The sequence below is a fragment of the Vibrio rumoiensis 1S-45 genome (assembly GCF_000286955.2).
In the GTDB taxonomy this organism is placed as follows: Bacteria; Pseudomonadota; Gammaproteobacteria; order Enterobacterales; family Vibrionaceae; genus Vibrio; species Vibrio rumoiensis_A.
In genome coordinates, this window is record NZ_AJYK02000115.1 from 57,672 (window position 1) to 108,517 (window position 50,846).

Annotated in this window: 36 protein-coding genes and 1 other annotated feature (1 of these 37 only partly in view); of the genes, 24 read left to right on the forward strand and 12 right to left on the reverse strand. The window is 42.2% G+C overall.

The window, feature by feature from the left end; genetic code table 11:
• Positions 1-58, reverse strand: partial view of a peroxide stress protein YaaA gene (gene yaaA, locus A1QC_RS15105; protein ID WP_017023761.1) — the start only. 719 nt of this gene lie to the left of the window's left edge; 58 of the gene's 777 nt are visible here — the first part of the coding sequence; it begins with the start codon at positions 56-58; its stop codon lies beyond the left edge, outside the window.
• A 112-nt stretch (positions 59-170) separates the two neighbouring features.
• A complete protein-coding gene (locus A1QC_RS15110; RefSeq protein ID WP_017023762.1) occupies positions 171-1,595 on the reverse strand; it encodes an alanine/glycine:cation symporter family protein in 1,425 nt (474 codons plus the stop codon).
• A gap of 694 nt (positions 1,596-2,289) precedes the next feature.
• On the opposite strand from A1QC_RS15110, the gene A1QC_RS15120 reads away from it, so the two are divergent.
• On the forward strand, positions 2,290-2,475 hold the full coding sequence (locus A1QC_RS15120; RefSeq protein WP_017023764.1) for a DUF3545 family protein: 186 nt from the start codon (positions 2,290-2,292) through the stop codon (positions 2,473-2,475).
• A 65-nt stretch (positions 2,476-2,540) separates the two neighbouring features.
• Here A1QC_RS15120 and A1QC_RS15125 read toward each other — a convergent pair whose 3' ends face one another.
• Positions 2,541-3,077 (reverse strand): hemerythrin domain-containing protein, encoded by a 537-nt coding sequence (locus A1QC_RS15125; protein WP_017023765.1) that lies wholly within the window; start codon positions 3,075-3,077, stop codon positions 2,541-2,543.
• A gap of 102 nt (positions 3,078-3,179) precedes the next feature.
• A complete protein-coding gene (ung, locus tag A1QC_RS15130; protein ID WP_017023766.1) occupies positions 3,180-3,884 on the reverse strand; it encodes a uracil-DNA glycosylase in 705 nt (234 codons plus the stop codon).
• Between the two features lie 187 nt (positions 3,885-4,071).
• On the opposite strand from ung, the gene grcA reads away from it, so the two are divergent.
• Positions 4,072-4,449, forward strand: a complete 378-nt coding sequence (grcA, locus tag A1QC_RS15135) for an autonomous glycyl radical cofactor GrcA (RefSeq protein ID WP_017023767.1) — start codon at positions 4,072-4,074, stop codon at positions 4,447-4,449.
• Between the two features lie 152 nt (positions 4,450-4,601).
• Here grcA and thrC read toward each other — a convergent pair whose 3' ends face one another.
• The 4 genes from thrC to A1QC_RS15155 all read right to left on the reverse strand — a co-directional run bounded on the left by thrC (position 4,602) and on the right by A1QC_RS15155 (position 10,251).
• Positions 4,602-5,891 carry a threonine synthase gene (thrC, locus tag A1QC_RS15140; protein ID WP_017023768.1) on the reverse strand — a complete coding sequence of 430 codons (1,290 nt, stop codon included), beginning with the start codon at positions 5,889-5,891 and terminating at the stop codon, positions 4,602-4,604.
• A complete protein-coding gene (thrB, locus tag A1QC_RS15145) occupies positions 5,888-6,859 on the reverse strand; it encodes a homoserine kinase (protein WP_017023769.1) in 972 nt (323 codons plus the stop codon). Before thrB ends, thrC begins: the two co-directional genes overlap by 4 nt.
• A gap of 2 nt (positions 6,860-6,861) precedes the next feature.
• The gene (gene thrA / locus A1QC_RS15150; protein WP_017023770.1) at positions 6,862-9,321 is read right to left on the reverse strand and encodes a bifunctional aspartate kinase/homoserine dehydrogenase I; all 2,460 of its coding nucleotides are present in this window, start codon (positions 9,319-9,321) and stop codon (positions 6,862-6,864) included.
• A 32-nt stretch (positions 9,322-9,353) separates the two neighbouring features.
• Positions 9,354-9,477 (reverse strand) — a sequence feature (Thr leader region).
• A gap of 279 nt (positions 9,478-9,756) precedes the next feature.
• Positions 9,757-10,251 (reverse strand): putative 4-hydroxy-4-methyl-2-oxoglutarate aldolase, encoded by a 495-nt coding sequence (locus tag A1QC_RS15155; protein ID WP_017023771.1) that lies wholly within the window; start codon positions 10,249-10,251, stop codon positions 9,757-9,759.
• Between the two features lie 409 nt (positions 10,252-10,660).
• Here A1QC_RS15155 and arcA point away from each other — a divergent pair, with 409 nt between their 5' ends.
• Complete coding sequence (arcA, locus tag A1QC_RS15160; protein ID WP_017023772.1) at positions 10,661-11,377, forward strand: two-component system response regulator ArcA; 717 nt, start codon at positions 10,661-10,663, stop codon at positions 11,375-11,377.
• 120 nt (positions 11,378-11,497) lie between these two features.
• On the opposite strand, the gene arcB is transcribed toward arcA, so the two are convergent.
• Together arcB and A1QC_RS15170 are read right to left on the reverse strand one after the other, a co-directional pair.
• A complete protein-coding gene (gene arcB / locus A1QC_RS15165) occupies positions 11,498-13,879 on the reverse strand; it encodes an aerobic respiration two-component sensor histidine kinase ArcB (RefSeq protein WP_017023773.1) in 2,382 nt (793 codons plus the stop codon).
• Positions 13,876-15,642: a sensor domain-containing diguanylate cyclase gene (locus tag A1QC_RS15170; protein WP_017023774.1), complete on the reverse strand. Its 1,767-nt coding sequence runs from the start codon at positions 15,640-15,642 to the stop codon at positions 13,876-13,878. Before A1QC_RS15170 ends, arcB begins: the two co-directional genes overlap by 4 nt.
• A 741-nt stretch (positions 15,643-16,383) precedes the next feature.
• On the opposite strand from A1QC_RS15170, the gene gltB reads away from it, so the two are divergent.
• From gltB to A1QC_RS15200, 6 genes are all read left to right on the forward strand, one after another.
• On the forward strand, positions 16,384-20,928 hold the full coding sequence (gene gltB, locus A1QC_RS15175) for a glutamate synthase large subunit (RefSeq protein WP_017023775.1): 4,545 nt from the start codon (positions 16,384-16,386) through the stop codon (positions 20,926-20,928).
• Positions 20,921-22,390: a glutamate synthase subunit beta gene (locus A1QC_RS15180; protein WP_017023776.1), complete on the forward strand. Its 1,470-nt coding sequence runs from the start codon at positions 20,921-20,923 to the stop codon at positions 22,388-22,390. The genes gltB and A1QC_RS15180 overlap by 8 nt, the downstream gene beginning before the upstream one ends.
• Before the next feature lie 185 nt (positions 22,391-22,575).
• Positions 22,576-22,965 carry a DUF1499 domain-containing protein gene (locus A1QC_RS15185; RefSeq protein WP_241796618.1) on the forward strand — a complete coding sequence of 130 codons (390 nt, stop codon included), beginning with the start codon at positions 22,576-22,578 and terminating at the stop codon, positions 22,963-22,965.
• 86 nt (positions 22,966-23,051) lie between these two features.
• Positions 23,052-23,747, forward strand: a complete 696-nt coding sequence (gene mtnN, locus A1QC_RS15190) for a 5'-methylthioadenosine/S-adenosylhomocysteine nucleosidase (protein WP_017023778.1) — start codon at positions 23,052-23,054, stop codon at positions 23,745-23,747.
• A 76-nt stretch (positions 23,748-23,823) separates the two neighbouring features.
• A complete protein-coding gene (locus A1QC_RS15195) occupies positions 23,824-24,654 on the forward strand; it encodes a helical backbone metal receptor (protein ID WP_017023779.1) in 831 nt (276 codons plus the stop codon).
• Positions 24,655-24,758: 104 nt separating this feature from the next.
• A complete protein-coding gene (locus A1QC_RS15200) occupies positions 24,759-25,379 on the forward strand; it encodes a TRIC cation channel family protein (protein WP_017023780.1) in 621 nt (206 codons plus the stop codon).
• A 116-nt stretch (positions 25,380-25,495) separates the two neighbouring features.
• On the opposite strand, the gene tyrS is transcribed toward A1QC_RS15200, so the two are convergent.
• A complete protein-coding gene (tyrS, locus tag A1QC_RS15205; RefSeq protein WP_017023781.1) occupies positions 25,496-26,683 on the reverse strand; it encodes a tyrosine--tRNA ligase in 1,188 nt (395 codons plus the stop codon).
• 138 nt (positions 26,684-26,821) lie between these two features.
• On the opposite strand from tyrS, the gene A1QC_RS15210 reads away from it, so the two are divergent.
• Positions 26,822-28,108 carry a peptidoglycan DD-metalloendopeptidase family protein gene (locus tag A1QC_RS15210; RefSeq protein WP_017023782.1) on the forward strand — a complete coding sequence of 429 codons (1,287 nt, stop codon included), beginning with the start codon at positions 26,822-26,824 and terminating at the stop codon, positions 28,106-28,108.
• 79 nt (positions 28,109-28,187) lie between these two features.
• Here A1QC_RS15210 and erpA read toward each other — a convergent pair whose 3' ends face one another.
• On the reverse strand, positions 28,188-28,529 hold the full coding sequence (gene erpA / locus A1QC_RS15215; protein ID WP_017023783.1) for an iron-sulfur cluster insertion protein ErpA: 342 nt from the start codon (positions 28,527-28,529) through the stop codon (positions 28,188-28,190).
• A gap of 399 nt (positions 28,530-28,928) precedes the next feature.
• Between erpA and hemL the strand changes: the two genes are divergently transcribed.
• The 14 genes from hemL to A1QC_RS15480 all read left to right on the forward strand — a co-directional run.
• The gene (gene hemL / locus A1QC_RS15220; RefSeq protein ID WP_017023784.1) at positions 28,929-30,221 is read left to right on the forward strand and encodes a glutamate-1-semialdehyde 2,1-aminomutase; all 1,293 of its coding nucleotides are present in this window, start codon (positions 28,929-28,931) and stop codon (positions 30,219-30,221) included.
• A 388-nt stretch (positions 30,222-30,609) separates the two neighbouring features.
• On the forward strand, positions 30,610-31,695 hold the full coding sequence (locus tag A1QC_RS15225; RefSeq protein WP_017023787.1) for an AI-2E family transporter: 1,086 nt from the start codon (positions 30,610-30,612) through the stop codon (positions 31,693-31,695).
• A 112-nt stretch (positions 31,696-31,807) separates the two neighbouring features.
• Entirely contained in the window at positions 31,808-32,836 is a 1,029-nt protein-coding gene (gene rsmC, locus A1QC_RS15230; RefSeq protein WP_017023788.1) for a 16S rRNA (guanine(1207)-N(2))-methyltransferase RsmC, read from the forward strand.
• Between the two features lie 304 nt (positions 32,837-33,140).
• Positions 33,141-36,530 (forward strand): response regulator, encoded by a 3,390-nt coding sequence (locus tag A1QC_RS15235; protein ID WP_017023789.1) that lies wholly within the window; start codon positions 33,141-33,143, stop codon positions 36,528-36,530.
• Between the two features lie 1,019 nt (positions 36,531-37,549).
• On the forward strand, positions 37,550-39,232 hold the full coding sequence (locus A1QC_RS15240) for an ABC transporter substrate-binding protein (protein WP_017023790.1): 1,683 nt from the start codon (positions 37,550-37,552) through the stop codon (positions 39,230-39,232).
• A 174-nt stretch (positions 39,233-39,406) separates the two neighbouring features.
• The gene (locus A1QC_RS15245; RefSeq protein WP_017023791.1) at positions 39,407-40,393 is read left to right on the forward strand and encodes an ABC transporter permease; all 987 of its coding nucleotides are present in this window, start codon (positions 39,407-39,409) and stop codon (positions 40,391-40,393) included.
• A gap of 2 nt (positions 40,394-40,395) precedes the next feature.
• A complete protein-coding gene (locus tag A1QC_RS15250) occupies positions 40,396-41,421 on the forward strand; it encodes an ABC transporter permease (protein ID WP_017023792.1) in 1,026 nt (341 codons plus the stop codon).
• 1 nt (position 41,422) lies between these two features.
• Entirely contained in the window at positions 41,423-42,406 is a 984-nt protein-coding gene (locus A1QC_RS15255; RefSeq protein ID WP_017023793.1) for an ABC transporter ATP-binding protein, read from the forward strand.
• 73 nt (positions 42,407-42,479) lie between these two features.
• Positions 42,480-43,481, forward strand: a complete 1,002-nt coding sequence (locus tag A1QC_RS15260) for an ABC transporter ATP-binding protein (protein WP_017023794.1) — start codon at positions 42,480-42,482, stop codon at positions 43,479-43,481.
• Positions 43,482-43,617: 136 nt separating this feature from the next.
• On the forward strand, positions 43,618-45,348 hold the full coding sequence (locus tag A1QC_RS15265; protein WP_017023795.1) for a glycoside hydrolase family 9 protein: 1,731 nt from the start codon (positions 43,618-43,620) through the stop codon (positions 45,346-45,348).
• Positions 45,341-46,228, forward strand: a complete 888-nt coding sequence (locus A1QC_RS15270) for an N-acetylglucosamine kinase (RefSeq protein WP_017023796.1) — start codon at positions 45,341-45,343, stop codon at positions 46,226-46,228. The genes A1QC_RS15265 and A1QC_RS15270 overlap by 8 nt, the downstream gene beginning before the upstream one ends.
• A gap of 40 nt (positions 46,229-46,268) precedes the next feature.
• Entirely contained in the window at positions 46,269-48,188 is a 1,920-nt protein-coding gene (locus A1QC_RS15275) for a beta-N-acetylhexosaminidase (RefSeq protein ID WP_017023797.1), read from the forward strand.
• Between the two features lie 78 nt (positions 48,189-48,266).
• Positions 48,267-50,672 (forward strand): GH36-type glycosyl hydrolase domain-containing protein, encoded by a 2,406-nt coding sequence (locus A1QC_RS15280; protein WP_017023798.1) that lies wholly within the window; start codon positions 48,267-48,269, stop codon positions 50,670-50,672.
• A gap of 53 nt (positions 50,673-50,725) precedes the next feature.
• A partial coding sequence (locus A1QC_RS15480) for a hypothetical protein (protein ID WP_141706031.1) occupies positions 50,726-50,846 on the forward strand: 121 nt, incomplete at its 3' end.

Here is a 50,846-nt window from a genome sequence, read left to right on the forward strand (position 1 = left end):
GTGTTGGTAAAGGAGATTCGTAATCTAACGTTTTAGCAGGAGAAACCAATATCAGCATATTCAATCCATTCTTCGTCTATGAACTTAATTTGAGGGATCCAGTATAACAAAAAAGCCACACATCTCTGTATGGCTTTTCCAATTAGTTTAATTGCTTTTCACAATCAATATTATTTTTTATTTTCCCAAACACCGTCTTCTATTTGTGACTGTAGCTCAGGGAAATCATTAGCATCAAATGTCGGTACTTTCCCTTCCGACAATTGTTTATTGTAATCTTTTGCTAATTTAATCACGATGCCAGATAGCAGCAAAATCGCTACCAAGTTAACTATCGCCATTAGGCCCATAGAAGCATCCGCCAACGACCAAACTGTTGGTAATGTGGCAAGCGAGCCAAACATCACCATACCAAGAACGATGACACGGAAAATCTGTTTCGCATAACGAGACTTTTTGAAAATAAACATGATGTTACTTTCAGCGTACGAGTAGTTAGCAATAATTGATGTGAATGCGAAGAAGAAAATCGCAACCGCAACAAAGATGTTACCCCACTCACCAACTTGAGCGCTCAAGGCATTTTGAGTCAGGATGATACCGGTCACTTCACTATGTGGTACATATTCACCAGACAGTAAGATAATCGATACTGTTGCCGTACAAATCACAATGGTATCAACAAACACACCTAGCATTTGAACATAACCTTGAGAAGCAGGATGCGGTGGGTATGGCGTTGCAGCAGCCGCCGCATTAGGCGCAGAACCCATACCCGCTTCGTTCGAGAACAAACCACGAGCAACACCCACTTTAATCGCATTCATTACCGCATAACCAACACCACCAGCGGCAGCTTCTTGCAGGCCAAATGCACTCTTAAAGATCAGCTCTAATGCACCCGGTACTTTATCGAAATTCATGATAATAACGAACACAGCAAGCATTAAGTAAGCAATCGCCATGATTGGAACAAGAATTTCTGCTGTACGAGCAATTTTGCGCATACCACCAAAAATAACAAAGCCTGATAGCACAACTAAAACACCACCAACCATCGCTTTGTTCCAATTAAATGCAGTGTGCATTGCATCGGCAATCGAGTTTGATTGAACCGCATTGAAAACTAAACCAAAGGCAATAATAAGAAGAACGGAAAACAATACGCCCATCCAGCGCATGCCTAAGCCTTTCTCCATGTAGTAAGCTGGACCACCACGATATGCCCCATCCTCACCACGAGTTTTGTACAACTGAGCTAAGGTACTTTCTGCGAACGCAGTTGACATGCCAACCATGGCAATAACCCACATCCAAAAAATAGCACCTGGTCCGCCTACAGTTAACGCAACCGCGACACCCGCCATATTACCGGTACCAACACGAGCTGCTAAACTGGTACAAAACGCTTGAAAAGATGAAATACCATCTTTATCTGCTTTACGGCTGTTCTTTAATACCGAAAACATATGACCAAAATGGCGTAACTGGATAAAGCCAAGGCGTAATGTAAAGTAAATACCTACCCCAACCAATAAATAAACTAAAATGGATCCCCACAGGAGATCATTCAATAATGCAATTAGATCTGTCACTCAAACCTCACCTAAAATTATGACAATTTTCACCTCTCATCCAAAGACGAGAGCTCCCTCATTGCCTTTATCTTTCAATTTGAATTAATTTCTTTTAGTGTTTTTTGAAAGATAAAGGTTCATCAAAAAGTCGCCTTGATGCGTCGTCAAATCTTATGACCGGCAGGATAATGCAGTCCTGAGCCGCAAAAATCAATATGAAATTACGCTCATAACTATGCATTATTGAACCATAAACTCCCAAGTAATGAGTATATGTATCCAACTTTATTACATCAAAAAGAATCTTTTGCTTATAAAAAAACAAACCAAGCATGAGTTTGCTTACAAATGTTAATCAATTGTGAAGTGAGCTTAACCTTGTTCAGACAAGGGCTAGCCCTCAATCTTATTAATATTCTTTTCTTCATCGAGATCCACTCACTCAAAAATAAAATTCAAACAACAAGAGTGAAACAAAAGAAACACATGATTAACATTTTGATTTTTTATCAATTTTATTTTCTTTAATCTTTTTTTACTGAACGGCTATTTCTTCATCTTTATAGTGAAAGTATGACGTTGGCAACATAACGACATAAAAACTTCATTATTTAGAAATAAATGAGAAATACATCAAAGTTAATCTCTTGAATTGTGTGATATGAATAAATTCTGAATACAGATTCAGTATCTAAAACGAGAGGGATCAATTATGGAAAGCTTTCAATTAGAAGACATCATGGTAATGGAGCCTGGGCTTTACCGCTCAAGTAAAGTGAAGGCAACCAAGCGAAAATGGCGGGAGATTGAAGCAATTCAAGATAGACGCCAATTACAAAAGGAATTGATGGATCTGGATTATTCTCGAGAATACAAACTCGAAGATATTGAATTTTAACTAACATACTAAACAACAGGCGCACATTGGTTGCGCCTGTTGTTTATGAGCTTAAACGTCAAATATTAATCAGCTTTCATGTAAGAAGACAATCGCAGATATTCTTCTTCAATATCATGACCAAACAATGGGTCGCTAACCTCTTCTCCCCACAAGCTTTCCACAGCTTCCCAATCTTTCGCACTAAAATCTCGTTTCAATTTAGGCAATATTTCACGCTCTTCAAAATCTAAATGACGTTTCTGTTCATGGATAAAGTGATGAAGCTGTTGAATAAACACTTCCTTAGGCACTATCGAATCTTGCAACACCATTTCCACTAACTCAGAAAATTCCAGCGTCACTTTATCTAACAGTTTATGCTCATTGTCTAAATTCGCGATATCACTATTCTTACCATAATGCTCAAGATAATAATGATAAATCAGGTCTTCTTTTGGGTGATGGGTTTGTTGTGAATGCTGTTGTAAGTAAACAATAACATCGTGAACAATTTGATAATCAATTTCCTTATCATTCTGAAGTTGTGTCGCTTTTTCATCAAGAATGACCAACAATCGCACCATATAACTGTGCTCTCGACTAATGATTTCTCCTAGCATAACTTCTCCTTTGAGCCTTTTACTTCCGCTCATATAGTGTGGCGTATGTTCATACTATAGAAGTCATATAGGAAGCTGCCATTGTTCTTGGTCAAGAAACGGTCAATCAAAAGGCAGTGATAACACCTCTCCAGTTAAACTAGGTTGCCATTGTATGATGGGTTTCCCTGCCGATTTCAAAATTTGATTCACCTGAGAAAAATGCCCGCAGCCCAAAAAGCCTCGATGAGCAGATAATGGCGATGGATGCGGAGCCGTTAATACGTGATGCTTCTCAGTATTAATAGTGGCACCTTTTTTCTGAGCATGCGCTCCCCATAATAGGAAGACCACACCGTTATGTTCTGCATTTACTGTTTCAATAACATGGTCAGTGAAGGTTTCCCAGCCTGCTTTAGCATGGGAATGTGCTTTACCTTGCTCCACCGTTAAGACGGTATTTAATAGCAGAACGCCTTGTTCGGCCCATGAAGAAAGATAACCATGCTTAGGGATTTCAAATCCCTTAATATCGTTTGCCAATTCTTTATACATATTGGCTAACGATGGCGGCGTCTTCACATTAGGTAAAACGGAGAATGCCAAGCCATGAGCTTGATCTGGCCCATGATAAGGATCTTGCCCTAATATCACGACTTTCACATTTTCAAATGGCGTGTAGTCAAACGCTGAAAAAACATGATCTTGAGGCGGGTAAATAATCTTACCTTGAGCTCTTTCTTCCTCAACAAATTTCAACAACTCTTGAAAGTAAGTATGTTGTTTTTGTTGCTCAATAATGCAGCTCCAATTTAGGTTACTCATCATGGTTCTCTCATTAATCAATACTTATTGAACGCTATTGTAATCACTTGTGATTAAAAGCAAAAATGGATAAAAGCAAAATTCATTGACCTAAATCAATGCATAGTGTGTGGTTACTGCTTATATAATGGAGAATGGAATAATTTTATACAACCTCATTAACGCTACCTAAGTAGCACAGGAGATAGGCATGATCCAAGGTATTCAAATTACGAAAGCAGCAAATGATGAATTACTCAATTCAATCTGGCTTTTAGACAACGAAAAAAACGAAGCACGTTGTGTTGCTGCAGAAGCAGGCTTTAGCGCAGACCAAGTGGTTGCGGCTGATTCATTAGGCGAAATCGAATATCGTGAAGTGGCGATTGAAACTGCGCCACGTGTAGAAGGCGGCCAACACCTAAACGTAAACGTATTGTCTCGTGAAACTCTTGAAGATGCCGTTGCACATCCAGAGAACTACCCACAGTTAACCATTCGTGTTTCAGGTTATGCGGTTCGTTTTAACTCTTTAACGACTGAACAACAACGCGACGTTATCGCTCGTACGTTTACAGAAACAATGTAATTCTTAAGTTGCTAGGGACAAATTCCTAGTTTCTAGAAAGATCAAAAAAGGTGCTCTTGCGAGCACCTTTTTATTTTCTGAACATAATTATAAAGTCATCGCTTTATTCATTTCTCAGAAACTAGGGGCGAATATACTCACCCCTTTATCATCTACTTCTGTACTTTTCTCAATACTGCTTTCAATAAATCAAAATCAGCAGCAAGATCTTCAGAAAGTAATTCCATTGCACCATGCTTAGCCAGTGGTGCTGGTACGTCGATATCCGTCCCTAAGATCTCATCAACCACTTCTTTGAACTTAGCAGGGTGAGCGGTACATAAGAACAAGCCTGTTTCACCATCTTGCAGTTGTTCATTCAATACACGATAAGCAATCGCACCGTGAGGCTCACATAAGTAACCCATTTGGTTTAGCTCAACCACAGAAGCTGCGCTCTGCTCATCAGTTACCATACCTTTGCCTAGTGTATCTAAGCCCCAACCTTTCAGTCTGCAGAGCTCTTCAATACGTGGCCAGTTATTAGGTTGGCTCACATCCATTGCATTTGACGTTGTCGCAACGGTTGGCTTAGGATCCCACTTACCAGTTTCAAGGTAACGAGGCACGGTATCATTAGCATTGGTTGCTGCGATAAAACGTTTAATTGGCAAGCCTAATGCTTTCGCCAATAAACCCGCAGTTAAGTTACCAAAGTTACCACTTGGCACTGAAATGACTAAGTTTTCGCGTTCTGCTTTGCTCATTTGCGAAGCTGCTTCAAAGTAGTAACAAATTTGCGCCATTAAACGACTGATGTTGATTGAGTTCGCTGAGTTCAAACCGATCTCTTCACGCAACTCCTGATCATCAAAAGCTTGTTTGACTAATGCTTGGCATGCATCAAAATCACCATCAATTGCCACGGTATGAATGTTGCCACCGAGTGTACAAAATAGCTTTTCTTGCAACGGACTGATCTTACCTTTCGGGTATAAGATCACCACGTTGATGTTTTCCATTCCGTAAAAGGCATGAGCCACAGCCGCACCAGTATCACCTGATGTTGCCGTTAAAATTGTGATTTTTTGACCTTTGTCTGCCGTGACTGCCGCCAAAGATTGCGCCATAAAACGGCCACCAAAATCTTTAAATGCCAGTGTTGGGCCATGGAATAATTCCAGTGCATAAACGCCATCTTTTACCGACTTAATGGGTGCTGGGAACTGGAACGCCGAATCAACTAATTGGCGAACTTGTTCCGCCGACAGTTCATCGCCAATTAACGCCGATAAAATTTTGCTACTGCGAGAAATAAAATCTTCTGCAAGCAGTGCATCAATATCATCAAATTGAGGAATATCCGCTGGGAAAAACAACCCTTGGTTACGGCCTAATCCTTGGCGAACTGCTTGGCCAAAAGAGACTTGTTCATCGTTTTCTTTAATGTTGTACAACTTCATAATTCACTTCCTGTTACTCTCGAACCGTCCTTGTCTAAACGACAAATATGCACGAAACCTTCTTCATTTTGTAGGTAATTTTCTTCTAACCAATGCGCCACACGCTCGGCCACGTCTTTCTTAGAGCAAATGGTAAAGATTGTCGGACCTGAGCCCGAAATACCACAAGCCAGAGCGCCAGCCGACATCGCGTATTTACGTGCATCAGCAAAACCAGGTAATAGCTTCTCACGGTATGGTTCTGCGATCACGTCTTTAATCAATTTTGCTGCCAGTTCTGGCTGCCCAGAGTGGCAAGCATGGATAAAGCCACCTAGATGACGACCATGCGCAATAATATCTTGTCGGCGATACTGAGAGGGCAAAATTGAGCGAGCTTCCGCAGTCGACACCTTAATGCCCGGATACGCCATGACCCAATACCATTCATCAAAACACGGGACTTCTTGGCTAATAATACCAAGCTCTTCCAGCATTAATTGCAATCCACCAAGGTAACATGGTGCAACGTTATCATAATGCACGCCACCGGAGATCTGACCTTCCATCTCGCCCATAAGAGCCAGCAGTTCCATTTCAGACAGAGGCTGACCATGAAAACGGTTAAGCGCATCTAACGCTGCCACAATTGAGCAAGCGCTCGATCCTAGCCCTGAACCAATCGGCATGTTTTTTTCTAGCGTCATTTCTAACGGCAGAAGGTCAATGCCTTTTTTATCAAGCTCACGAGCAAACACGCGCCAACAATCGTAAACGATGTTCTCGGTTGGCTCGGTCGGCAATTTATCTACAAAGCTGCCGGCGGTTTTTAATTCAAAAGGTTTATCATTAGGGGTGATTAATACGCGATCCCCTAATAATGTTCCATCGATAGGTGATACTGCCGCGCCTAATACATCAAACCCAACGCTCACATTACCAATCGAAGCCGGTGCATACACCGCAACACTTTCATTTTTTAATGTCATGGCTACACTCCTAATTTCCAGCCAAGGGTACGCATCACATCCGAGAAAACACCTGCAGCCGTCACTTGTGTTCCCGCACCATAACCACGCAGAACTAATGGGATCGGTTGGTAATAACGACTGTAGAAAGCTAACGCATTTTCACCGTCTTTGATTTTGTACATTGGATCGTTATCATCCACCGAGATCATTTTCACTCGGCATTGACCATCTTCAATGCTACCGACATAACGCAATACTTGGCCTTCTTCTGCCGCTTTCGCTGACAATTCAGCAAAATACCCATCCGCTTCCGGTAAACGAGCCATGAACTCATCCACACTGCCTGAATCATCAAAACCCGGTGGCAATGCCTGCTCGACAATCACATCTTCAAGCTCTAATTCCATACCCGCTTCACGAGCCAAAATAAGCAGCTTACGCGCGACATCCATACCAGAAAGATCATCGCGCGGATCCGGTTCAGTAAAGCCATTATCTTTAGCAATGTTAGTCGCTTGGCTTAGCGTCATACCTTCATCAAGCTTGCCGAAAATATAAGACAGAGATCCGGATAAGATACCGTTAAATTTCTCTAACTCATCACCCGCTGAAATCAAGTTTTGCAAGTTTTCAATAACAGGCAGACCTGCACCAACCGTCGTTTCATACATCAACTTACGTCGTGAACTACGCGCTGTTTCACGTAACTGATGGTAATAACTCATGCTTGCCGTATTGGCTTTCTTATTCGGGGTAACAACGTGGAAACCTGCTGCTAAGAAATCAATGTATTGATTCGCGATCTCTTCACTTGACGTACAATCCACCAGCACGGGGTTAATGATGTGATTACGTTGCACTAAAGCAATCATGCGCGCGAGGCTAAATTCTTCGGTTGCATGAGACATGCGATCACGCCAACCTTCCAGTGGTAAGCCATCACTATCAAGCAACAAGCCTTTTGAGTTCGCTAAACCACATACGCGGATCACAATGCCTTTTTCAGCCAACTTAGCTTGTTGACGTTGGAATTGATCGACCAATTCTGCGCCTACGCCACCGACACCCACCACAAACACATCAAGGAAGTGCTTAGAGTTAAATAGGTTTTCATGACAAGCTTTAATGGCAACCGCAATGCGATCTTCAGGGATCACCGCCGAAATTGCACGTTCAGATGAACCTTGAGCAATCGCCACGACATTGACATTCACTTCAGCAAGCGAAGCAAAGAATTGAGAAGCCACGCCACGAGCGGTACGCATCTTATCGCCCACTAAGGTCACAATCGCCACATCGTCGGTAAATTCAATTGGATCTAATAAGCTGTCTTTTAATTCCAGTTCAAACGCGGCGTGAAGCGCTTGTTCTGCTTTGAGCTTATCAGCCGCTTCAATACAAAAACTAATGCTGTATTCAGATGAAGATTGGGTAATTAACACAATCGACACACCAGAAATAGACATCGCATTAAACACGCGACTCGCCATGCCTACCATGCCCTTCATACCTGGGCCTGATACGTTCACCATGGTTAAATGACTTAAGGTGGTAATGCCTTTAATCGCTAGGTTATCTTCACCGGTATCTTGACCAATTAATGTGCCAGCCCCTTGTGGGTTAAAGCTATTTTTAATCAAACATGGAATTTGGAACTGAGCGATAGGGGCAATGGTTTTTGGGTGAAGCACGGAAGCGCCAAAGTAAGATAACTCCATCGCTTCTTGATAACTTAATGATTTCAATAAACGCGCATCTTCAACTAAGCGAGGATCACAGTTATATACGCCATCAACATCCGTCCAAATTTCACAACAATCTGCGCGTAAGCAAGCGGCAAGAACGGCAGCAGAATAGTCTGAGCCATTACGTCCAAGCGTCACTAATTCGCCTTTTGCATTGCCAGCGGTAAAGCCCGGCATGATATTGATATGACCTTGAGGTAATGGATACTGTTGAAAGTTAACCGTTGAAATATCCACATCTACCATGGCTTCAAGGTGGTCACCTTTCGCCAATAGATACGACACTGGATCAATAAGGTTGGCTAATTTACCTTTCGCTTCAACCACAGCCTTCATTAACTGAATTGAAATACGCTCACCTTTACTGATGATACGTGCGTTAACGTGATCAGGGCACATACCTAATAAGGCAATACCATGCACATACTGACGCAATTGCAGCATCGAGGTTTTCACTTGATTATCAAAATCAGTATTCTCAAGATTAGGCACATGACCTTTTATCTCGGCAAACAAAGCATAAAACGATGCTTCTAATTCATTCACTTGTAATTCTGCTTCACCATTTTTTAAGGTGCTTTCAATCACAGCAACAAGTTTATTGGTTGTTTTCCCTGGAGCAGATAGCACAACGGCCACTTCTTCCTGTTGAGCATTATTGATAATAATGTCTGCTGCTCTTAAAAAACGATCAGCATCGGCCAGTGATGACCCTCCAAATTTCAATACTCGCATCCATTCCTCCACTCATACTTTTTAATTTTGCATAAAAAAAGGCCTGTATCTGGTGGGATACAGGCCTTTTTTTGAAAACTTTCGCTTACCAGCCTGCCCCAACATTAAGAATATCGGTAATAATTGAGGTCATAATCGTCGTGCTGGTAAAAAACATAATAATTCGCTTTTCTTCATTCACTTGAACAGTCTCTAGATTTACCGATTAAACCGCTCTGAGTCAATGAAAAGTTGTATTTATTCCTATTTAGGTCTAAGAACTCGATGAACGACACGAAAATTATTCTCTAGTTACTCTCAATCCATCAATTTATAACACCGAACAAAAAGCTCTCATCGAAATAAAAAATTGATTAACCATTAAAAATCAGCACAAACAGGCAAACTCTATGATTTAACATAGCGAGAGATAATAGATTCAACCAAAAAGATAGATTAACCTAATAAAGTCAAATCCAGTTCTTCATTGCTGACCAAAACACCATTCCAATCAGAATAAATAAAATCCCCAGGATGAATACTGATCCCACCAATATTTAAACTCACTTGCGCCTCTCCTACCCCTCTTTTTTCTGTTTTGAATGGGTTGGTTGCCAACGCCTTAATGCCTAAATTTACCGTCGATAAGGTATAAGCATCTCTAACCGCCCCATAAACAATCACGCCCTGCCAGCCATTTTGTTCGGCTAAAATAGCCAATTGATCACCAAGCAAAGCTTTTTCAATCGAACCATTACCATCAATGAGTAGTACTTTCCCTGCACCATTTTGATTTAACGTTTCACGCACAAGGCTATTGTCGTGGTAACAACGTAAAGTGACGACCTCACCATAAAAAGAAACTTTCTGACCATAATTACTAAATGGAACTGCAAGAAAAGCCACTTTACCTTCAAAGTGATCGCATAGTTCTGGTAATAAATCTTTCATGTCGTCTCCTAGGCTTTTGTTATAGTTTGGTAAAAAGAATGAAAACACAAACAAACACATAATATATATAAACCTTATTAAAATGATGGGCTTATTGAACATTTAGCATTGTCGTGTTGTTTTATTCGATTGATTCAAATCAACAAAGTGAATATTAGTCAACATCCGCTTATTGTTAGCAAGCTGTTAAGACTGTAAACTCTTCCTCATTGAGTCGATTAGAGAGAATTGCTGAAGATATTCTATATTTTGCTGGATTATATCAGCAATACTTGAAGTTCAAGATGAATAACTCAGAAATGAATCATCATCAGCCGTATCGTTTTCTCATTAATTCGCTAACAAAATGTTATTTTTTATCTAAAATTACTCACATAAGCATTATTTTAGTCACGATTTAGGTACTCCTATGCATACCCCACAAATTCTTATCGTTGAAGATGAACAAGTCACGCGCAATACGCTAAAGACTATTTTTGAAGCAGAAGGATATACTGTTTTTGAAGCTATTAATGGTGACAACATGCACCAGATTCTTTCTGAAAACCAGATCAACTTGGTTATTATGGATATCAACCTACCAGGAAAGAATGGTTTACTATTAGCAAGAGAGTTGCGTGAACAAGCTAATGTAGCATTAATGTTCTTAACGGGTCGAGATAATGAAGTCGATAAAATCTTAGGCTTAGAAATCGGCGCTGATGATTACATCACCAAACCTTTCAACCCTCGAGAATTAACGATTCGTGCTCGTAACTTATTGCATCGTTCAATGCATCAAAACGATAGCCAAGAAGAGAAACGTATTGTTGAAAAATACGAATTCAATGGTTGGGTTTTAGATATTAATAGCCGCTCTTTAATTAACCCGATGGGCGAAAGCTACAAACTGCCGCGCTCTGAATTCCGTGCACTACTGCACTTTTGTGAAAATCCAGGGAAAATTCAAACTCGCGCAGACTTACTGAAGAAAATGACAGGGCGCGAGCTTAAAGCGCACGATCGTACTGTGGATGTAACGATTCGCCGTATTCGTAAACACTTTGAATCCATTGCTGATGCACCAGAAATCATTGCTACCATTCATGGTGAAGGCTATCGTTTTTGTGGTGAGCTAAGCGAATAATCGGTTCGACTGAACACTAAAGACCTCGTCAATTGACGAGGTCTTTTCGTTTATGGATTGCTCAAGGTTTATTTAAGTGCATTTCGATAAACTCTGCATACTCAAAAATAAAACATCTGATTAACGAGTCTCTAGCCATTGTTTGAGTGTATTAATATCAGGTTGGTAATTCTGATTAATCGCTTCAACCCAATCCCTCACGAGCACCCTCCAGCTTGGATCTTCTGGCGATTGTGCTTTTTGTGCAAGCTGTTGAATTCGTTGCAGTCCTACGGAGCTGGCTGCACCTTTAATTTTATGCGCTTCAGAGACTAAGTTTTCATCATCACCAGAAGCCATATAGCCATTTAACAATTGAATATAATCCGGCATCAAGCCTTCAAACATCAACACACTATCCATCACCGGTTGTGTTCCAACAATTTCAATATAAGAGTTGAGCATATCTATATCTAAAATGGACGTCTCAAACCCTTTATCTTGCGCTGGTTTATCATGGTATTGAAGATCAATGGCTTCTTTATTGCACTTGCTAGCCACTATCGGCTTTAATGCAAGATCGTTCGAATGCTTAATGCATTTTTCAATTACCTTATAGATCGCTTTAACCGATAATGGTTTATTGATCGCATCATCCATCCCACGCTGTTGATAACTGTGTTTATCTTTTAATGTATTGGCGGTTAGAGCAACTAAAGGAGGTAGTTGCGCATAGGTTTGTCGCAATTGTTGTGCGATATCAAACCCTGTCATGTCCGGTAGTTGAATGTCTAACAACACCAAATCATAGTGACAAGGGTTAAATTTTTTGAGCGCTTCTTCTCCGCTCATCGCCACATCGACCGTATGCCCTAAGTTTTCTAAAACAGAACGCGCAACCGTAATATTGAGCTCAATATCTTCCACCATAAAAATACGCAAACTTGGCTGCGACTTAAAATTCAAATCCGATTCATAACTTAACTGAGTGACCGGAACGCGAATCGACACCGTGAATGTACTGCCAAAGCCAAGTTCACTTAATACGGTAATTTCGCCGCCCATTCTATGAGTCAACTCTTGAGATACCGCTAACCCAATCCCAGTGCCAACAGCATGCAAATTATCTTTGCCAGATTTAACCTGATAATACATGCCAAAAATATTATCCATTTCCGACTCAGGGATCCCAATACCGGTATCTTCTATTTCAAATTGAATATCGGCATAGTGATCATCAAAATCAGCGCTAACATTAACCGTGACCCCACCTTCCTTTGTGAACTTCATGGCATTATTTATCAAGTTCCAAATAACCTGCCTTAAACGAGTGGCATCGACCATAATAGCTTGAGGCAGTTCACTCAACCTATCCAACTCAAAACGCAGGCCTTTTTGCTCTGCCATTAAACCTGAAATACTTTCAATATCAGTAATAAAGCTCTTAAAATCAGTATCTATAGCCAAAAGCTCTAATTCACTACGATCAAACTTATCTAAATCAATCACATCATTAAAAATATGCCCAAGGGTGATCGCACTGACATTGATGGTCTGCATGTACTGCCGTTGCTCTTCATCAAGCTTAGAATCAAGTAAAATTCGGCTTAGCCCAACGATCCCATTGAGCGGCGTTCGTAACTCATGGCTGATTGTCGAAATAAATGTTGTCTTGTCTTGGCTGGCTTTTAGTAACGCGTCTTGATATACCTTTCGCTCGGTAATATCCCGGCCAAAGCCAACCAGACCAAGCAATTGATTGTCTTTACTGTAAAATGGCAACTTCCGAAATTCAAAATAAGCTTTTCTATTATCAGGATATTGCAGCCAAATTTCGTACGTCAGCTCTTTATTGTCAGCAAACACTTTTGCATCCGTCGACTCAACTTGTTGTCGAGTACCAGCGTCACTGTACACATCATTAATAGACAGCCCGACCAATTTCTTTTCAGGTAGCCCCACCAATTCTTCAAATGCTTTATTGCAACCCGAAAACTCACCGTCAGTATTTCGATAATAAATCAGGTCAGGAGAAGCATCTAAAAAAGAACGCATCAACGCCGTTCTTTGCGCCAGCTCTACCTGAGTTTTTTCACGTTCATAAACTTCGTTTTCTAGATCTTGTATTGCTTCTTGGCGACCTTCTTCTGCTTTTTCTCTTTCTTCTATTTGCTGATTTAGCTTTCGAATATTCTGCTGAAGCTCTACGTTTAATTCACGATCTCTCGCTCTCATGTCTTTTAGCTTAAACACCATTTTACTTAAGCGTTGACGAGATTCTTCAAGTTGATCGACCACCACAGTCAAAAAGTAAACCGCCCATGGCGTGATCAATAAACCAAAGAAAATAGAGCGAATAATCACGACATTTTCTATTTCTCCGCGTAAAACCATACTTACCACGACTTGGAGAAGCACAGAAAAACACACCAACGCTAAAGCCAAAAGAATTGAAAAGCGAACCATGCCTAATTTAACGAGCAGATCAACGTAGTAACGAGCCAGATTTTTCAATAACTTCATGATGGGGATTGCTCATGGTCTGAACCTTTAATTTCTAAAGGATTATAAACGGTGACTTGTGTTTGATTTCGTCCGGCATTTTTTGCGGCATAGAGCGCCTTATCGGCAAGCCCTAAAACTAGTTCAGGCGTCGTATCTCGTTGCGGAACGATAGAGGTTACTCCTAAGCTAATGGTCAAACGATCACTGACCTCTGAATAAGCATGAGAGATATTTAAGTCAAATATTGCTTGGTGAATTTTCTCAGCCATAATCATACACCCTGGCATTTCTGTTTCAGGTAACAAAAACATAAATTCTTCACCACCATATCGAGCTATCAGATCTGCTCCTCGTTGAGCAACTTTAGAAAAAGCGTCCGCAACTTTAATTAAAGCTTCATCACCCATTTGATGTCCGTAATGATCATTAAATGCTTTAAAAAAATCGATATCACAAATCATAATGGTAAATGGTGTTTGCTGGCGTAAATGTAACGCCCATAAAGCCTGGAGTTGATGATCAAAGCGGCGTCTATTCGCCACTTTCGTTAAACCATCAAAAAAACTTAATTTCTCTAATTCTGCATTGGCTTTTGCTAATTTTTTTTCTGCTAAAAAACGTTCACTGACGTCTCGAGCAATCAGTAGGCAGCCATTGGTCGTTGATAAAGGATCATGGTAAGGCGTTTTTAATACATCATACCAAGTGAGTTCGCCATTTTTTTGCGTCACAACATCAATAAAACGCAGTGTTTGTCCTTTTTCTAATACTTCTAAATCACTTTGTTTAAAGCGCCCTACAATATTTTCAGGCAAGATATCATCTAAACATTGACCAATTAACGCATCCGCAGTCGCCACACCAAGAGAATCTGCATAAGGTTGGTTACACGCTTCATGCACGCGATTTTCATTTAAAATAGCAATAGGATCGGGTGAGGCAGATAAGATAGATTGCAACAACATTTCTCGTTGAGCCAACTCCACCTCTGCTTTTTGACGCTTATCCATTTCAGTGTCGACCGATTGTTGCATGGTGAACCAATCGGTCACATCATGGCTAATACCTAAAATACCAATCGCTATCCCATCATTGCTCATTAAAGGAGAAATATGTGTTTCTAATAAACAACCGTCACCATCCACGGTAGTCGTCCAACGCTTATGGGTTGAGCAACCTGAAGCAATATTTAAATTAACAGAAGCACAACCTTCAGTTTCTCTATTATACCAAAAGCGCTCATAAGCCTTATTCGTACCAAGCACCTTACCTTCAAGGCTTTTAAAAAATACCAATTCAGACAATGAATCTAATGCAGACTGCGCCATTCGCAGCTCTAAACCGTTAGTGCTCTCACTATGCTCTTCACCATGAACAGGGTAGACGTACACAACCCAGACATTATGTTTATAAACAGTGGTGGCGTTACAAATAAGATTCACTTTACGTTGATTAAATTCAGTGATTGGCCATAGTTGGCAAGACTGATTCTCGGAATCCTCAATCATAGCTAATAAGGATCGTTCAGAAAGTAAAGGAGGAAGTAGGCACCGCTTGCCTACACGTCGAATACCTAAGAGTTGGATCGCCATTCGATTAGCATCAATAATTAAGCCTGATTTTCGATCCATGATAAAAACGGCGGTTGGCGTTTCTCTAATGAGACAGAGAAAGCGTAAATGGCTTCGGTAGTAAGTGAAAATCACGGCGATTAAACAGAAAAACAAGATAAATAAGACATCAACACCCACGCCATGTTCTGCGATTGAAAACCATTCCATCTTCTTTTCCACTTAATTTATAAATAACACTTATTCTATCTTACAAGGAAATGAATAACTGCGTGGCAGTTTCTTTGAGCGTTTAGTTATTTATTTCATTCAAAACAGGATATTTCACTCACAAGCCACCATACAACATGATTTTCGTCTCAAAGCCACACATCTCATTCTAAATACAACGTTTTTATTATGCACTTTTTCAGTAAGATATTTTATTACAATAATTGAGCTTAATATGAAACGAATGTTTGATTTACAAGGTTTCCACACCGCCGTCAAAACTATTACCTTAAAACCAATAAATAAATAAACATTCAAAAAAACAGCATATTATTCGCATTTAAGCGTGGTTTTACCCTGTTAATATGCAAAAGAGATGAAGTTTTTATCAATTTAAAGTGAAGTTTAATTGGAATTACATAGTACAAAAATGTAGGATACTTACACGATGTTGTCTTTTTCGTGATGATCATCACGACTGAGCGCAAATATAAATCGCTAGATTTCCGGACCATATTGAAATGAAAAACTGGATGTTTTGACTTTAATAGTGAATGGAACTAAGGAATAACTTTTTTCGCATATAGTTTTCTGCGAATAGTTGAAAGGAATCACACTTACCCAAGATCGAGCAATGTCGAGGTAAGTTGGAGATTATAAGTAAATAAAAGGACAAAGTAGTTATTCGATAAGCATAGACGTTTTATCAATAACTGCCATTTAACTTGGAAGGATGTATCTATGGTAAGTAGAGAGCAAAGTACACAAGGATTGTACACTCCTGAGCTGGAGCATGATGCCTGTGGGATCGGTTTTGTTGCTCACTTAAAAAACCGCAAATCTCACGCTGTGGTAACACAAGCCCTCGATATGCTAGCTCGCATGGAACACCGTGGCGGTCAAGGCTGCGATCCTTGTAGCGGTGATGGCGCAGGTATTCTGCTGCAAAAACCTCATGAATTTCTTTTAGAAGAAGCCGTTAAGCTTGGCATTAAACTTCCGTCATTTGAAAAATATGGCGTAGGTGTTGTTCTGTTTCCAAAAGACGAACACAAGCGTCAACAATGTCGCGATATTTTAGAGCGTAATGCCAACCGCCTAGATTTAGAAATCTTAGGGTACCGTGTATTACCCGTCGACAATTCAATGATTGGCGAAGATCCACTGAGCACTGAACCTCAATTCGAACATGTATTTATCTCTGGTGGCGCAAGCATGACTCCAGAAGAACTTGAGCGTAAGCTTTATGTTCTACGTAATTACACGGTTCGCGTATGTTTAGAATCTGTGTCGAATATTGGTGATGATTTCTACATCAACTCACTATCGTATAAGACACTTGTGTACAAAGGCCAGCTAACGACCGATCAAGTACCTCAATATTTCTTGGATCTTCAGAATCCAACCATGGTAACGGCGCTTGCTTTAGTTCACTCACGCTTCTCAACCAATACATTCCCAAGATGGCGTCTGGCTCAACCATTCCGTTACATTGCCCACAATGGTGAAATTAACACCGTACGTGGCAACCTTAACTGGATGAAAGCCCGTGAAGCTATCTTAGAATCAGACCTATTCTCACAAGCTGAAATCGACATGCTATTGCCGATTTGTTCAGAGAATGGCTCAGATTCATCGAACTTTGATATGGCATTAGAACTGCTTGTTCTTTCTGGCCGTACCTTGCCACATGCTCTAATGATGCTTATTCCTGAAGCATGGCAAGAAAACAAAAACATGGATCCAGCACGTCGTGCCTTCTACCAATACCACGCTAACATCATGGAACCTTGGGATGGCCCAGCGTCTGTCTGTTTCACTGATGGTGTTCAAGTAGGTGCTACGCTTGACCGTAATGGTCTACGTCCATCACGCTATACCGTCACCAAAGATGATTTCTTAATCATGGCTTCGGAATCTGGCGCCGTTGAAATTGAACCGGAAAACATTGAATACCGTGGTCGCTTACAACCAGGTCGTATCTTTGTTGCCGATTTAGAACAAGGTCGCATCATTTCAGATGAAGAAGTAAAAGACACCATTGCTAACTCTCAGCCTTATGAGCAATGGGTAATGGATAACTTACTGACACTGAAAACGCTACCCGATGCCGACAACATGCATCATCAGCCATCACCGGCTCGTTTGTTGCAACATCAGCAAGCTTTCGGTATCACGTCTGAAGAAGTGAAAGAGATCATTCATGTCTTGGCTGAAACTGGTTATGAACCATTAATGTCAATGGGTGCAGACTGGCCGCTCGCTATTCTATCGCATCAATCACAGCATTTATCTCACTACTTTAAGCAATTGTTCGCGCAAGTAACCAACCCACCAATCGATCCGATCCGTGAGCGTATGGTGATGTCACTTAATACCTATTTAGGTCGTGACCACAACTTGCTATCTGAAACACCAGAGCATTGCCGTAAAGTAGAACTTGAGTCTCCTGTTTTATCGAATGATGAACTAGAGAAATTGCGTGCGATTGATAACGAGCACCTTCAAGCTAAAACACTGGATATCGTATTCCGTGCAACCGATGAAGCCGGTAAGTTAGAGCGCGCGCTGAAACGTATTTGCCAATACGCGGAAGACGCAGTGGTTGATGGTTACTCCATCATTCTACTAACAGACCGCGCCACCAACTCTAACCACGCGGCTATCCCTGCCATGCTTGCAGTGGGCGCGGTTCACCACCACTTAATCCGTAAAGGTTTACGTGCTAAGTGTGACATCGTGGTTGAGACAGGAGATGCACGTGAAACGCACCACTTTGCAACCCTAATCGGTTACGGTGCGAACGCAGTCAACCCATATTTAGTGACGGAAACCATTGTTGATCTTCAGAAGAAGAGAAAACTGGACCCTGAAGTCTCTACCGAAGATTTATTCAATAACTACCGCAAAGGCATCAATGCCGGTCTATTGAAAATTTTCTCTAAAATGGGTATTTCAACGCTGCAGTCTTACCATGGCGCTCAAATCTTTGAGGCACTTGGTATCAGTAAATCTGTGGTCGATAAGTACTTCACCGGTACCGTTTCTCGTATCCAAGGTTTAACCATCGATGACATCGCACGTGAAGTGTTGATCCGTCACCGTGTGGGCTACCCAACTCGCGAAATTCCACTGCAAATGCTGGACGTGGGTGGGGTTTACCAATGGAAACAACGTGGTGAAAAACACTTATTCAACCCTGAAACGATTTCATTGCTACAACAATCGACTCGTAATAAAGATTACGTTCAATTTAAGCAATATTCGAAAACGGTTGATGATCAAGGCGATAACGCAGCCACATTGCGTAGCCAACTAGACTTCATTAAAAACCCAGCAGGCTCTATTCCTCTAGAAGAAGTAGAACCAATTGAAAGCATCTTAAAACGCTTTGCAACCGGTGCAATGAGCTTTGGCTCTATCTCACACGAAGCGCACTCAACGCTGGCTGTTGCCATGAACCGCATTGGCGCAAAATCAAACTCAGGCGAAGGCGGTGAAGACCCAGTTCGTTTTGAGAAGAAAGCCAATGGCGACTGGGAACGTTCTGCGATTAAACAAATTGCATCAGGTCGTTTTGGTGTGACCTCTTACTACCTAACCAACGCTGATGAGCTGCAAATTAAAATGGCTCAAGGCGCAAAACCAGGTGAAGGTGGTCAGCTGCCAGGTGATAAAGTGGATGATTGGATCGGGGCGACTCGTCACTCGACTCCAGGGGTTGGCTTAATTTCGCCACCACCGCACCACGATATCTATTCAATCGAAGATTTGGCTCAGCTGATCTACGATTTGAAAAATGCCAACCGTGATAGCCGCGTAAACGTGAAGCTAGTATCGGAAGCCGGTGTCGGTACCATTGCCTCTGGTGTTGCGAAAGCAAAAGCAGACGTCGTACTTATCGCAGGTTTTGATGGTGGTACTGGTGCATCGCCAATGTCTTCAATTCGTCACACTGGCTTGCCGTGGGAATTGGGTCTAGCGGAAACACACCAAACATTACTGAAAAACGGCTTACGTAACCGTATCGTGGTTCAGTCTGATGGCCAAATGAAAACCCCTCGCGACCTTGCAATGGCAACATTACTTGGTGCCGAAGAATGGGGCGTGGCAACCGCAGCGCTTGTCGTTGAAGGTTGTATCATGATGCGTAAGTGTCATAAAAACACTTGCCCAGTGGGTATCGCAACACAAAACAAAACATTACGTGAGCGTTTCGATGGCCGCGTAGAAGATGTCGTGACTTTCTTCCAATACATGGCAGAAGGTTTACGTGAAATCATGGCTGAACTTGGTTTCCGTACGATTCAAGAGATGGTTGGTCAATCTCACAAACTGAAAGTGCGTGATGATATTCAACACTGGAAATATAAGAACTTGGATCTTTCTCCTGTTCTGCATATTCAACCACCTCGTGCTGAAGATGGCATTTACAACCAGAAGCAACAAAATCACGGTTTAGAAGCGGTTCTAGATCGCCAATTGATTGAAGTGGCACAACCTGCCCTCACCAAAGGTGAAGCGGTTGATGCTGAATTCCCAATCATCAATACCGACCGTAGTACAGGTACTATGCTATCGAATGAAATTTCGAAAGTGTATAAAGACCAAGGTCTACCACAACCAATGAACGTGAAGTTCAAAGGGTCTGCGGGTCAATCATTCGGTGCATTCTTGGCCAAAGGCGTTAAGTTTGAAGTCGAAGGCGATGCAAATGATTACTGGGGTAAAGGTCTATCTGGCGGCACACTTGTGCTTTACCCAGATGTGAAATCATCAATTGTGGCAGAAGATAACATCGTTGTAGGTAACGTTTGTTTCTACGGCGCAACTTCGGGTGAATCCTTTATTCGCGGTATGGCAGGTGAACGTTTCTGTGTACGTAACTCGGGTGCGCATGTTGTGGTTGAAGGTGTCGGTGATCACGGTTGTGAATACATGACTGGCGGTACTGCGATTATCCTTGGCTCAACAGGTCGTAACTTTGCCGCAGGTATGAGTGGCGGCGTTGCGTACGTATGGGATAAGAATGGCGACTTCAATAAGAAGCTAAATGCTGAACTTGTCGACCTAGATCCAATTGAAGCAGAAGATAAAGCCTTGCTAAAAGATATGCTGACTAAGCATGTTGAGTACACAGGAAGTACGGTAGCAAAAGCATTCCTAGCTGATTTTGATAACCATCTAACGAGCATGGTAAAAGTCATGCCACGCGACTACAAAGCCGTATTGCAAAAACGCAAAAAAGCCGTAAACAAGGAAGAGTTGGAGGCCGTAAATGGGTAAGCCTACTGGATTTTTAGAACATGGTCGTGAACTTCCAAAGAAAGTTGACCCAAGTGTTCGTATACAAGATAACAAAGAGTTCGTACTAGACGAGGAGTTTGGTGGCAAGATCAATACTCAAGCCTCTCGCTGTATGGATTGTGGTGTACCGTTTTGTCATAGCGGTTGTCCAATTGGTAACATCATCCCAGAATTTAACGATGCCGTGTATCGTGACAGCTGGGAAGAAGCTTGGAATATTTTAAGCAGTACCAACAACTTCCCTGAGTTTACCGGTCGTGTATGCCCTGCTCCTTGTGAGACAGCGTGTGTTCTTGGTATTAACCAAGATCCAATCACTATCTGTAATATTGAGAAAAACATCGTAGAGCGTGCTTATAAAGAAGGTTACGCCAAACCACGTAAACCACGTAGTCGTACTGGCAAAACTATTGCTATCGTAGGCTCTGGCCCTGCTGGTTTAGCGGCCGCTGAGCAATTAAACGCAGCCGGTCACTCAGTTACGGTTTATGAGCGTGATGAGAAAGTTGGTGGTTTACTGCGCTTTGGTATTCCTGACTTTAAACTCAGCATGGATGTGATTGATCGTAAAATCGATATCATGCGTGAAGCCGGTGTGAAATTTGAAGTCAATGCTCACATTGGTGTTAACGTCAATGCTTTGCAATTGCGTCAAGAATTTGATGTTGTCCTGTTAACTGGTGGCTCAACCGTACCTCGTGATTTACCAATCCCAGGTCGTGAGTTAAAAGGTGTTCATTTTGCGATGGAATTCCTTGGCCAAAATAACCGCCGCGCCAACAATATGGATCTTAAAGGTGAAGAAATTCATGCGAAAGATGATCATGTTGTGGTGATCGGTGGTGGTGATACCGGTTCTGACTGTGTGGGTACCTCTAACCGTCACGGTGCAGCAAGCATTACTCAAGTTGAGATCATGCCAGTACCACCGGGTCAACGTCCAAACAATCAACCTTGGCCTCAATATCCAATGATCATGAAAACAACATCTTCACATGAAGAAGGTTGTGAGCGTCATTGGAATATCCTCACCAAAGAATTTATTGGTGATGAGCAAGGTAATGTTACCGGTTTACGTATCGCCGACATCGTATGGCAAGATGCAAAACCAGGTGAACGTCCTGGATTTGATGAAGTAGCAGGCTCTGAGCGTGTGATCCCTTGTACTAAGGCTTTCTTAGCCATGGGCTTCTTACACCCAGAACCAACTGGTGTACTCGCGCAGCTTGATATCAAAATTGATGAGCGTGGTAATGTTGCAACCAATGGTTATGCAACCAACCAAAAAGGCGTGTTTGCGGCTGGTGATATGCGTACAGGTCAATCACTGGTTGTTCGTTGTATCAACGAAGGTCGTGAATGTGCTCGTGAAGTCGATGCTTATCTAATGGGTAATTCTCATTTAGAAGCTCGCGCTGATTCATTAATGAAGTCAGCTTAATTCTCTAAATAGAGTTTATAAGTTGTACTGGTAAAGCCCCGTTTATTCGGGGCTTTTTTATTGATCCTATAAAAGACAAATCACGTATCAATAAAATATATTTCGATAAAAGGCTATCAAAGATGCGAAAACTCAATACCTTAGCTATCTTTATATTATTTATTAGCTGTAGTCAGAGCCAAGCCATGGATAATCAAGACGCAAGCCAGAATACACCCGCTTTACTTTGCAGCTCCAAACCCAATTGTGTTTCAACTCAAGAGCTGAGAAGCGACTATCAAATAGCCCCCTTTCACCTCATCTCCGATACTATTTCTATTGATGATATAGAAAAAGTAGCACAGAGCTTAACCCGAACGAAAACGGTCAAGAAAACAGACACCACATTGCATCTTGAATCCACCAGCTTGGTGTTTCGCTTTGTTGATGATCTGCATATCGTTAAGCAAGGTGATGTATTGCAAGTTCGCTCAAAATCACGAACCGGATACTCCGACTTTGGCATTAATAAAAAGCGCACGGAAGAACTTCGCCAAAAGTTAATCGAAGCAAAACTACTAAAAACATCCACCTAACTCGTTATGTATTTTTTAGTAAAGCAAAATATCCTTGTGCTACAATCACGCCATCTTTTAGCACGATAAAATAGAGAAACAAAGTTATGAAAGTAGGCATCATTGGAGCAATGGAGCAAGAAGTCGCCATTTTAAAAGAAACTTTAGTTGGTTGTGAAAGCACCACAAAGGGAAATTGCACCTTCTACACTGGCACTATCAACGGTGTGAAAATCATTCTACTTCAATCTGGTATTGGCAAAGTTTCTGCCAGTATTGGTACAACTTTGCTTATTGAGTGCTTCGACCCTGACGTGATCATCAATACCGGTTCTGCTGGCGGGTTCGATTCTAGCTTGAACTTAGGTGATATTGTTATTTCAACCGAAGTTCGTCACCACGATGCTGACGTGACAGCTTTTGGTTATGAAATCGGGCAAATGGCGGGCCAACCAGCCTCTTTCGCTGCCGATCCAACCTTAATCGATATCGTTGAAAAAACCGCTGCAAACATGGCAGATACTCACTCAGTACGTGGCTTAATCTGTACTGGTGATGCTTTTGTTTGTACTCCTGAAAAACAAGCTTTTATCCGCGAGCACTTCCCAAATGTGATCGCAGTAGAAATGGAAGCATCAGCTATCGCTCAAACATGCCATCAGTTCCGTAAACCATTTGTTGTGGTTCGCGCCATCTCTGATGTGGCAGATAAGGAATCGCCGATGAGTTTTGAAGAATTCTTGCCACTTGCCGCTAAGCGTTCATCAGAAATGGTGATTAACATGTTAGGGCACATGAAGTAAGTCGAACCTGCTTTTTATTATCAATGGCGATGATGTTCGCCATTGATCTTCTCTTTCAACAAAGGATACAAAAGGAATGCCTTTCCTCCTTCTCTTTATTGTCAGCCTGTTACCTATCGCAGTGAACGCACACCCTATCGCGCAACGCATTATCACCCTCTCACCGCATGCTACCGAATTAGCGTATTCCGCAGGTTTAGGTTCAAAAATTATCGCGGTCAGTGAAGCCAGTGATTACCCTGAGGAAGCACAAAAAATAGAAACGGTCGCAAATTATCAAGGCATCAAATTAGAGCGTATTTTAGCGCTTAAACCCGATTTGGTGATAGCTTGGTCAAAAAGCGCCTATACTCGTGAAATGCAGCAACTGTCTCAATTTGGTATTCCTATTCTTTATTCTTCTATTCAAAGTTTAGATGACATACCAAATACTATTTTACGATTGAGCCAATGGGCTGAAGACCCAACGATAGGTGAAGAAAATGCGCTGCTTTTTCAAAAAACATTAACTCAATTACGCGACAAATATCAAAACGCTACGCAAGTTCGTTACTTTTTTCAATTAAGTCAAAAGCCCATCATTTCAGTAAGTGAACCAAACTGGCCAAGTGATATTTTTAGCGTTTGCGGTGGAAAAAACATATTAAGCCATGCTGCGGCGCCATATCCACAAGTAGGGTTAGAGCAACTGATTACCGCAAAGCCAGAGGTAATATTTACCACGAATAATGAGACAGCGAAAAATGCTCAATGGCGAAACTGGACACAAATTCCAGCAGTAGAGCACCAATTTATCTGGTCATTAAATGCAAATTGGATCAATCGCCCAACCATGAGAAGTTTAAAAGCCATCGATCAAGTATGCCATTATTTGGATACCGTACGTTCAAAAAAACCACAGAAATAATAAGCATACTTTTATTCAATCAATATTGCTTTCAAAGTGTTTATCCGTAAAATCTGCGCCTATTAGACTGGCCTATTATTAATTATCCATAAGACCCAAATTCAATGAACATTAGCTTACTGTATTGCTTTGATTTATTTGGTACCGCTATTTTCGCCATTTCAGGGGTATTATTAGCCGGACGCTTAAAAATGGATCCATTTGGCGTGATCGTTTTAGCCAGTGTTACCGCTATTGGTGGTGGCTCTATCCGAGACATGATGCTTGGAGCAACTCCGGTATTTTGGATCGTCGACAATAATTATTTATGGGTCATTTTCCTCACCTGCCTTGCAACCTTACTTTTAGTGAAGCAACCGAAACAATTACCTTGGTATATTTTGCCGGTGTGCGATGCAATAGGATTAGCTGTATTTGTGGGAATTGGTGTTGAAAAGACCATGAGGCTGCAAGATTCTATGATGATTGCGGTCATTATGGGTGTATTAACCGGCTGTGGCGGTGGCATTATCCGCGACATACTGGCACGAGAAATCCCAATGGTACTGCGTAGTGAAATTTACGCTATTGCTTGTATTGCAGGAGGGATCGTCCATACCACCTCTCTTTACTTTGGCATCAGCAGCCAGTCCTCTTTCTTATTGGGTGTCGTCACGACTCTAAGCATTCGACTTGCCGCTATTCGTTGGCACTTATCATTACCAACCTTGCATTTAAAAGGGTAATACTTCTTAGTTTTCAATTCTTGAAAGCATAAAAAAGCAAGATTCCGAATCATAATAGACAAGGAATCTCGCTTTTTTACTGCCTAGAAACTAGAGGTTCCCTCTAGTCCCTTGATTTACTTAATCGTAATACGAGCAAACTTACGCTTACCCACTTGGTATACCGCAGTACCTGATTCTGGGACAAACTTAGTATCTTCAATTTTGTCGCCATCCATCTTAGCCGCGCCTTGACGGATCATACGCATCGCATCGGATGTTGAGCCTACTAGTCCGGCATCTTTCAACACATTACCAATTGCCATACCTGCTTCAAATTCAAACTCAGGCATTTCATCAGGCATCGCACCTTTTTGGAAACGGTTAATGAACTCTTGTTCTGCGGCATCGGCATCTGCTTCACCGTGAAAACGAGCGATAATCTCTTTTGCTAATAAGATTTTCACATCTCGTGGGTTTTTACCCGCTGCCACGTCTGCTTTAAATTGCTCGATTTCTTCTAATGCACGGAATGAAAGCAATTCATAGTAGCTCCACATCAATACATCAGAAATCGACATGATTTTACCAAACATCTCACTTGGTGCTTCACTGACCCCAATGTAGTTATGAGCAGACTTAGACATCTTCTTCTCACCATCAAGGCCGACAAGCAAAGGCATCATCAACACAACTTGTGGTTTTTGACCATTAGCTTTTTGCAGTTCACGACCCATCAGTAAGTTGAATTTCTGATCAGTACCGCCAAGTTCCACATCCGTTTCCATCGCTACTGAATCGTAACCTTGCAGTAATGGATACATAAACTCATGGATAGCAATCGGTTGATTACCGGCATAACGCTTTTTAAAGTCATCACGTTCCAGCATACGAGCAACCGTTTGATTGGATGCTAAGCGGATCATACCTGCTGCGCCTAATTCATTTAACCATTCAGAGTTAAATTGAATTTTCGTTTTAGCTGGGTCTAAAATTTTAAAAACTTGTTGTTTATACGTTTCCGCATTAGCTAGAACATCTTCACGAGTTAAAGGAGGGCGCGTTGTGTTTTTGCCGCTAGGATCACCAACCATACCAGTAAAGTCACCAATCAAAAACGTCACTTCATGGCCTAACTCTTGAAAAGCACGTAATTTATTTAAAATCACGGTGTGGCCTAAATGGATATCTGGAGCCGTTGGATCGGCACCTAGCTTAATACGTAAAGGACGGTTTTCTTTTAATTTTGCAATTAGTTCTTCTTCAGGAATTAATTCTTCCACACCGCGCTTTATCTCAGCCAGTGCTGCTTCAATACTCGCCATTTAGGTTTTCTCCAAAAATTAGGCATAAAAAGTGTATCAAGACATGATACGCAATAGCGCCCTTTTTGGAAACCAGTTAGACTTACTCATCTTCTTTTTCAGGCGAATAATTGCCTTTTCACGCGAAAATTTTAGACCATGAAAGCATTCATCAATCAATTACCTGTAATTCATAAAATACTGATCAGTTTTATCAGCGCCTTAACCATCGTGGTGATCTTTGCTCTTCCTGATATCGACGATCTAGCAGAAAACGAGCCACGCTTAAAAGTTGGCAAACTCTATCCATTGGCAATCCCCAGCGATATTGTGACACACCAAGACCCACCTCGCGCATTTACAACGTGGGAAAACTACAGCGTAAAATCAGGAGAAAGCGCGGCAACCCTATTTAATCGCATCGGCTTATCTCCTCAATTATTGCATCAATTGGTTACTACCAACACAGAGATTGAATCTCAGCTATCTCGACTGCGTCCTGGCGATAAATTAAGCTTTGGATTTAATGGCGATCATGAATTAACTCAGATCATTCGCCCGCTTTCATCTTATGAATCCTTTCGTATTAGTAAAGTAAACGATACCTTTAAATCGCATATTGAGAAAAAAGAAATCAACCTTCACTACAATTATGCAGAAGCTACCATTACGTCAAACTTTTGGAATGCGGCAATCACCTCAGGTTTAAGTGCTAACCAAATCATGGGGTTAGCGGGAATTTTCGGTTGGGATGTTGACTTTGCACTCGACATCCGAGAAGGCGACCATTTTGAAGTGCTATATGAAGAACAATTTGTAGAAGGCAGAAAAATTGGGCGAGGTAATATCATTGCCGCGGTATTCACCAACCAAGGCAGCACCTTTAAAGCTATCTACAACCCTGAAGATGGCAATTATTACGATGAAAATGGACGAGCAATGAAAAAAGCCTTCTTGCGCTCACCGATTGATTTTCGCCGTGTAACGTCTAACTTCAACCCAACACGACGCCACCCAGTCACAGGTAAGATTGCCGCTCACCGAGGCACCGATTACGCTGCTCCAGTCGGCACTCCAATATGGGCAGCCGGTGACGGTGTGGTTGAAAAAGCAGGGTACAACCAATTTAATGGTAATTATGTTTTTATTCGCCACAGCAGCACCTATATCACTAAGTACTTACACATGAAAAAACGCTTGGTGAATACGGGACAAAGAGTGAAACAAGGCGATACGGTGGGAACTCTAGGAGGAACAGGCCGAGTGACTGGCCCTCATTTACATTATGAGTTCTTAGTCAATGGCATACATAAAAACCCACGTACTGTCGATTTACCGCAATCAAAATCACTAACAGGTAAGAAAAAAGATGATTTTATTCGTTTAGCCTCTAAAGAGCTGGCCAAATTAAAACGCTATAACCATTTATTGATTGCCAAAGAATAAAAACAAAAAAGCCCAGAGTAATCTGGGCTTTTTAACCAAGTTGGTTCGTACCGTTTACGCTAGTGACCTAACTTATCATTTATACGCTAAAGGACGCACCACAGCCACAAGTGGTCGTTGCATTAGGGTTATTCACAAAAAAGCGAGAACCTTCAAGCCCTTCCGTATAATCCACAACTCCACCGATTAGGTATTGCAAGCTCATAGGATCAACCACTAAGGTCACACCTTGCTTAACAATGGTCGTGTCGCCTTCATTCACTTTTTCATCAAAAGTAAAACCGTATTGAAAACCGCTACAGCCACCACCGGTGATGTATACACGAAGTTTCAAATCTGGGTTTTCTTCTTCCGAAATCAATATCTTCACTCGGGATGCTGCTGTATCCGAAAAAGATAGCGGTAATTGCTCATCGCTCATGACGACCTCTCTCATTAGCGTTAATACCAAGCCAGCTCAATGCTCACTTGATATGTTTAACTTGGGTAGAAACCACGCTCAATTGATTAAGAAATGGTTTTAGATGAAATGATTATCTAATACCTGACCTTATCGTTCAAGTATTCATCTACGTTAAGCGTAAATTAGATTTACTCAATAATCATTTCTTATTGATAGTGAACCTTATTCACACATTCTGTAGCACTTTTCTTATCTTGAAATGAGGAAGATATTGAGCTTAATGTGAAAATCCCCCCCGAAGTAAGTGCAAAATACCTCAACTTAGTTACAATGCATCATCAAAATATATCTCAATCGTACCCTCACTTTGATTCAAATACGATTGCCAAGTAGTAATACACTATTTAAGGATAGACCATGAGCAAATCTGCTGAACTATACCAAAAAGCACAAAAAATCATTCCTGGCGGCGTTAACTCTCCTGTTCGCGCTTTTAGTGGCGTGGGCGGCGAACCATTATTTATTGAACGTGCCGATGGAGCCTTAATCTTTGATGCCGACGGTAAAGCTTATATTGATTATGTAGGGTCTTGGGGACCAATGATCTTAGGTCACAATAACTCAGCGGTGCGCAATGCGGTCATCAAAGCGGCAGAACGTGGGTTAAGTTTTGGCGCACCAACCAAAACAGAAATAAAGATGGCAGAGCTAGTTTCAGAAATGGTGCCATCAATGGAACAACTTCGCATGGTAAGCTCTGGAACAGAAGCAACCATGAGTGCCATTCGTCTTGCTCGTGGCTTTACTGGCCGCGATAAAATTCTAAAGTTTGAAGGCTGCTACCACGGTCATGCGGATAGCCTCTTAGTTAAAGCTGGTTCTGGCGCGTTAACATTAGGCCAACCGAGCTCTCCCGGTGTTCCCGCTGATTTTGCTAAACATACCCTAACGGCAACCTTTAATGATCTCGATTCAGTAGAAGCGTTATTTAATGCTAACAAAGATCAAATCGCTTGTATCATCGTAGAACCGGTTGCTGGCAACATGAACTGTATTCCTCCTGTTGAAGGCTTCCTTGAAGGCTTACGTGAGATTTGTGACCAACATGATGCACTGCTTATTTTTGATGAAGTCATGACGGGCTTTCGCGTGGCACAAGGTGGCGCACAAGATTATTACGATATCAAACCAGACCTCACGACTTTAGGCAAAATCATCGGTGGTGGCATGCCAGTAGGTGCATTTGGTGGACGTAAAGATGTTATGCAGTTTATTGCTCCAACGGGTCCGGTGTATCAAGCGGGTACGCTTTCAGGAAATCCAATTGCAATGGCTGCAGGTTTGGCTTGTTTAAAAGAATTACGCGGTGAAGAAAACGAAGCCCGTTTAGCTAAGCGTACTAAGCAACTAACCAAAGGCTTGAAAAAAGCGGCTGAAAAATACGAGATACCCTTTGCGGTTAATCGTGTTGGCGGTATGTTTGGCTTCTTCTTTACTGAGCAAAAAACCATTACTTGCTATGAAGATGTGACCAAGTGCGATATTGAGCAGTTTAAACGCTTCTTCCACTTAATGTTAGAACACGGTGTTTACCTTGCGCCTTCTGCTTTTGAAGCAAGCTTCATGTCACTTGCACACACTTCACGTGAAATTGAAGCTACCATTGAAGCCGCAGAGCGTTGTTTTGCCATCATGGCACAAGATAAGTAAATAGCACTGCTCTATACTTCGGTCACTTAGGGTATATAGCCAACAAAACGGTAACTTCAAGTACGAAGGGTATCGCTCATAAATCAAAGAGCATACGACTTATATCGATGCTCTTTTTTATTGCCAGTTTACCACCACCAAAACAGCCAACAGGACAATAATTAAAGTAAACCAAGGGATACTTTTCTTCTGTTTGCTTTTACAGCCACTTTTATTATCACAACACCCCATTTATCCACCTCTTTCGTTTTGTAATATCACTTGTGAATTTTTAACTATCTTCTTAATGATTGATTGATAAGGTTTCTGTTTATCGCCATTATATACTTCAGAAACCGTTATTACGGCTAACATACCTTTTTCATTAGCGGCCAAGCAAGGAAAAAACATGCCTAACAAATTTAAGATCTCCCCGACCCACTGGGTTTTAGTGATTGCGTTGCTTTTTGCAGCTTATGCATGTTACTTATTAATTACGCCTTATCTCAACTCGATCATTATGGCGTTTATCATTTCGTTGCTTATCTATCCTTTACATGAAAAGCTCGAGCAACGCTGGCCAAAGCACCGAAATACTTCCGCCTTCGTATCATGCTTATTACTTACCTTCGTAATTGTGATCCCATTGCTTGCCATTTTTGCCGCCATTATTCAGCAAGGAGCTCACTTTTCACAAACGGTTTATGCATGGGCGACTGACGGTGGTATCCAAACCGTACTCAATCATCCTTATATTGCCAAAGGGCTTAGTATTGTGAATCAGTACTTACCTTTCGATAATATTAGCCCACAAGAAATTGCTCAACGTGCCGCTAAATTCATATCTCAATTTGGTTCTATCTTAGTTTCAATCAGTGCAGGCATTCTTGGCGATGCAACAAACTTCTTAATGAACTTCTTTTTAATGTTGTTCGTGTTGTTCTTCTTATTGCGTGACAATGAAAAACTCGTCAATGGCATGCGTCATATTTTACCCTTATCTCGCAGCCAAGAAGATCGCTTGCTAAGCGAAATCCAAGATGTGTCGAAATCGGCGATCTTAGGCTCATTCTTAACGGCTATTGCTCAGGCTATAGCTGGCGGTTTTGCTTTATGGTTAGTCGGTCTTCCAGGATTATTCTGGGGAACCATGATGGGCGCAGCTTCATTTATTCCTGTCGTCGGAACCGCTCTGGTTTGGGTACCTGCTGCCATTTATTTATTATTAACTGGCGACATTGGTTGGGCTATTTTCCTAATAGTATGGGGCGTTGCAGTGATCGGTTCTATTGACAACATCATTCGCCCACTCCTGATGCAAGGCAGCGCTGGAATGGATACTTTAATGATTTTCTTTGCACTGTTAGGCGGCATTCAATTATTTGGTTTAATTGGGTTAATCTATGGCCCTCTGATCTTTGCCATCACCATGGTGTTATTCAAGATGTATGAAGAAGAATTTAAAGCCTTCTTAACCTCACAAGATAATAGCTAATCTCAGGTTCAGATACCGAAAAACACGGATAGCGATTAATAAAACTGAAAACATTGGTATCAAGACCTGATTGTGAGAAAATCAGGTCTGTTTTTTTATAGAGTAATGAACGATGTCTGCTTACACCGCCCCAAGCCAAATCGCACAGCGTCAACTTGAATATTTTCATGGCAAGCATGTCTTAATCGCTGGTGAAGCTGAAGATCTCTTCGCATTAGAATTAACCAAGCATTGTGAGTCTGTTTCGGTTTTTACCACTCATTATGGTTACCACAAACAGTTTAGCCAACACAGCCAAATTACTTCCTATTTTGGCGCTCAACTTGAAGCCGATACTCACGCTGATATGTTGCTGCTTTATTGGCCGAAAGCAAAAGCCGAAGCCGAATATTTATTAGCAATGCTAATGGCAAAGTTAGGCACGAACACTGAAATTTGCGTGATAGGTGAAAACCGTTCCGGCGTGAAAAGCATTGAAAAAATGTTTAGCCAATACGGTATTGTAAAAAAATACGATTCAGCTCGTCGTTGCTCTTTCTATTGGGGTAAATGTCTAAATGAAGTGACGCCATTTAACTTGCAAGATTGGTATAAAACCTACCCACTCACTGTCGGTAATGACACTCTGACTATCAAAAGCTTACCTGGCGTATTCAGCCATGGCGAGTTTGATAAAGGTTCTGAATTATTACTTGAAACCCTACCAAGATTAAAAGGTCGAGTGTTAGATTTTGGTTGTGGCGCAGGAGTGATAGGTTCAGTTATTGCCACTCGCAACCCTGATGCAAAAATGGACATGTGTGACGTTAGTGCTCTTGCCATCGAATCAAGCAAAGCAACATTACAAGCCAACGGACTCGAAGGAAACGTCTTCGCTTCAGACATTTATTCTGATACCGGTAAAACATACCATTACATCATCAGTAATCCCCCTTTTCACTCAGGGTTAGATACTCAATACTCTGCAGCGGAAACCTTTTTATCTCAAGCGCCAACACACCTTGCTCGTCAAGGAAACATGTTCATTGTGGCGAACAATTTCTTAAAGTACCCACCTATCATTAGCCGCAGCTTTGGTGAGTGCACAACGGTAACGAAAAATACCAAGTTTAGTATTTATCACGCCATTAAAACCAAGTAACCCGATCTCTTATATTCAGCGCTTCAAGATGTGAGTTTCAGTAACGATAAAATAAACTGTCACTCACTCTTTTCTCCTTACCTTTCTGCATTCTTAATTTAAAGCCATAAAAATAACTTAAAAACCGAATTATTATGTGATTTGGCGGCTTTGGTCACCTTTTTTACCGATGGAAAACAAGTTTCCTTAACTATTGGTCGAAAAAATTGTAAAAGGGTATACTAGCGTTAATTTATAAAAACCTTATCTTTTCTAATGATAGAGAAGATTCCTCTTACTTCATTGACTACAAGTAAATAGAGCGATGTCGAAGCTAAATAAAAAACATAAATTTCAAAGACTTCAACATACTTTAATGGCGGCGTTTCTCGTCGTTAGCTTAACGCCTTTAATCACTATTGCCCTTTTTTTCCTGCATTCACATAGTCAGGATTTACAAGAGCAAAGCACCTCTTATCTCACCTCTGTTCGCGACACGAAAAAACAACAAATCAATGATTATTTAAACTCAAAAGAATCAGAAGTCATGGGAATGGTGCGCTCTGAACTTGCTTATTCAAGCGGTGGGCGATTTTATGGTTTGATCAGCGCCTTTTCAAAACTTGGCAACACGGTTGAAGATGCCAGAAAAAATGCTCAGCAACGCTACATATTAGGCTCTGGGAATCAAATCAAAACATCGGTATTGCCAGAATCCGAAGACTTCATTGGAACTGAGCGCTATCGACTGCTTCATAAACGCTACCATTGGGCTTATGTAGATTTATTAAAACGCACCGACTTCACTGACATCCTCCTGGTTGATCGAGATGGTGACGTTGCTTATTCCGTCCAAAAAGATGATAACTTTGGAACCAACTTACTTTCTGGAAAATATAAAAACAGCGCATTAGGTCAAACCTTTGCCAAGCTGAAAAAAACTGTACTCGAGTCACGCAAAAACAATGAAGATTACACTCCGGTTATCTTCTCTGATTTTGAGATTGAAAATGGTCAACAAGTTCTGTGGGTAGGTGCCCCTATCATTCAACAAGGCTACTTACACAGTTACGCCATGTTAAAACTACCAAGCACTTCGCTCACCAATATCATTCGAGATCATAACGATAAAAGTAATATCACAAAAATATTAGTCGGTACCGACCATAAACCTAAAATCCTCGGTTTAACACCAGAACAAATCGCAGCCAGTACTTCCGTTATCAATAAAGCATTATCAGGTGAAACCGCTGTAGGTTCATTCAGTAACACCCATGGTGAAAAAGTCATCGCAGCTTATTCTCCGATCCATGCTCAGAATAAAAACTGGGCCTTGGTCATCGAACTGCCGGAAAATGATGCTTATTCACGTATACATCAACTCAAACATATCTTTTTTATCGTGATGCTGATTGGTGTCGTCATTGTATTTATCTGTTCACACTACTTATCCAACTTCATTACTGCGCCACTACTCAAGTTAACCTGGATGGCTGAGCGTGTCTCCGCTGGTGACCTTGATCAAGACATCATAAAAATAGAACGTAAAGATGAAATCGGAAGACTAGCCAGCAGCTTTGCTCGAATGCAGCGTTCCATCAGTGAAAAAATTCAATTAATTGGCGATCAAAATCAACAGCTCGAAGAAAACATTCAAACCATTCGTCAGCAAAATGATGAACTTCAACTGGCCAATAAGCTAAAAGATGAGTTTCTTGCCACCACATCCCACGAATTACGCACCCCTTTACATGGCATGGTGGGTATTGCAGAAGCATTGACCTCTGGCGCTAACGGCCCTGTACCGAATAATCAAAAGCATCAATTATCGATCATCATCAATAGTGGCCAGCGCTTAGCAACTCTGGTCGATGACCTACTCGATTATCATAAAATGCGCTACGGCAATTTAGACATTCAAAAAACCACGGTGGATGTCGCGGCAGCGACCCGCTTAGTTCTAGAGTTATCCAATCATTTATTGGGCACTAAGCCGATTCGGATCATTAACCAAATCCCATTAGAACTCCCAATGGTGTATGCCGATGCGCAGCGCTTGGAACAAGTACTGTACAATTTGGTCGGCAATGCGATTAAATACACTTCCGAAGGTAAAGTGATCATTTCAGCCACTGTGCTCAATAATAAAATTCGCATCCAAGTCGTGGATACGGGGCAAGGCATACCATCCGAACAATTAGATCATATTTTTGAGCCATTAATCCAAGCCAGCCAAGATTCTTCTCGCTACCGTCAAGGAGCGGGGTTAGGGCTTTCAATTAGTCGTCAGCTTATTGAGTTAATGGGCGGCACCTTATATGTCAGCAGCCAGCCGTTAGTCGGCACCACGTTCAGTTTCTCGCTGCCAATTGCAACACCAGAACAAATTGAAACGCATCAAGTACATGTGCCAAATACTCATTTTCAAATTCCAGAAACCACCACATTTGTTAATGAAGAAGACTCCTCATTACCGGCTAATCCAAATGGCCCACTGTTGGTTGTCGCCGATGATGAACCAGTAAACTTGCAGATCTTAGATAGTTTCTTACGTCTTGAAGGTTACCGTGTGCGCACTGCAACCGATGGCGTCTCCGCCGTTCAATTGATTGAAAAAGAAAAACCTGAATTGGTATTACTGGATGTCATGATGCCTGGTATGAGTGGTTATGAAGCTTGCCAAGAGATCCGTAAACAATACGATCACGCTGCTCTGCCAGTCATTTTATTAACAGCACTCAGCCAAACCAACGACCGGATTCGAGGCTTTGATGCTGGAGCCAATGACTACCTCACTAAACCCTTTAACAAGCAGGAGCTTGCTGCGAGAATTCGTGCGCACCTAACCGCAAGTAAAGCCGAAATGAGACGGGTTGAAAATGCACAGCTACAACAAGAGCTCAAAATAAGAGAGCAAGTTGAAGCTAGCTTACTTGAAACTCAAGGCCGGTTATTAGAACAACTGGAATCAGCTCCTGAAGCCATTGTCTGTATCCGTGAAGATGGGCGTATCCGCTTTGCAAATGACTCAGCCGCCAAGTTATTTAGACGTAGCCCAGAGCAATTAAAACGCTCTAGTGCAGATGAAATCATTGCCCCTAAATACCTTAACCTCTCCCAAGAGCATTACTGTGGTGATGTCGGTATTTTTATTGACGATAAACGTGAACTCATTAGCACTGATGTTCTTATGCTACCGGATGCGTCTGGGCTGAAATCCATGTACATATTTAACGTTGGCGGTGGCGTCAACGCACAACGTATCGACAATCTAGAAACCGCAATTGAAGCCCTATCAAGTTATGCATTTGATGGCGATAAGAATAAGTTACAGCAATTAAAAGAGTTGGGTGGCGAATTTACTCGTCTCGCCGATAAAGTCGCACCCAAAAGTGAAGATAAGCAGCAAATCATGCGCGAGGTGCTCGTCGATACCATGATCACCGCGCTGGATTATTGGGAATCAGAAACAGGAAAAACAAAGTTTGCGCTAGCGGAAGAAAGTGGCTTATGGCGTGTCTATTTAGACAGAAGCACCTTGCAAACCAGAACGTTAGATAAGTATCTACGCATTGAAACACTGCCCAAAACGGCGCGTTGGCGTACAGTATTAAATACCATTGATTACATACTAGAGCACACTAGAAACCATACCGAACAAAGGCAACACCTTGTTCATTGTCGTGAAAAGCTGCAAACGTTATTGGTTAATTAATTTTTAGGTCAATTAAACTACCTTATACCCAAATAACTTCAAGATGTAGAAGTCACTTTGGTATGTGACATTCCGTTTAAACACAAGATAAAGAGCCCACTTCAGTTCACTACTGACTGTGGGCTCTTTGCTTAATTTAAGCTTCATACTCATCTAACTTGAAGCTGTTGTACTGCTAACAGCCTTAAACATCCATTATCTTTTACCTCATATCATAGCGGGCCCTCTTTCGTATTATCATCTGCTGCAGGCTATTTTCTAGCCATCGCTTAAATTCAACACGCCATAAGGTGAGCCTGTCCAACCAACCATTCTTGTATCTTTCATCGTTCCTGTATCACGTATTTACTTACCCAGCTAACAGCGAAGCAAGCACGCCTAAATCCAGACCAAACTGGCTCATACAGCATGAATTTATCGTAAATTTCCCGTAAAGCACTTATTTTCCACTATTAATTAACCTCAGTACTCAACGGTAACCAAGACAAAAAATCGGATAAGAAAAGCCTTAATTCACCCTGGATTACGATTTTATTACGGTTAATGCGAAGCCACTCACAACAAATCGGCAATACTATTTTTCAGTAGAAAACAAAGCAGAAATCGTAAGAGCGATCCAAGTCAAATAAAAATAACAAACAAAGAAACACCCTTAAAATAAAGGTATTAAAAAATAGTAAGCACCAACATACACAATAAATGACTCATAAAAACCGAACTAACATCACATTAATTAATAGTATGAATTTCCATCAATTCGAGATTGTTTTTACGGTTTTAACGAGAAAGTAAGTGTTTTTAACGGTTTTAACGAGAATAGAAATTGACGATTTCAACAGTAAGGTGTTTTCTAGTTATGCAAAAGGCCTACAGGCCACTCGAAATACCATGTGGGTGTAACAGAACATCACACCGACAATCAATATGGATATTGAAGAGGTGGGTCTTAAGCGAGTGTTTATCAATTGATGACATTCCTTTTAATTAAGCTAAAACAAAAGCAAAAGTAAGGAACAGCTATGCTTACCAATATTAAAAAAACAGCCATCGCTGCAGCAGTGCTTTCAGTAGCTGCAACAGGTTTTACTTCGGTAGCCTCAGCAGCAGAGCGCAGTGAATTAACAGTAGTACCAAACTTTTACCCTACCTTTGTTCGTAACTTTAACCCGTACCTAGGTTCAACTAACCTAGCAACAACAACGGATTTCATTTACGAGCCTCTTGTTGTATTCAACGAAATGCACGGCAACACGCCAGTTATGCGTCTTGCAAAAGATTTCAAAATGTCTGATGACCTAATGACGGTTACCTTTGACATTCGTGAAGGCGTAAAATGGTCTGACGGCAAAACATTTACTGCTAACGATGTGGTTTACTCTTTCAACCTAGTGAAAAACACACCTGCACTTGACCAATCTGGTATCAACAAGTGGGTGAAAAGTGTTGAGAAGAAAGGTGACTATCAAGTTATCTTCCACCTAACAGAAGCGAACTCAAACGTTCCTTACGAAATTTCTAAAGTGCCAGTTGTTGCTGAGCACGTATGGAAAGACGTGAAAGATCCAACAAGCTTCTTAAACGAAAACCCTGTAGGTACTGGTCCATTTACTCAAATCGACACGTTCACACCACAACTTTACCTTCAATGTCGTAACCCGAACTACTGGGATAACAGCAACCTAGAAGTAGATTGTCTACGTGTTCCACAAATTGCGAATAACGACCAATTACTAGGTAAGATTGTAAACTCTGAGCTTGATTGGACGTCTTCATTCGTACCAGATATCGACAAAACTTACGCATCAGTAAGTCCTAACCACCATTACTGGTACCCGCCATCAGGTACTCAAGCATTCATGGTGAACTTTGCTGAGAAAGATGCAGCGAAGAAAGAAGCATTGACTAACGTTGATTTCCGTCGTGCTTTCTCTATGGCGCTTGATCGTCAAACTATCATTGATATCGCGTTCTACGGCGGCGGTACTGTGAATGATTTCGCTTCAGGTCTAGGTTATGCATTTGAAGCATGGTCTGATGAAGCCGTTCATAACAAATACAAAGGCTACAACACGTACAATGTTGAAGGCTCTAAAGCACTATTGAAGAAAGCTGGCTTCGTCGATAAAGACGGTGACGGATTCGTTGATACGCCTTCTGGCAAACCTTTCGAGCTATTGATTCAATCACCAAACGGTTGGACTGACTTTAACAACACAGTACAACTTGCCGTTGAGCAACTTCAAGAAGTTGGCATTAAAGCAAAAGCACGTACTCCTGACTTTGCGGTTTATAACCAAGCAATGCTAGAAGGTGATTACGATGTAGCTTACACCAACTACTTCCACGGTGCAGATCCATACACTTATTGGAACTCAGCGTACAACTCAGCACTACAAAGTGGTGAAGGTATGCCTCGTTTCGCTATGCACTTCTACAAAAATGACAAGTTAGATTCATTGCTAAACAGCTTCTACAAGACAGCTGATAAGCAAGAGCAGTTGAAAATTGCTCACGGTATCCAACAAATCATTGCAGAAAACCAAGTGACTATCCCTGTGATGTCTGGTGCTTACATGTTCCAGTACAACACTAAGCGCTTCACTGGTTGGTGGAATGAGAAAAACCCGAAAGGCCGTCCAAACATTTGGGCTGGTATTCCTGAGCGTCTACTTCAAGTTCTGGACCTAAAACCAGTTAAGTAATTCGTTCAAATCTTGCGGTGCACACATCTTAGGATGCTACCCGTGCACCGCCATTAAAATCCCCTCTTGATACAGCAATGTATGGCGCTCGTCGTCAGGGGATTTCTTTGTCTGAAATAGGCTGCCTGAAACCAGAGTCAGGCCAAAAAATCTGGGAAAGTTAAGGTGTAAGTTATGGGATTTTTCTTAAAACGTTTAGGTTTTTATTTTATCGCGCTTGTCGTCGCTGCGACGATTAACTTTGCGATTCCACGTGCAATGCCTGGTGACCCAGTGACCATGATGTTTGCCAATGCCACCGCACAGGTAACTCCTGAGCGCATCGCAGCAATGAAAGAGCTACTTGGTTTCGTTGAAGGTGGCCCTATCGTTCAATATTATGCTTATTTAAAAAATATCTTTAGCTGGAACTTAGGAACCTCTATCCAGTTTTATCCACTATCTGTATCAGACCTACTAGGTGGTGCATTTGGTTGGTCATTATTCTTAGCCGGTACCGCCGTTATTTTCTCATTTTCGATTGGCTCAGTATTGGGTATTTTCGCAGCTTGGAAACGCGGCAGTAAATACGACACCTTTATCTCACCAGGAATGTTAGTTATTCAAGCTGTTCCTCAAGTGGTTATTGCCATGCTTGCCATGTTTGTATTTGCGGTAGGTTTACGTTGGTTCCCAACTGGTTACGCCTATACTGCGGGTAATTTACCTGACTGGACAAGTTGGGAGTTCATCAAAGACGTTGCTTATCACGCGGTGTTACCTCTGTTTTGTGCTTCTGTCGTTCAGATCGGTGGTTTCTTAATTAACATGCGTAACAACATGATCAACCTTCTAAGTGAAGACTACATCACCATGGCAAAAGGCAAAGGCCTGAGTGAAAACCGCGTGGTATTTAACTACGCAGCACGTAACGCCATGTTGCCAAGTGTTACAGCGCTATCTATGTCACTGGGTATGGCGATTGGTGGTCAGCTCATTGTTGAAATCATCTTTAACTACCCAGGTTTAGGTACTGTTCTTTTCAATGCAATTAATGCGCGTGATTACCAAGTCCTGCAAGGACAACTTCTTATCATGACCTTGTTTATGCTGTTCTTTAACTTATTGGCCGATATGTTGTATGTCGTGCTTGACCCTCGCCTACGTAAGGGAGGCAAATAATCATGAAAGCTCTCGTTAAACTATTATCTGGTAACCCGAAAGCCCTAACTGGCTTAATCATTTTAACCATTTTCGTTTTAATGGCGGTGTTTGCACCATTAATTACTAAGCACGCCCCAGACAAGCGTACTGGTAAACCACATGAATACCCTGCCACTATCGTAAAAATGGCACAACAAAGTCCTGATGGTTGGGTAGCTACTAACTTAGCTAACGATCGCCGCACGATGGCGATGTCGAAAACAGCGGACCATGAGCTCGGCACGTCTCGTATGGGCCGTGATATTTGGTCTCAACTTGTGTACGGCGCTCGTGTCTCACTTGGTGTGGGCTTTGGCGCAGGCTTGGTGGTTTGTTTCCTTGCAACCGTGATTGGTGTATCTGCCGGTTACTTTGGTGGCAAAATTGATGACATTCTTACCGCCGCAATGAACATCATGTTGGTTATTCCTCAATATCCATTACTGTTCGTATTAGCCGCATTCATTGGTGAGGCTGGGCCATTAACGATAGCGTTAATAATCGGGTGTACCTCCTGGGCTTGGGGCGCACGTGTTGTTCGAGCTCAAACCCTATCACTACGTGAAAAAGAGTTTGTAAAAGCTGCTGAAGTATTAGGTGAATCCTCTTTCCGCATCATTTTTGTTGAAATTCTACCTAACCTAATCTCGATTGTTGGCGCAAGCTTCATCGGTTCAGTAATGTACGCCATCATGATGGAAGCGACCATTTCATTCTTAGGTCTGGGCGACCCAAGCACTATTAGCTGGGGCATCATGCTGTACAACGTGCAGACTTCTTCTGCCATTTTAGTCGGCGCTTGGTGGGAACTGATTACACCATGTCTTGCTTTGACAACCTTAGCAGTTGGTTTAGCTCTGTTGAACTTTGCGGTTGATGAAGTAGCCAACCCACAATTACGCTCGCACAAAGGCATGAAACGCTGGAAGAAAATTGCAGCACAAAAGAAAAAAGCGCGTGAGCCTGAACTGCCACCACAAAATGCACTTTGGAGCGGAGATAAATAATATGACTCAACCACTGATTTCAATCCGCAACCTATGCGTAGACTACATCACTGACGCGGGCGATGTCCGCGCAGTCAACAACGTTAGCTTTGATATCGCACCAGGGGAAGTATTTGGCCTAGCGGGCGAATCAGGCTGTGGTAAATCCACTGTTGCTTTTTCTCTAATGCAATTACATAAGCCACCAGCCTTTATTACTGGCGGTGAAGTTATCTTCAACGGTGAAAACATCTTAGATTACGATGAACAACGCATTCAATCATTCCGCTGGAGTGAAATGTCAATGGTGTTCCAAAGCGCCATGAATGCCTTGAACCCGGTCCTTCCAATGGAAGAGCAGTTCTGTGATGTGATCATGCGCCATACCAACATGACTCGTGACCAAGCCAAAAAACGCGCAGAAGGTTTATTAGAAATTGTTGATATTCACCCTGATCGTTTAGGCGACTACCCTCACCAATTCTCTGGCGGTATGCGTCAACGCTTAGTGATTGCCATAGCATTAGCGCTTAATCCAAAAATGATCATTATGGATGAGCCTACCACAGCACTGGATGTCGTCGTACAACGTGAAATTTTACAAAAAATCTATGCGTTAAAAGAAGAGTTTGGTTTCTCGATTTTATTCATTACCCATGATTTATCGTTAATGGTCGAGTTCTCCGACCGCATCGGCATCATGTATTCGGGTGAATTAATTGAAGTTGCGCCATCTAAAGAAATTTTAGAGTCGCCATACCATCCGTATACGCGAGGATTAGGGTCTTCTTTCCCACCGTTAACCGGTCCTAAAACCAAATTAACGGGGATTCCGGGTAACCCTTTAAACTTGTTGGAAATTCCTCAAGGTTGTCGATTCCAAGCTCGCTGTGATCGCGTGCATGACACATGTCGACAAGTTCCAACGCAACTGCGTCAAATTGAGCCAGGCCGATTGTCAAACTGCCATTTATACGGCGAACCAATCGTTCAAGCGAAAGTTTAATCAAACTCAGCACACAGCAGAATCGGCAATATAAGCCAGTTTAAAAAGAATTAGCGTAAAGCTGGAGACAATTATGAGCTCATCAGACAAATATGGAAAACTACTGGTTGAAGGGAAAAATCTGATTAAAGATTTCCCAATCAGCAGCAGTACATTAAAACAACCTATGATGCGTGCGATCAACGACGTGTCATTCAAAATGTACAAAAGCCGCGGCTTAGCGGTTGTGGGTGAATCAGGTTCTGGTAAATCCACCACAGCTAAAATGATCGCTAAAATGTACTCCCCGACTGCAGGTACGATTGAGTACAAAGGTCGTGATATTCAAGAGATCAAAAAGAAACAAGATCTTATGCACTACCGCGAAGGTGTGCAAATGGTATGGCAAGACCCATTTGGTTCATTAAACCCAACTCACAATATTTTCCATCATATTGCTCGCCCTTTGATCATTCACAATAAAGTGAAAGCGAGTGATAAGAAGGAACTTCAAGAGCGTATTTACGAGCTTTTAGAGCAAGTGGGCTTGAACCCAGCCAAAGAAACAGCGGCAAAGTTCCCGCATCAACTTTCTGGCGGCCAACGTCAGCGTGTCAACCTAGCACGTAACATCGCAGTAGGCGCAGAAGTCGTGCTTGCGGATGAACCAACCTCGATGTTGGATGTATCAATCCGTGCTGGTGTTTTGAACTTGATGGAAGAAATGAAGTTCGACAAACAAATGTCACTACTTTACATCACGCACGACATCGCCACCGCGCGTTATATTGCTGAAGATCTTTCGGTAATGTATGTCGGTCACATGGTGGAATGGGGGGATACCGATGAGATCATCCACGATCCTCAACACCCATATACTCAACTTTTAGTGTCTGCCGTTCCGGATCCAAAAAAATCGATCCATGAAAAGTTAAAAGGCAATAAAGGTGAGATCCCACTATGGACACCAGAGTCAGTTGGTTGTCCATTTGCCGGTCGCTGCTTGCATGTCACGGATAAATGTCGTGAAAAAATGCCAGGCGTCACCCAACTAGCAGACAATCACTTTGTTCGTTGTTACTTATTTGAAAAATAAACCATTGAAAGCTGAGGTCACCTCATATTTCAAGCTTCAATAACGCAACACGTTTTACACATTGTCTGATTCAACGTCGATATGCTCTTATTCATTAGAGTGAGAGCTATCAACCAGACAGAGGCTCGGAGCACTCATGCAAATTCTTACTAACCATATTGGTTACCCATGTTTTAGCAGCAAAAATGCCGTTGTACTTGCCTCAACTTTAGATGAGAACATTACCGCTCAACTGATCAATGCCAAAACTCATCGTGTTGAAAATGAAATGGCAATTACGCCAGTAGGAAAAGTCGCCAATTGGCATCAAGGCCAATTTTACCGCATCGATTTTTCATCTTTCTCTACCGCTGGTCGCTATTATTTAGCGATAGGATCATCGCAATCCCATCCTTTTGAAATCAATAATAATCTATTGATGAAACAGACGTTTTCCGATGTGATGCATTACTTCAAATCCCAACGCTGTGGCGGTATTTTCGATCAACAAGATCGTCACATTCCATTGCTTAATCGCGATACGACTGTCGATGTACACGGTGGTTGGTACGATGCTTCCGGTGATGTGAGTAAATATTTTAGCCACCTTTCATACGCTAATTATCTCAACCCACAACAAATCCCTATGGTGGTTTGGAACATGCTTAAAGGCTTGTCTCTGACTACTGACATCAGTGATTTTGCTAAATTTTCTACGGTACGATTAACCGAAGAAGCCCTCTTTGGCGCTGATTTTTTAGTTCGTATGCAAAACCCTGAAGGCTTCTTTTACACAACCGTGTTTGATAAGTGGAGTAAGGATGTTAAACAACGCGAAATCTGCTCTTACCAAACACAAAACGGCGATAAGTTTGATGATTACCAAGCCGGTTTTCGCCAAGGCGGTGGTGTTGCCATTGCAGCCCTTGCTTCTGCTTCTCGCTTAGAACAACACGGTGACTATACACAAAATCAATACCTTGAGGCTGCGATTAAAGGCTATCAACACCTGTGCGAACACAATACTCAATATTTAAACGATGGTACGGAAAATATCATTGATGAATATTGCGCCTTGTTGGCAGCAACTGAGCTATTTAAAACCACGCAAAAAAATGAATTCTTACTTGAAGCAAGACGCTGGGCAACCGCATTAATGAACCGTCAATGTGGCGACCAAAATTTTTCACATTATTGGTCAGCCAATCAAGATGGCTCTCGCCCCTATTTTCACGCGTCAGAAGCCGGATTACCTGTCATTGCTTTAACCGAGTATTTATCGATTGAAAATGATGCTCCTTTGGCAAAACTCACGCAAAGTGTGATTGAAAATGCCTTACGCTTCGAGCTAACTATTACTCACAAAGTGAACAACCCATTTAGCTATCCACGTCAATACGTGAAAGCAGTAGATGGCGAAAAACGAGAGGCCTTTTTTGTCGCCCAAAACAATGAATCTGGTTATTGGTGGCAAGGTGAAAATGCGCGTTTAGCATCGCTATCAACCATGGCCAGCATCGTTCAGTCATACATTAGCGACCCGGGTTTGAAGTGCCAATTAAAGCGCTTTGCACAATCGTCTTTAGACTGGATTTTAGGGCTTAACCCATACGACATGTGCATGTTAGATGGCCACGGCCACAACAATCCAGATTACTTACCTGACCTTGGCTTTTTTAATGCCAAAGGCGGCGTGTGTAATGGCATAACTTCAGGTTTTGATGATGAGCAAGATATTGCATTTAACCCTGAAGGCCCAAAAGATGACATGCTACAAAACTGGCGCTGGGGCGAGCAATGGATCCCTCATGGCGCGTGGTACTTATTAGCTATCATAGCTCAGCAACATCATTTGGATACCGAACAAAAGGAATACTGCCATGACTAGTTTATTGGTCGGTATTGATGGCGGTGGTACTTCTTGTCGTGCACGTATACGCGATCATCAAGGCAACCTCCTTGGTGAAGGCAAAAGTGGCAGCGCCAATATTTTATTAGGTGTCGAAGTGGCAATGGCGTCGATCATTGATGCGATTCATCAAGCGTGCCAACAAGCCGGCCTTAGCCAGCAAGACTATTCACGCATGCATTTAGGCTTAGCGTTAGCCGCGGCTGAACAAAAATCGGCTTGGCATGAATTTATGGCACTACCGCATTCTTTTGCCAGCATGGTGCTTAATACCGATGCTTATGGCGCATGCTTAGGTGCTCACAATGGTAATGATGGCGCGATTATGATTGCTGGCACAGGTTCGTGCGGAATTTTTATACAGCAAGGCCAACAACATATTGTCGGTGGCCGAGAGTTTCCGATCTCGGATCTTGGTGGTGGCGCGATCATGGGATTACGCCTTATTCAATACACCTTGTTAAGTCAAGATGGCATAAAACCAAGCAGTCCAATCACGGAGATCGTGATGCAGCATTTTGATCACAGTATCGATGCCATTGTTGAATGGTCTAAAACTGCCAAGCCTTGTGATTATGGGCAGTTTTCTCCACAAATTTTTGCTTGTGCCGCGGACAAAGATCAAGTGGCTTTAACACTACTGCAAGACACCGCCGCCGATATTGATATGTATTTAGTCGCGCTTATCAAAAAAGGCGCAAATGCCATTGCATTGATGGGCGGGATCGGTGAACGCATCGTGCCCTATCTCAGTAACCAAACACAATCACACCTAGTAGCCTCTCAAAACGATGCCATTGAAGGTGCCTTAATGATGGCAAACCATCCCCAACACAACTTGTATTCCGTGGTGGCTTAAGATGGAACTAATAACAACAAACACCTCAGAAGGTGACATTATGAATTACCGAATTGATCTTGCTGTCCTTGAAGAAAAAGAAAATTACGCACGTTTTGGTTTAACTCTGCATAACTTAAGTGATCTGGATTTGCACGACTGGGCGATTCACCTGAGCTTTCGACGCTACATTCAGCCGGAATCCTTAACTCAAGGTCGCATTGAACAAGTGGGCGGTTACTGTGTGATTCAGCCTCCCCAAGACAATTGCTTACTGGCTAATCATCATTATTATGTTGAGTTTGGATGCCAAACTTCACCTTTCCAATTATTGTCGGATGGATTTGATGATGCCTTCATCCAAACCAAGATCGACAATGAGATAACCAATGTCGAAGTCACAGTGACTCCGATTGCTTTGGCATCCAGCTATAAACAGCGTTCAAGCACTCCAGTTGCAGCAGCCAACTTTGAAGGCGTTATTCCTAACCCTCAAAGCCAACAGCCACAACAAGGCCATTTTAATTTAACTCAGAATATTGTTTTTCAATCGCACAGCAGCCAAGCAAACAGCGCATTAACCTGGCTTGCTGAAGAATTTAGCTTGGTTTTAGACAACACTATCAAAATGAGCAGCCAAGGCAATGTGTGCTTTGTGATCACCCCTAATTTAGCGGATGGTGCTTATAAACTTGAAGTACAAGAAAAACAAATCTTGCTAGAAGCGAATTCCACCAGCGGCTTTATGCATGCCAGTGCCAGCTTATTACAATTGGTCAGCCATCAAATTGATAACCAAAGCACTGAGCTTCCTTGCGTATTAATCCAAGATAAACCGCGCTTTAATCATCGCGGCATGATGTTAGATTGTGCTCGTCACTTTCATTCAGTTGCCACCGTTAAACGCCTGATCAACCAATTAGCCCAATTCAAATTCAATGTTTTTCATTGGCACTTAACCGATGACGAAGGCTGGCGTATTGAAATTAAAGCCTTCCCTGAATTAACAAACATTGGTGCATGGCGTGGTTTGGACACCCCAATCGAACCGCAATATTCTAACTTAACAGGAACACATGGCGGCTTTTATAGCCAAGATGAAATCCGCGACATTATTAAATATGCCGCTGAGCGTAACATCATAGTGATCCCTGAAATCGATATCCCGGGGCATTGCCGCGCTGCAATCAAATCGCTGCCGGATCTCTTGGTCGATCCAGACGATGAATCGGAATATCGCAGTATTCAATACTACACCGATAACGTGTTATCTCCGGGGCTAGAAGGCACTTACACCTTCTTAGATACCGTTTTAGAAGAAATTGCTCATCTATTTCCCGCGCCTTACATTCACATTGGCGCAGATGAAGTGCCGGACGGCGTATGGAAAAAAAGCCCAAAATGCCAAGCGTTAATGCAAGAACACGGCTATCAAGATGAGAAAGAATTACAAGGACACTTGCTGCGCCACGCTGAAGACAAACTGAAGTCTCTAGGTAAGCGTATGCTCGGTTGGGAAGAAGTTCAGCATGGCGACAAAGTCAGCAAAGACACCATCGTGTATTCATGGCACAGCGAAAAAGCCGGTTTGTACTGCGCTCGCAATGGCTATGATGTGGTGTTGCAACCCGCTCAATACACCTATTTCGATATCGTTCAAGACTATTCCTCAGAAGAGTTTGGTGTGAACTGGGCTGGCGTAGTGCCGCTAGAAAAATCCTATGGTTACGAACCGTTGTCTGAACTCGATCCAGAAGATCCCGTAAGGCAGCGTATTTTTGGTATTCAATGTGGTTTGTGGTGCGAAATTATCGATAACCAAGATCGGATTGATTACATGGTTTTCCCTCGCCTTCTTGCGATTGCAGAAGCGTGTTGGACGGAAAAACAACACCGAGATTGGGATGATTTTCTCTCTCGACTATACGGACATTTGCCAACTTTGACTCGTCAAGGTGTCAACTTCCGTCCTTTGAAATAGCGATTAGATTTCAAAGGCAAAAAGTTAAGAGCGATAAAAGTCTTCACTCAGGTTTATTTTTAAGTAAGGAACACATTAATGAAATACGGTTTTTTCGACAATGACAATCGTGAATACGTCATCACTCGTCCAGACGTGCCGGCACCATGGACGAACTACCTAGGCACAGAAAAATTCTGTACCGTTATTTCACACAATGCAGGTGGTTATTCTTTCTACAACTCACCTGAATACAATCGTGTGACTAAGTTCCGCCCGAACGCGTCATTTGACCGCCCGGGGCACTATGTCTATTTACGTGATGATGAGACTGGCGATTATTGGTCTATCTCATGGCAACCTGTCGCCAAAAGCCTAGATGAAGCTTCTTATGAAGTTCGTCATGGTTTGTCATACTCTAAATTCAAGTGTGAATACAACGGCATTACTGCAACTAAAACCTTATTTGTACCAAAAGGTGAAGATGCAGAAGTGTGGGATGTAGTCATTAAAAACACCAGTGACAAGCCACGTACTATCAGTGCATTTTCGTTTGTGGAATTCTCTTTCAGCCACATTCAGTCGGATAATCAAAACCATCAGATGTCACTTTACTCTGCTGGCACAGAATACCGTAATGGTGTGATCGAATACGATCTGTATTACAACACCAATGATTTTGAAGGGTTTTACTACCTAGCTTCTACTTTTGATCCTGATTCTTACGACGGTCAACGCGATAGCTTCTTAGGTCTATACCGTGATGAAGCTAACCCGATTGCAGTTGAACAAGGTCAATGTTCAAACTCAGCACAAACTTGTTATAACCACTGTGGTTCATTGCATAAACAATTTGTGATTCAGCCAGGTGAAGAAGTACGCTTTGCTTACATTCTTGGCATGGGTAAAGGCAATGGTGAAAAGCTGCGCGCTAAATACCAAGATCTTGCTAACCTTGATGCTGACTTTGCTGGGATCAAAGCCCACTGGGATGAGCGTTGTAACAAGTTCCAAGTGAAATCACCAAACGAAGGTTTGGATACCATGATCAACGCATGGACTCTATATCAAGCAGAAACGTGTGTCGTGTGGTCGCGCTTTGCTTCGTTCATTGAAGTTGGTGGTCGTACTGGCCTTGGTTACCGTGATACCGCGCAAGATGCGATTTCAGTACCTCACGCCAACCCGAAAATGACCCGTAAACGTTTGGTTGATTTACTTCGCGGCCAAGTGAAAGCCGGTTACGGATTACACCTATTTGATCCTGATTGGTTTGATCCTGAAAAAGCCGATGTTGTGCCATCAAAATCACCAACCGTCGTGCCAACACCAAGCGATGAAGATAAGATCCACGGTATTGAAGATACCTGTTCCGACGATCACTTATGGCTCGTTCCGACCATTTGTAAATACGTAATGGAAACCGGTGAAGAATCTTTCTTTGATGAAGTGATCCCTTATGCCGATGGCGGTGATGCCACTGTGTACGAGCACATGAAAGCCGCGCTTGATTTCTCAGCAGAATACGTAGGTAACACCGGTATTTGTAAAGGCCTTCGCGCCGACTGGAACGACTGTCTAAACTTAGGCGGTGGTGAATCGTCTATGGTGTCTTTCCTTCATTATTGGGCATTACAAGAATTCATTGATCTAGCAAAACACTTAGGCAAAACAGACGATATTGACACTTACAGCACCATGGCGGAAGGCGTTCGTCAGGCTTGTGAAACCCATCTTTGGGATGATGAAGGCGGCTGGTACATTCGCGGTTTAACTAAAAATGGCGACAAGATCGGTACTGCTCAACAAACTGAAGGTAAGATCCACTTAGAGTCCAATACTCTAGCGGTACTTTCCGGCGCGGTATCTCAAGAACGCGGTGAGCGCGCAATGGATTCGGTTGATGAGCACTTATACTCACCATACGGCCTGCACTTAAACTCGCCATCATTCGCAACACCAAATGATGACATTGGTTTTGTCACGCGTGTTTATCAAGGCGTAAAAGAAAACGGCGCGATCTTCTCGCACCCGAACCCTTGGGCGTGGGTAGCAGAAGCCAAGCTGGGTCGTGGCGATCAAGCGATGAAGTTCTACGATGCTCTAAACCCATACAATCAAAATGACATGATTGAAACTCGCATTGCCGAACCTTACTCATACGTGCAATTTATCATGGGACGCGATCATCAAGATCATGGTCGAGCCAACCACCCTTGGTTAACCGGTACATCAGGTTGGGCTTACTTTGCCGTCACCAACTTCATGCTAGGTGTTCGAACTGGCTTTGAAGGTTTAACTGTCGATCCTTGTATCCCTACAGCATGGCCTGGTTTTGAAGTCACCCGTCAATGGCGTGGCGCAACGTACAAGATCACGGTGCAAAACCCGAATAATGTCAGCAAAGGCGTTCAATCCATCACAGTTAATGGTGAGGCCATTGAAGGTGCTATTCCGGTTCAAGCCGAAGGCAGCATTAACGATATTATCGTGATTTTAGGCTAAGACATTTGGGAGGCACTTTGCCTCCCTCTTTAACGTTTGAAAAGGATGTCATTATGATCAAATTTGGAACAGGCGGTTGGCGCGCCTTTATTGGGGAAGAGTTCACCCAAGCGAACGTGCGCCTTGTCGCGCAAGCGCTCGCCAATATCATTCAAAATAGATCGGAAGAGCGGT

Coding starts and splice junctions, on each gene's coding strand:
- A1QC_RS15120 (WP_017023764.1), top strand. CDS start 2,290: ATGGAAAGCTTTCAATTAGAAGACATCATGGTAATGGAGCCTGGGCTT.
- A1QC_RS15125 (WP_017023765.1), bottom strand. CDS start 3,077: ATGCTAGGAGAAATCATTAGTCGAGAGCACAGTTATATGGTGCGATTG.
- ung (WP_017023766.1), bottom strand. CDS start 3,884: ATGATGAGTAACCTAAATTGGAGCTGCATTATTGAGCAACAAAAACAA.
- grcA (WP_017023767.1), top strand. CDS start 4,072: ATGATCCAAGGTATTCAAATTACGAAAGCAGCAAATGATGAATTACTC.
- thrC (WP_017023768.1), bottom strand. CDS start 5,891: ATGAAGTTGTACAACATTAAAGAAAACGATGAACAAGTCTCTTTTGGC.
- thrB (WP_017023769.1), bottom strand. CDS start 6,859: ATGACATTAAAAAATGAAAGTGTTGCGGTGTATGCACCGGCTTCGATT.
- thrA (WP_017023770.1), bottom strand. CDS start 9,321: ATGCGAGTATTGAAATTTGGAGGGTCATCACTGGCCGATGCTGATCGT.
- A1QC_RS15155 (WP_017023771.1), bottom strand. CDS start 10,251: ATGAAAGATTTATTACCAGAACTATGCGATCACTTTGAAGGTAAAGTG.
- arcA (WP_017023772.1), top strand. CDS start 10,661: ATGCATACCCCACAAATTCTTATCGTTGAAGATGAACAAGTCACGCGC.
- arcB (WP_017023773.1), bottom strand. CDS start 13,879: ATGAAGTTATTGAAAAATCTGGCTCGTTACTACGTTGATCTGCTCGTT.
- A1QC_RS15170 (WP_017023774.1), bottom strand. CDS start 15,642: ATGGAATGGTTTTCAATCGCAGAACATGGCGTGGGTGTTGATGTCTTA.
- gltB (WP_017023775.1), top strand. CDS start 16,384: ATGGTAAGTAGAGAGCAAAGTACACAAGGATTGTACACTCCTGAGCTG.
- A1QC_RS15180 (WP_017023776.1), top strand. CDS start 20,921: ATGGGTAAGCCTACTGGATTTTTAGAACATGGTCGTGAACTTCCAAAG.
- A1QC_RS15185 (WP_241796618.1), top strand. CDS start 22,576: ATGGATAATCAAGACGCAAGCCAGAATACACCCGCTTTACTTTGCAGC.
- mtnN (WP_017023778.1), top strand. CDS start 23,052: ATGAAAGTAGGCATCATTGGAGCAATGGAGCAAGAAGTCGCCATTTTA.
- A1QC_RS15195 (WP_017023779.1), top strand. CDS start 23,824: ATGCCTTTCCTCCTTCTCTTTATTGTCAGCCTGTTACCTATCGCAGTG.
- A1QC_RS15200 (WP_017023780.1), top strand. CDS start 24,759: ATGAACATTAGCTTACTGTATTGCTTTGATTTATTTGGTACCGCTATT.
- tyrS (WP_017023781.1), bottom strand. CDS start 26,683: ATGGCGAGTATTGAAGCAGCACTGGCTGAGATAAAGCGCGGTGTGGAA.
- A1QC_RS15210 (WP_017023782.1), top strand. CDS start 26,822: ATGAAAGCATTCATCAATCAATTACCTGTAATTCATAAAATACTGATC.
- erpA (WP_017023783.1), bottom strand. CDS start 28,529: ATGAGCGATGAGCAATTACCGCTATCTTTTTCGGATACAGCAGCATCC.
- hemL (WP_017023784.1), top strand. CDS start 28,929: ATGAGCAAATCTGCTGAACTATACCAAAAAGCACAAAAAATCATTCCT.
- A1QC_RS15225 (WP_017023787.1), top strand. CDS start 30,610: ATGCCTAACAAATTTAAGATCTCCCCGACCCACTGGGTTTTAGTGATT.
- rsmC (WP_017023788.1), top strand. CDS start 31,808: ATGTCTGCTTACACCGCCCCAAGCCAAATCGCACAGCGTCAACTTGAA.
- A1QC_RS15235 (WP_017023789.1), top strand. CDS start 33,141: ATGTCGAAGCTAAATAAAAAACATAAATTTCAAAGACTTCAACATACT.
- A1QC_RS15240 (WP_017023790.1), top strand. CDS start 37,550: ATGCTTACCAATATTAAAAAAACAGCCATCGCTGCAGCAGTGCTTTCA.
- A1QC_RS15245 (WP_017023791.1), top strand. CDS start 39,407: ATGGGATTTTTCTTAAAACGTTTAGGTTTTTATTTTATCGCGCTTGTC.
- A1QC_RS15250 (WP_017023792.1), top strand. CDS start 40,396: ATGAAAGCTCTCGTTAAACTATTATCTGGTAACCCGAAAGCCCTAACT.
- A1QC_RS15255 (WP_017023793.1), top strand. CDS start 41,423: ATGACTCAACCACTGATTTCAATCCGCAACCTATGCGTAGACTACATC.
- A1QC_RS15260 (WP_017023794.1), top strand. CDS start 42,480: ATGAGCTCATCAGACAAATATGGAAAACTACTGGTTGAAGGGAAAAAT.
- A1QC_RS15265 (WP_017023795.1), top strand. CDS start 43,618: ATGCAAATTCTTACTAACCATATTGGTTACCCATGTTTTAGCAGCAAA.
- A1QC_RS15270 (WP_017023796.1), top strand. CDS start 45,341: ATGACTAGTTTATTGGTCGGTATTGATGGCGGTGGTACTTCTTGTCGT.
- A1QC_RS15275 (WP_017023797.1), top strand. CDS start 46,269: ATGAATTACCGAATTGATCTTGCTGTCCTTGAAGAAAAAGAAAATTAC.
- A1QC_RS15280 (WP_017023798.1), top strand. CDS start 48,267: ATGAAATACGGTTTTTTCGACAATGACAATCGTGAATACGTCATCACT.